Annotated in this window: 62 protein-coding genes, 1 tRNA gene, 1 other RNA gene and 1 pseudogene (1 of these 65 cut by a window edge); 43 read left to right on the top strand and 22 right to left on the bottom strand. The window is 36.8% G+C overall.

The genetic code is table 11. The annotated features are described in order from the left end of the window. Positions 1 to 1,051: 1,051 nt before the first annotated feature. Positions 1,052 to 1,418: a transfer-messenger RNA gene (ssrA, locus tag AB3I27_RS00005) on the bottom strand. A 169-nt stretch (positions 1,419 to 1,587) separates the two neighbouring features. Then, positions 1,588 to 2,361: a Cof-type HAD-IIB family hydrolase gene (locus AB3I27_RS00010; protein WP_002290402.1), complete on the bottom strand. Its 774-nt coding sequence runs from the start codon at positions 2,359 to 2,361 to the stop codon at positions 1,588 to 1,590. Positions 2,362 to 2,504: 143 nt separating this feature from the next. On the opposite strand from AB3I27_RS00010, the gene AB3I27_RS00015 reads away from it, so the two are divergent. The 3 genes from AB3I27_RS00015 to AB3I27_RS00025 are packed head-to-tail and all read left to right on the top strand — an operon-like array spanning position 2,505 to position 5,000. Beyond that, entirely contained in the window at positions 2,505 to 2,855 is a 351-nt protein-coding gene (locus AB3I27_RS00015; protein ID WP_002308810.1) for an SdpI family protein, read from the top strand. Next, positions 2,836 to 3,552, top strand: a complete 717-nt coding sequence (locus tag AB3I27_RS00020; protein ID WP_002290404.1) for a response regulator transcription factor — start codon at positions 2,836 to 2,838, stop codon at positions 3,550 to 3,552. Before AB3I27_RS00015 ends, AB3I27_RS00020 begins: the two co-directional genes overlap by 20 nt. After that, positions 3,552 to 5,000 carry a HAMP domain-containing sensor histidine kinase gene (locus AB3I27_RS00025; protein WP_002313582.1) on the top strand — a complete coding sequence of 483 codons (1,449 nt, stop codon included), beginning with the start codon at positions 3,552 to 3,554 and terminating at the stop codon, positions 4,998 to 5,000. The genes AB3I27_RS00020 and AB3I27_RS00025 overlap by 1 nt, the downstream gene beginning before the upstream one ends. Positions 5,001 to 5,072: 72 nt before the next feature. On the opposite strand, the gene AB3I27_RS00030 is transcribed toward AB3I27_RS00025, so the two are convergent. The 3 genes from AB3I27_RS00030 to AB3I27_RS00040 all read right to left on the bottom strand — a co-directional run bounded on the left by AB3I27_RS00030 (position 5,073) and on the right by AB3I27_RS00040 (position 8,589). Next, the gene (locus AB3I27_RS00030; protein ID WP_002308814.1) at positions 5,073 to 5,582 is read right to left on the bottom strand and encodes a hypothetical protein; all 510 of its coding nucleotides are present in this window, start codon (positions 5,580 to 5,582) and stop codon (positions 5,073 to 5,075) included. Continuing rightward, complete coding sequence (locus tag AB3I27_RS00035) at positions 5,572 to 6,297, bottom strand: FtsX-like permease family protein (protein WP_002316381.1); 726 nt, start codon at positions 6,295 to 6,297, stop codon at positions 5,572 to 5,574. Before AB3I27_RS00035 ends, AB3I27_RS00030 begins: the two co-directional genes overlap by 11 nt. 171 nt (positions 6,298 to 6,468) lie before the next feature. Beyond that, positions 6,469 to 8,589, bottom strand: a complete 2,121-nt coding sequence (locus tag AB3I27_RS00040) for an LTA synthase family protein (protein ID WP_104760457.1) — start codon at positions 8,587 to 8,589, stop codon at positions 6,469 to 6,471. A 228-nt stretch (positions 8,590 to 8,817) separates the two neighbouring features. Here AB3I27_RS00040 and AB3I27_RS00045 point away from each other — a divergent pair, with 228 nt between their 5' ends. The 3 genes from AB3I27_RS00045 to ybaK are packed head-to-tail and all read left to right on the top strand — an operon-like array spanning position 8,818 to position 11,272. After that, positions 8,818 to 9,996 carry a class I SAM-dependent rRNA methyltransferase gene (locus tag AB3I27_RS00045; protein WP_368022874.1) on the top strand — a complete coding sequence of 393 codons (1,179 nt, stop codon included), beginning with the start codon at positions 8,818 to 8,820 and terminating at the stop codon, positions 9,994 to 9,996. Between the two features lie 15 nt (positions 9,997 to 10,011). After that, positions 10,012 to 10,764: a type I 3-dehydroquinate dehydratase gene (aroD, locus tag AB3I27_RS00050; RefSeq protein WP_002308824.1), complete on the top strand. Its 753-nt coding sequence runs from the start codon at positions 10,012 to 10,014 to the stop codon at positions 10,762 to 10,764. Positions 10,765 to 10,786: 22 nt separating this feature from the next. After that, positions 10,787 to 11,272 carry a Cys-tRNA(Pro) deacylase gene (gene ybaK, locus AB3I27_RS00055; RefSeq protein ID WP_002290411.1) on the top strand — a complete coding sequence of 162 codons (486 nt, stop codon included), beginning with the start codon at positions 10,787 to 10,789 and terminating at the stop codon, positions 11,270 to 11,272. Between the two features lie 70 nt (positions 11,273 to 11,342). Here ybaK and AB3I27_RS00060 read toward each other — a convergent pair whose 3' ends face one another. Further along, the gene (locus tag AB3I27_RS00060; RefSeq protein ID WP_002336491.1) at positions 11,343 to 12,596 is read right to left on the bottom strand and encodes an NAD(P)/FAD-dependent oxidoreductase; all 1,254 of its coding nucleotides are present in this window, start codon (positions 12,594 to 12,596) and stop codon (positions 11,343 to 11,345) included. Between the two features lie 116 nt (positions 12,597 to 12,712). On the opposite strand from AB3I27_RS00060, the gene gdhA reads away from it, so the two are divergent. Both gdhA and AB3I27_RS00070 read left to right on the top strand, forming a co-directional pair. Then, entirely contained in the window at positions 12,713 to 14,062 is a 1,350-nt protein-coding gene (gene gdhA / locus AB3I27_RS00065) for an NADP-specific glutamate dehydrogenase (protein WP_002308828.1), read from the top strand. A gap of 111 nt (positions 14,063 to 14,173) precedes the next feature. After that, positions 14,174 to 15,520 (top strand): glucose-6-phosphate isomerase, encoded by a 1,347-nt coding sequence (locus AB3I27_RS00070; RefSeq protein WP_002290415.1) that lies wholly within the window; start codon positions 14,174 to 14,176, stop codon positions 15,518 to 15,520. Positions 15,521 to 15,624: 104 nt separating this feature from the next. Here AB3I27_RS00070 and AB3I27_RS00075 read toward each other — a convergent pair whose 3' ends face one another. The 4 genes from AB3I27_RS00075 to AB3I27_RS00090 form a co-directional block, all read right to left on the bottom strand. After that, a complete protein-coding gene (locus tag AB3I27_RS00075; RefSeq protein ID WP_002320150.1) occupies positions 15,625 to 16,848 on the bottom strand; it encodes a site-specific integrase in 1,224 nt (407 codons plus the stop codon). A 156-nt stretch (positions 16,849 to 17,004) separates the two neighbouring features. After that, the gene (locus AB3I27_RS00080) at positions 17,005 to 17,673 is read right to left on the bottom strand and encodes a hypothetical protein (RefSeq protein ID WP_002320149.1); all 669 of its coding nucleotides are present in this window, start codon (positions 17,671 to 17,673) and stop codon (positions 17,005 to 17,007) included. A gap of 65 nt (positions 17,674 to 17,738) precedes the next feature. Next, positions 17,739 to 18,167: an ImmA/IrrE family metallo-endopeptidase gene (locus AB3I27_RS00085; protein ID WP_002320148.1), complete on the bottom strand. Its 429-nt coding sequence runs from the start codon at positions 18,165 to 18,167 to the stop codon at positions 17,739 to 17,741. A 6-nt stretch (positions 18,168 to 18,173) separates the two neighbouring features. Continuing rightward, positions 18,174 to 18,545: a helix-turn-helix domain-containing protein gene (locus AB3I27_RS00090; protein WP_002320147.1), complete on the bottom strand. Its 372-nt coding sequence runs from the start codon at positions 18,543 to 18,545 to the stop codon at positions 18,174 to 18,176. A gap of 154 nt (positions 18,546 to 18,699) precedes the next feature. Here AB3I27_RS00090 and AB3I27_RS00095 point away from each other — a divergent pair, with 154 nt between their 5' ends. The 7 genes from AB3I27_RS00095 (at position 18,700) to AB3I27_RS00125 (ending at position 21,948) form a co-directional block, all read left to right on the top strand. Then, positions 18,700 to 18,924, top strand: a complete 225-nt coding sequence (locus tag AB3I27_RS00095) for a helix-turn-helix domain-containing protein (protein ID WP_002320146.1) — start codon at positions 18,700 to 18,702, stop codon at positions 18,922 to 18,924. A gap of 237 nt (positions 18,925 to 19,161) precedes the next feature. Next, on the top strand, positions 19,162 to 19,545 hold the full coding sequence (locus AB3I27_RS00100; protein WP_231601506.1) for a hypothetical protein: 384 nt from the start codon (positions 19,162 to 19,164) through the stop codon (positions 19,543 to 19,545). 1 nt (position 19,546) lies between these two features. Then, entirely contained in the window at positions 19,547 to 19,684 is a 138-nt protein-coding gene (locus AB3I27_RS00105; protein WP_002334791.1) for an XkdX family protein, read from the top strand. A 37-nt stretch (positions 19,685 to 19,721) separates the two neighbouring features. After that, positions 19,722 to 20,015: a hypothetical protein gene (locus AB3I27_RS00110; RefSeq protein ID WP_002308840.1), complete on the top strand. Its 294-nt coding sequence runs from the start codon at positions 19,722 to 19,724 to the stop codon at positions 20,013 to 20,015. A gap of 23 nt (positions 20,016 to 20,038) precedes the next feature. Beyond that, the gene (locus tag AB3I27_RS00115) at positions 20,039 to 20,236 is read left to right on the top strand and encodes a phage holin (RefSeq protein WP_002314481.1); all 198 of its coding nucleotides are present in this window, start codon (positions 20,039 to 20,041) and stop codon (positions 20,234 to 20,236) included. Between the two features lie 10 nt (positions 20,237 to 20,246). After that, positions 20,247 to 21,266, top strand: a complete 1,020-nt coding sequence (locus AB3I27_RS00120) for an N-acetylmuramoyl-L-alanine amidase (protein ID WP_104760459.1) — start codon at positions 20,247 to 20,249, stop codon at positions 21,264 to 21,266. A gap of 250 nt (positions 21,267 to 21,516) precedes the next feature. Then, the gene (locus tag AB3I27_RS00125; protein WP_002305693.1) at positions 21,517 to 21,948 is read left to right on the top strand and encodes a DUF4231 domain-containing protein; all 432 of its coding nucleotides are present in this window, start codon (positions 21,517 to 21,519) and stop codon (positions 21,946 to 21,948) included. Positions 21,949 to 22,179: 231 nt separating this feature from the next. On the opposite strand, the gene AB3I27_RS00130 is transcribed toward AB3I27_RS00125, so the two are convergent. Further along, positions 22,180 to 22,437 (bottom strand): hypothetical protein, encoded by a 258-nt coding sequence (locus tag AB3I27_RS00130; protein WP_002295273.1) that lies wholly within the window; start codon positions 22,435 to 22,437, stop codon positions 22,180 to 22,182. A gap of 162 nt (positions 22,438 to 22,599) precedes the next feature. Here AB3I27_RS00130 and bsh point away from each other — a divergent pair, with 162 nt between their 5' ends. After that, positions 22,600 to 23,574 (top strand): choloylglycine hydrolase, encoded by a 975-nt coding sequence (bsh, locus tag AB3I27_RS00135; RefSeq protein WP_002287105.1) that lies wholly within the window; start codon positions 22,600 to 22,602, stop codon positions 23,572 to 23,574. A gap of 601 nt (positions 23,575 to 24,175) precedes the next feature. Here the strand turns inward: bsh and AB3I27_RS00140 are convergent. The 3 genes from AB3I27_RS00140 to AB3I27_RS00150 form a co-directional block, all read right to left on the bottom strand. Continuing rightward, positions 24,176 to 24,478: a DUF5960 family protein gene (locus tag AB3I27_RS00140; protein ID WP_002308844.1), complete on the bottom strand. Its 303-nt coding sequence runs from the start codon at positions 24,476 to 24,478 to the stop codon at positions 24,176 to 24,178. Between the two features lie 733 nt (positions 24,479 to 25,211). Beyond that, positions 25,212 to 25,598 carry a YxeA family protein gene (locus AB3I27_RS00145; RefSeq protein WP_002308846.1) on the bottom strand — a complete coding sequence of 129 codons (387 nt, stop codon included), beginning with the start codon at positions 25,596 to 25,598 and terminating at the stop codon, positions 25,212 to 25,214. A 269-nt stretch (positions 25,599 to 25,867) separates the two neighbouring features. After that, on the bottom strand, positions 25,868 to 26,017 hold the full coding sequence (locus tag AB3I27_RS00150) for a hypothetical protein (RefSeq protein ID WP_002293931.1): 150 nt from the start codon (positions 26,015 to 26,017) through the stop codon (positions 25,868 to 25,870). A gap of 447 nt (positions 26,018 to 26,464) precedes the next feature. Between AB3I27_RS00150 and AB3I27_RS00155 the strand changes: the two genes are divergently transcribed. Beyond that, positions 26,465 to 26,677 (top strand): hypothetical protein, encoded by a 213-nt coding sequence (locus AB3I27_RS00155; protein WP_002308849.1) that lies wholly within the window; start codon positions 26,465 to 26,467, stop codon positions 26,675 to 26,677. A 277-nt stretch (positions 26,678 to 26,954) separates the two neighbouring features. On the opposite strand, the gene AB3I27_RS00160 is transcribed toward AB3I27_RS00155, so the two are convergent. Next, a complete protein-coding gene (locus tag AB3I27_RS00160; RefSeq protein ID WP_104760040.1) occupies positions 26,955 to 28,754 on the bottom strand; it encodes a glycerophosphoryl diester phosphodiesterase membrane domain-containing protein in 1,800 nt (599 codons plus the stop codon). Between the two features lie 126 nt (positions 28,755 to 28,880). Beyond that, positions 28,881 to 29,477, bottom strand: coding sequence for a TVP38/TMEM64 family protein (locus AB3I27_RS00165; protein ID WP_002308851.1), 597 nt, complete (start codon positions 29,475 to 29,477; stop codon positions 28,881 to 28,883). Positions 29,478 to 29,847: 370 nt separating this feature from the next. Here AB3I27_RS00165 and AB3I27_RS00170 point away from each other — a divergent pair, with 370 nt between their 5' ends. Together AB3I27_RS00170 and AB3I27_RS00175 are read left to right on the top strand one after the other, a co-directional pair. Then, positions 29,848 to 30,192: a carboxymuconolactone decarboxylase family protein gene (locus tag AB3I27_RS00170; RefSeq protein ID WP_002308852.1), complete on the top strand. Its 345-nt coding sequence runs from the start codon at positions 29,848 to 29,850 to the stop codon at positions 30,190 to 30,192. Next, on the top strand, positions 30,193 to 30,612 hold the full coding sequence (locus tag AB3I27_RS00175) for a cupin domain-containing protein (RefSeq protein WP_070872396.1): 420 nt from the start codon (positions 30,193 to 30,195) through the stop codon (positions 30,610 to 30,612). Between the two features lie 89 nt (positions 30,613 to 30,701). Here AB3I27_RS00175 and AB3I27_RS00180 read toward each other — a convergent pair whose 3' ends face one another. Together AB3I27_RS00180 and AB3I27_RS00185 are read right to left on the bottom strand one after the other, a co-directional pair. Beyond that, the gene (locus AB3I27_RS00180; RefSeq protein WP_002308854.1) at positions 30,702 to 31,055 is read right to left on the bottom strand and encodes a hypothetical protein; all 354 of its coding nucleotides are present in this window, start codon (positions 31,053 to 31,055) and stop codon (positions 30,702 to 30,704) included. Continuing rightward, a pseudogene (locus AB3I27_RS00185) lies at positions 31,021 to 32,350 on the bottom strand (DUF1576 domain-containing protein). The gene AB3I27_RS00180 and the pseudogene AB3I27_RS00185 overlap by 35 nt, the downstream one beginning before the upstream one ends. Positions 32,351 to 32,605: 255 nt before the next feature. Between AB3I27_RS00185 and AB3I27_RS00190 the strand changes: the two are divergent. From AB3I27_RS00190 to asnB, 3 genes are all read left to right on the top strand, one after another. Continuing rightward, positions 32,606 to 33,172, top strand: a complete 567-nt coding sequence (locus AB3I27_RS00190) for a TetR/AcrR family transcriptional regulator (RefSeq protein WP_010727129.1) — start codon at positions 32,606 to 32,608, stop codon at positions 33,170 to 33,172. A 143-nt stretch (positions 33,173 to 33,315) separates the two neighbouring features. Continuing rightward, positions 33,316 to 33,403: transfer RNA gene (locus AB3I27_RS00195), tRNA-Ser, on the top strand. A gap of 290 nt (positions 33,404 to 33,693) precedes the next feature. Beyond that, positions 33,694 to 35,589, top strand: a complete 1,896-nt coding sequence (gene asnB, locus AB3I27_RS00200; RefSeq protein ID WP_002308857.1) for an asparagine synthase (glutamine-hydrolyzing) — start codon at positions 33,694 to 33,696, stop codon at positions 35,587 to 35,589. An 81-nt stretch (positions 35,590 to 35,670) separates the two neighbouring features. Here asnB and AB3I27_RS00205 read toward each other — a convergent pair whose 3' ends face one another. Then, complete coding sequence (locus AB3I27_RS00205; protein WP_002308858.1) at positions 35,671 to 36,117, bottom strand: DUF2188 domain-containing protein; 447 nt, start codon at positions 36,115 to 36,117, stop codon at positions 35,671 to 35,673. 227 nt (positions 36,118 to 36,344) lie between these two features. Between AB3I27_RS00205 and rpmG the strand changes: the two genes are divergently transcribed. After that, positions 36,345 to 36,494, top strand: a complete 150-nt coding sequence (gene rpmG, locus AB3I27_RS00210; RefSeq protein ID WP_002296119.1) for a 50S ribosomal protein L33 — start codon at positions 36,345 to 36,347, stop codon at positions 36,492 to 36,494. Between the two features lie 87 nt (positions 36,495 to 36,581). Continuing rightward, complete coding sequence (locus AB3I27_RS00215; protein WP_368022875.1) at positions 36,582 to 37,100, top strand: dihydrofolate reductase; 519 nt, start codon at positions 36,582 to 36,584, stop codon at positions 37,098 to 37,100. A gap of 73 nt (positions 37,101 to 37,173) precedes the next feature. Here AB3I27_RS00215 and AB3I27_RS00220 read toward each other — a convergent pair whose 3' ends face one another. Next, positions 37,174 to 38,130, bottom strand: a complete 957-nt coding sequence (locus tag AB3I27_RS00220; RefSeq protein WP_002344363.1) for an ABC transporter substrate-binding protein — start codon at positions 38,128 to 38,130, stop codon at positions 37,174 to 37,176. A 165-nt stretch (positions 38,131 to 38,295) separates the two neighbouring features. Here AB3I27_RS00220 and AB3I27_RS00225 point away from each other — a divergent pair, with 165 nt between their 5' ends. The 10 genes from AB3I27_RS00225 (at position 38,296) to AB3I27_RS00270 (ending at position 46,428) form a co-directional block, all read left to right on the top strand. After that, positions 38,296 to 39,102: an ABC transporter ATP-binding protein gene (locus AB3I27_RS00225; protein WP_002308861.1), complete on the top strand. Its 807-nt coding sequence runs from the start codon at positions 38,296 to 38,298 to the stop codon at positions 39,100 to 39,102. Then, complete coding sequence (locus AB3I27_RS00230) at positions 39,099 to 40,088, top strand: iron ABC transporter permease (protein WP_002313633.1); 990 nt, start codon at positions 39,099 to 39,101, stop codon at positions 40,086 to 40,088. The genes AB3I27_RS00225 and AB3I27_RS00230 overlap by 4 nt, the downstream gene beginning before the upstream one ends. Further along, on the top strand, positions 40,085 to 41,089 hold the full coding sequence (locus AB3I27_RS00235) for an iron ABC transporter permease (protein ID WP_002308864.1): 1,005 nt from the start codon (positions 40,085 to 40,087) through the stop codon (positions 41,087 to 41,089). The genes AB3I27_RS00230 and AB3I27_RS00235 overlap by 4 nt, the downstream gene beginning before the upstream one ends. Positions 41,090 to 41,222: 133 nt before the next feature. Continuing rightward, positions 41,223 to 41,765 (top strand): 5-formyltetrahydrofolate cyclo-ligase, encoded by a 543-nt coding sequence (locus AB3I27_RS00240; protein WP_002313635.1) that lies wholly within the window; start codon positions 41,223 to 41,225, stop codon positions 41,763 to 41,765. Positions 41,766 to 41,784: 19 nt separating this feature from the next. Beyond that, positions 41,785 to 42,483 carry a rhomboid family intramembrane serine protease gene (locus AB3I27_RS00245; protein ID WP_002308868.1) on the top strand — a complete coding sequence of 233 codons (699 nt, stop codon included), beginning with the start codon at positions 41,785 to 41,787 and terminating at the stop codon, positions 42,481 to 42,483. Between the two features lie 20 nt (positions 42,484 to 42,503). Then, entirely contained in the window at positions 42,504 to 42,716 is a 213-nt protein-coding gene (locus AB3I27_RS00250) for a YqgQ family protein (RefSeq protein ID WP_002293902.1), read from the top strand. After that, positions 42,716 to 43,678 carry an ROK family glucokinase gene (locus tag AB3I27_RS00255; RefSeq protein ID WP_002308870.1) on the top strand — a complete coding sequence of 321 codons (963 nt, stop codon included), beginning with the start codon at positions 42,716 to 42,718 and terminating at the stop codon, positions 43,676 to 43,678. Before AB3I27_RS00250 ends, AB3I27_RS00255 begins: the two co-directional genes overlap by 1 nt. Positions 43,679 to 43,695: 17 nt before the next feature. Next, positions 43,696 to 44,091, top strand: a complete 396-nt coding sequence (locus tag AB3I27_RS00260) for a rhodanese-like domain-containing protein (protein WP_002308872.1) — start codon at positions 43,696 to 43,698, stop codon at positions 44,089 to 44,091. Between the two features lie 163 nt (positions 44,092 to 44,254). After that, positions 44,255 to 44,620 carry a DUF488 domain-containing protein gene (locus tag AB3I27_RS00265; RefSeq protein WP_002308873.1) on the top strand — a complete coding sequence of 122 codons (366 nt, stop codon included), beginning with the start codon at positions 44,255 to 44,257 and terminating at the stop codon, positions 44,618 to 44,620. After that, a complete protein-coding gene (locus AB3I27_RS00270) occupies positions 44,617 to 46,428 on the top strand; it encodes an FAD/NAD(P)-binding domain-containing protein (RefSeq protein WP_002344360.1) in 1,812 nt (603 codons plus the stop codon). The genes AB3I27_RS00265 and AB3I27_RS00270 overlap by 4 nt, the downstream gene beginning before the upstream one ends. 62 nt (positions 46,429 to 46,490) lie before the next feature. Here AB3I27_RS00270 and AB3I27_RS00275 read toward each other — a convergent pair whose 3' ends face one another. Further along, a complete protein-coding gene (locus tag AB3I27_RS00275; RefSeq protein WP_002288457.1) occupies positions 46,491 to 46,658 on the bottom strand; it encodes a DUF3042 family protein in 168 nt (55 codons plus the stop codon). 247 nt (positions 46,659 to 46,905) lie between these two features. On the opposite strand from AB3I27_RS00275, the gene galE reads away from it, so the two are divergent. The 8 genes from galE (at position 46,906) to AB3I27_RS00315 (ending at position 54,388) form a co-directional block, all read left to right on the top strand. After that, positions 46,906 to 47,895 carry a UDP-glucose 4-epimerase GalE gene (gene galE / locus AB3I27_RS00280; RefSeq protein ID WP_002308878.1) on the top strand — a complete coding sequence of 330 codons (990 nt, stop codon included), beginning with the start codon at positions 46,906 to 46,908 and terminating at the stop codon, positions 47,893 to 47,895. Between the two features lie 11 nt (positions 47,896 to 47,906). Beyond that, positions 47,907 to 49,391, top strand: coding sequence for a UDP-glucose--hexose-1-phosphate uridylyltransferase (galT, locus tag AB3I27_RS00285; RefSeq protein ID WP_002308879.1), 1,485 nt, complete (start codon positions 47,907 to 47,909; stop codon positions 49,389 to 49,391). A gap of 24 nt (positions 49,392 to 49,415) precedes the next feature. Beyond that, positions 49,416 to 50,396, top strand: a complete 981-nt coding sequence (locus AB3I27_RS00290; protein WP_368022876.1) for a LacI family DNA-binding transcriptional regulator — start codon at positions 49,416 to 49,418, stop codon at positions 50,394 to 50,396. 193 nt (positions 50,397 to 50,589) lie between these two features. After that, entirely contained in the window at positions 50,590 to 51,312 is a 723-nt protein-coding gene (gene tsaB / locus AB3I27_RS00295) for a tRNA (adenosine(37)-N6)-threonylcarbamoyltransferase complex dimerization subunit type 1 TsaB (protein WP_368022877.1), read from the top strand. Then, positions 51,296 to 51,838, top strand: coding sequence for a ribosomal protein S18-alanine N-acetyltransferase (gene rimI / locus AB3I27_RS00300; RefSeq protein ID WP_002334782.1), 543 nt, complete (start codon positions 51,296 to 51,298; stop codon positions 51,836 to 51,838). The genes tsaB and rimI (AB3I27_RS00300) overlap by 17 nt, the downstream gene beginning before the upstream one ends. Positions 51,839 to 51,844: 6 nt before the next feature. Continuing rightward, on the top strand, positions 51,845 to 52,309 hold the full coding sequence (rimI, locus tag AB3I27_RS00305) for a ribosomal protein S18-alanine N-acetyltransferase (RefSeq protein WP_002308883.1): 465 nt from the start codon (positions 51,845 to 51,847) through the stop codon (positions 52,307 to 52,309). Beyond that, positions 52,306 to 53,322 (top strand): tRNA (adenosine(37)-N6)-threonylcarbamoyltransferase complex transferase subunit TsaD, encoded by a 1,017-nt coding sequence (gene tsaD, locus AB3I27_RS00310; protein ID WP_002308884.1) that lies wholly within the window; start codon positions 52,306 to 52,308, stop codon positions 53,320 to 53,322. Before rimI (AB3I27_RS00305) ends, tsaD begins: the two co-directional genes overlap by 4 nt. Positions 53,323 to 53,698: 376 nt before the next feature. Next, entirely contained in the window at positions 53,699 to 54,388 is a 690-nt protein-coding gene (locus AB3I27_RS00315) for a CpsD/CapB family tyrosine-protein kinase (protein WP_002308885.1), read from the top strand. Positions 54,389 to 54,449: 61 nt separating this feature from the next. On the opposite strand, the gene AB3I27_RS00320 is transcribed toward AB3I27_RS00315, so the two are convergent. Next, complete coding sequence (locus AB3I27_RS00320; protein WP_002308887.1) at positions 54,450 to 55,151, bottom strand: Crp/Fnr family transcriptional regulator; 702 nt, start codon at positions 55,149 to 55,151, stop codon at positions 54,450 to 54,452. 460 nt (positions 55,152 to 55,611) lie between these two features. On the opposite strand from AB3I27_RS00320, the gene arcA reads away from it, so the two are divergent. Further along, positions 55,612 to 55,783 carry the 5' portion of an arginine deiminase gene (gene arcA / locus AB3I27_RS00325; protein ID WP_002308888.1) on the top strand. The gene runs 1,058 nt beyond the window's last position, so the window shows 172 of its 1,230 coding nt (coding positions 1–172); it begins with the start codon at positions 55,612 to 55,614; its stop codon lies beyond the right edge, outside the window.

Raw genomic sequence — 55,783 nt, forward strand, 5'->3', positions numbered from 1 at the left:
CGCGAGAATATAAAATCCAATGATTACTTCCTTATAAATTTTCTTTGTAAAAAAACTTAGTAAAAAAATATAGAGAAAAAAAGTAATAATTATTATTTGGATAAATGGAATCCAAAAATCAACATCTCCACTAGGAGGAAAAATAGAGAGTGAGTAAAAATAAAGATATTTCATGTAAAACCACCTGGAAAACAAAAACGATAAACATAGTAATGAAACATTTAAAAATAACAATTTTATTTTAATTTTTATGCTATTAATAGTAGAATTCTCCTTTCAATTTGTTACTATTATTATAAAAAAAACATAAAGGAGCTATACTATGAAAAATATATGTAAAAAACTATCGCTCGCATTTTTAATACTAAGTTTTTTTTCTGCAACAATTGTAAACGATACCACCATTATGACATATAGTGGGACTGGTATTTGGTCATGGAGATCTGTCAACAGTTGGTCTACTTCAACTACACGTTCGTATACTGTTAGGCATAATCAAACTAGACGGAGTGCTGGAGCATCTACTATGTTGAATGTTGCTATTGCACGGCAGAATCTGATAGGCTCAACTATAGTTTCTTCTAGGAATTTTTCTGGAACTAGCAACGGTACTTTCACAAGTTCATTAACTTCTGGCACGTATTTTCTTCGATTTGAAAGTAATGAGCGGGCCAACACATTTGACATAAATGGAAGTGTCACGTATTAATAATATTCTATCTCCTTAAAAAAATTCTATAAATGACCAGTAAAAGTACAATTGGCCGTTCATTTTACTGGTTATTTCTAATGTTTTCTAAATAAATACTCATTATTTATGGTAATTTTTGATTGGTATTTTTTTATAGGAACTAATAAAGTTAAAACGGATAAATATATAAAGAAAATTATTGAAGGAAAGACTGTTGACGAAGAAAAACTAAGTGTGACAATATAAGCGAAATTTTAATTGTTAAATAAAAAGCAAAAAATTCAAATTTTTTTAAGCCAAAATAAAAAAACGTTGATTTATCAACGTTTTTCACAGTATCTATTAGTCTCAACCATACATATATGGAGACGGCGGGAGTCGAACCCGCGTCCAAACACATCGCCACTTAAAAATCTACGTTCATAGTCAACTCATTTGAGGCTTCGCTTTACAGCTTGCCGAGTGACAGGCATTCTGTATCGCTAGTCTGATACTCTCTTTTTCAACTTACAGACGGAAAGTTGAAACGTATCCCACTAAAGTTAGGACCCTTACTCGAGCACATGGGCGATGCCGAGAGGATCTACGCTAACTGTTTTTAGGCAGCTAAAGCGTAAGAGTTGTTTTCGTTTTTAGCAGTTATATTTAACTGTAACGTTTTTACGTAGACGTAACCTACGAAACGCAATTCAAGCTCGACTGTGCCTGTCGAATCCGTAACGTCCCCGTTAGCTAACAAGGGTTACGTGTATTTTTCATACAAAATCAGTATAGCACATCTTGGGATAAATTCAATAAAAAAGCGGATGATACCCCAGTATTTATATAAAACTGGCCCTTTCTTAAGAAAAAATAAGTGATTTTTTTAGAAAGGGTCCAGTTTCGAAAAAATATCCTTAAATCAGATCAAAATGCTTCAATGCGTGGACAATCCCGCCTTCTGTATTTTTCTTTGTGATGAAAGTAGAAAGCTCTTTTAATCCATCATAGGCATTGCCCATAGCGATTTTGTTGTCGCAAGCTTCCAACAAGGCAAAATCATTCGGACCATCGCCAAATCCAAAAGTAGGAACTTCTTCTAATTGAAGTTCTTTTTTCAGTCGTTTGACACCTGCGCCTTTTGAGATTCCTTTCTTCACTGTATCAATCGAGTAAGGACCATTCCGATAAAAAGTTAGCTCAGGAAAATGTTCATGATAGTATTCGTCACCCGATTGAGATAAGATAAGTAACATATTTACTGTATTGTCTTTAAAGCCTAGAGGATCTATTTCCGGCACATCTGAATGGATAAAGTCATAAGCATCGATCATTGTTTGACTATGACCGGTACACCAGATTTTCTGGTCGTTATAGTAAGAAAGTTCGTGCCCATTCAACTGTACATGATCATACATTTTTTGACATTCTTCTGAAGAAAATGTTTGAGAGTAGATTTCTTCACCGTTTACTCGAATGAAAGAACCGTTCATGGTGACCGCAGAAGTAATGCCCGCGTCTTCCATAATCGAGTGGATTTCTGCTTCTGTACGTCCTGTGGCGATGACGGGAAGAACGTTGTTTTCTTTTAATGCGTTCATAGCTTTTGCCACTTCGGGTGTGATTTTTGACTTCGCATCTAGTAATGTTCCATCAAGATCAAAGAAAGTGATTGCACGATAATTTGACACAAATAAAACTCCTTTTTTATTGGAATAAGTTTATCTTAGCAAAGAATGAACAAAAGACAAACCTTTCGTGAAGAATTCCTGAACATATTGGTTCAGTCAACAATATAGAGTATACTATAAGAAGAGAATTTAGGAGGGAAAGAATGATTTTTTTCAGTATTGGTATCTTATTCTTAATAATTGGCAGTCTTTTTCGGATTCTGCCCTCAAAAGGAAACCTGCCTTTTTATGGGTACCATTCGCCTCTTGCCGCAAAAACAGACGCTCATTGGCGACTAGCACAAAAGACAAGCGGGAACTGGTTTTTCCTTATGGGCTTACTGATGACATTGATTGGTTATTATTTAAAGATATCTGGACATACGAATTATTTTTTGATCGAAATGCTATTATTGGTATTTCCAATTATGCCCATTTTTATTATGACAGAAAAAAAATTACAGAGATATGACCTGGAAACTGGAGGGAACGATAATGAATATTTTAATGATTGAAGATAATCAATCTGTTTCTGAAATGATGCAGATGTTTTTCTTAAATGAAGGTTGGGAAGCAACCTTCAAGTATGATGGAAAAGAAGGGCTTGACGCCTTTTTAGAAAACCCCCAACACTGGGACATGATTACATTGGACTTGAATTTGCCTACAATGGACGGCATGCTAGTAGGAAGAGAAATCCGCAAAGTTTCAAGCACAGTGCCGATTATCATGCTGACAGCTAGAGATTCTGAAAGTGATCAGGTGATCGGCTTGGAGATGGGGGCAGATGATTATGTGACAAAACCTTTCAGTCCGCTGACGCTTATTGCTCGAATGAAAGCTTTACATCGCCGTAGCGAGTTGGCAGAAGCAAGAGAAGAAGCAGCGGTTTCAGATGACCATTTTGATATTGAGACCAGTCATTTCAAGATGAATACGAAAACACGAGAAGCATATCTGGACAATCGGCCCATCGAAGGCTTGACGCCTAAAGAATTCGATCTATTGTTTACTTTAGCAAAAAAACCACGACAAGTATTTTCTCGGGAACAGTTGCTTGAACTAGTCTGGGATTACCAGTATTTTGGTGATGAACGGACAGTAGATGCCCATATCAAGAAATTGCGTCAAAAAATTGAAAAGGTCGGACCACAAGTTATCCAAACTGTTTGGGGAGTCGGCTACAAATTTGATGATTCTGGTGTTGCCTAATGCGTTATTTGTATCAGCAACTCTTAGCTTTTTGCGGAATGGTCGCGTTGATCTTATTGATCGTCGGAGTTTCTTTTACGCAACTGACAAAACAGACGATTGAAGAAAACAATTATCAGCAACTGTTTGGATACGCTGAATCAGTTGAAAAGACAACGCAAACCTATGCCGATACACTTCCGCAGTTTAGTCAAGATCAGGCATTTCAAAATGCATTGCTGCTGACGGAGCAAGTACTGACAGAACAAAATGTGAATTTTATATTCATCGACAAAAATGAACGTGTCATTTATCCGACCAATACAGCATTGCTGAACTTTACCTTAACAACGGATCAATGGAAAAATCTGAGGAGTGGGCGTCAAGAGAAATTCACATCGAATAAAAACATTTTAGGGCAAGCACAGGCGACCTCTTACGCACTTGTACCATTCAATTTGAATCATGAATTCTATGGAGCACTTGTAGTCAGTCAACCTGCGCGAAATATCGATAACAGTGTTCGTCCAATTACACTGAACCTGTTCAAAGGTTTCATTTTTTCCAGTATTGTGGCGGTCATTGCCAGTTATGCTTTTGCAGCATTCCAAGTCAAGCGGATCAATCGTTTAAGGAATGCGACGAAAGAAGTGACGAATGGCAATTTTGATGTACAGCTTCCCGTACATGATAAAGATGAATTTGATGAGTTAGCAGATGATTTCAATAAAATGACGAATTCACTGAAAGAATCTCAAGCAGAAATCGAAGAACAAGAAAATCGTCGAAGACAATTCATGGCAGATGCTTCCCATGAGATGAGAACACCTCTTACGACAATCAACGGTCTTCTGGAAGGGTTGGAATACAATGCAATCCCTGAGAATCAGCGAGAAAATGCGATTAAATTGATGAAGAATGAAACAGAGCGTCTGATCCGTTTAGTGAATGAAAATTTGGATTATGAAAAAATCCGTACGAATCAAATCAGTATGGTCATAAAAAAATTCAATGGTACAGAAACATTGAGGAATATTGTTGCCCAGTTAGAAGCTAAAGCAGAGGCAGCAGGGGATACGTTGATACTGAAAGCTGATGATGATATCGATGTTTACGCTGATTATGACCGTTTTGTCCAAATCATGGTCAATATTATTCAAAACGCGATACAATTTACCGAAAACGGCCAAATCATGGTCACCCTGGAAAAAGGTTATCTTGAAACGATCATCACGATCGAAGATACGGGAATTGGAATGTCTGAACAACAAATGAAAAGTATCTGGGATCGCTATTATAAAGTAGATCCTTCAAGAAAAAATACAAAATATGGTGAATCAGGATTAGGTTTACCAATCGTGCAACAGCTTGTTCGCCTGCATAAAGGAAAATTAGAAGTAGAAAGCGAACTGGGAAAAGGAACGAAATTCACTGTTCGTTTGCCTGACGTAGAAATCAAAGAAGAGTAAAAAAACAAGTGATATAAAAGATCATGAATCGATCTTCTATATCGCTTGTTTTCTTATAATAAAATGACTGATTTAACCCGCAGGCTCTAAACGATCAATGTAAGGACTTTGAGCAATAGTAGCGTCATGCGTAAAGAGTAAAATACCTTGATTTTCTTCATGAGCTAAATAAGAAAGCAAGTGGAGCAGTTCTTGGATCTCCAATATACTAAGTTCATCAAAGGTGTCTTCAATAACAATATTGTTTCGTTTGGAAAGCAACGCATGAAGCAATTGAAGCTTTACTTTCTCAAAAGGCGTAAGCTCAGTCGCCGCACAATTAAGTAATGAAGAAGAGATATCAAGTTTTTCTTGATAGGCTAAACGATCTTGTTTGATTCCCTTTTCTGGTAAATCTAACAGTACATGGTCTTTGAGCTTTAGGTAAGGAAACATTGGCCAATCTTTTTGAACGATGGCGAAATTTTCCAGATTAGCAACTAGAACTTCTTTTTTTAAGTGCTCTAATATCTTATCCTGTTTTTCGAGGGGACACAAGATAACGGTCAAATGGTCAGCGTTAATCAAATATTCAGGTTTCATTACGTTTAGGCCTCCTGCTTTGCAAGTGATGGATAAAAAAAGTGAATGGGAATAGGCTGAGAATCAGACAGCACCCGCTAAGTCCAACAAGTGTTTGGGCAAAGCCTCTAAGAATATCTGTGAAAAACAGATCATTTTGAAAATCAATAGTAAAGAAAGTCTGCTGATCCATCGGAATCGTAAGTCCGCTTACTGAAGTCAAGATATCACGGATATCTGGCAGCTCAGCAGTCTTTAAGACAAGAAAATTGATCCTTTGAAGCAGTGTTTCATAAACCGACTGGAAGCTGACGATCCACAATAAAACCAAGATACAACAAAGAAAGAGAGGAAAGAACAGCTGCCAAAAAATAAAAAGGAACAGTTTGGCTTTAGAAAGACCAGTCAGGCGCCAATTCATCAATTCTTGCTGGTTTTGCCTGAGTGAATAGTAAAAGAAAAAGATAAAAAAGAAGGCAAACAGAAAAAATAAACTGAATATGCCTTTTAGATAAAATCGGCTAGCTAATTCTAAAGCCGGAAGAAGCGCCGTAGATGCAGAAGCACCGATAAATGAAAGCCGATCTTGGACTTGATTCGCTAAAGCCGATTGCAAATGGTAAAGAGTCAGGCATGCTATCAATAAAAAAGCAGAAAAGCTTGAAAATAAACAATAGAGTATTGTCTGCTTTTTGTAATAAATTAATCGAGCAGTAGCATAGCGGATCATTTTCATACTTTTCACCTCTATAAAAAGTATAAAAAATGAATATGAATAAAGTATGAAATTCCTTTAGTAAAATCACGAATTAAAACCAAAACCAGGAAACCTCTTGCAAAAAGCAAGAGGTTTTGAAAAAAGAGCTGCGACAAGATATTTGTCACAGCTCCTTTCAGATTTGTTTTGTCATTCGGAAGAACTTGTGGTCGTTCCGTGAAGTTCTTGATACGTTTGAGTTTTATAAAGATCAACAGTTGATTGTCCGTTGTGTTGACTAAAGACACTAGTTGATTTGTCACCTAGAGATTTTTCAGCTTCTTTTAATTTCTCTAAGCTATTCTTGTAGTCATAATCACTGGTATCAATTGGGTCTAATCCACTATTCGTATAGAACCGAAGAAGATCACCGTTATTGATTTGATCAGAAACAGCTAACTGTTTATCAACTTTTTCTTTGAGTGAATCAATTTCATTTTGTACTTCCTCAGTAGGTTCAGTAATGGCCTCACCAGTTTCGTTACTGTAGATGGTACCACCGTAGTAAGTATATTTTGGAGTAACAAAATCGCCATCACGGAAAGAAACAAGCTGTTCATGATCTTTCGAGAATAGATCTTGTCCTAACTGAATATAATTTTTTGTATCTACACCTAGTAAATGGAGCAGCGTAGGCAAAGCATCAACTTGGCCGCCATAAGTGTGATTGATCCCGCCTTGTGTTTGTCCAGGAATATGAATCATATAAGGGACACGCTGCATTTGTGCATTGTCATAATTAGTCCAAGTAGAACTCGTTTTTCCAACTAGTTCAGCTAGATTTTTATTTCTAGAATTCGAGACACCATAATGGTCACCGTAAAGAACGATAACTGAATTATCATACAAGCCGCTTTCTTTCAAATAGTTGAAGAATTCTTGTACGGCAGTGTCTAAATAATTAGCTGTCGCGAAGTAACCGTTAATCGTTTCATCGTTTGTATTGGCTAACGGGAATCCAGCTTCGTCATTGGTGAATTTCGAATAAGGATAATGGTTAGATACAGCAATGAATTTTGAATAAAATGGTTGTTGCAGACGTTCCAAGTATTGTACAGATTGTTGGAAAAATGGTTTATCATGCAAACCGTATTGGAACGAATTGTCATCATTAACGTCATAATAAGAAGAATCGAAGAAATAATCATATCCTAAATTCTTATAGGTCTCGTTTCGATTCCAGAATGTGCCGGCGTTCCCATGGAACACTGCACTTGTGTAGCCTTCTGTTTGACTTAAAATATCAGGTGCAGCTTGGAAAGTATTTTTTCCGCCTAATTGTGTGAACAAGGAGCCTTGATTCAAGCCAAACAATGAATTTTCCATCAGCGTTTCCGCATCACTTGTTTTTCCTGCTTTTACTTGATGGAAAAAGTTGTCAAAACTGAACGTGCTATTGCTGTGATAAAGACTATTGATGAAAGGTGTAACTTCATGTTGGACACCATTCTCATCTGTCAATTTATAATCGATCAAGAATTGTTGGAAGCTTTCTAAATGGATATAAATCACATTTTTTCCTTTAGCAAGTCCAAACAAATCATCATTTGGTGCTGCGTAATGTTCTTTTACATAATTTTCTACTTCTTTCATATCATTGGGGCTTGCTTCTGCCCGCACTTGGTTTGTCTGGTAAGTTTGAACGCCGTCGTAAACCATGAAAGCATTCAAGCCAAGATATTTGACCAAATAATCCCGAGAGAATGTACGAGTCAATAATTCTGGACGATCAGCTTCCGCCATAAAAAGATTTCCTGAGAAAATCATAACGGCTAATGTAGAGATTGCAAAAGCCATTCTTGCTCGAATCGGACGAGGGTCCAACTTGATTTTTTTGGCGATCAGTAGGACAGTCAAGATAATGAAATCGATCCAATAGATCACGTCATATGGGCGAAACAGTCGAATGGCACTTTCTCCCAGACCACTTGCTACTTTCCCAGCACCTAAAATCGTGTTGATCGTAATGAAGTCCGTGAATTCTCGATAATAAGTGACATTCGAAAAAACAAGCAACGTCAAAAGAAAATAAATGACCATTATCGTGATATAAGCAACTCTAGGGCGTCTGATATAAAGAGCAATTCCAAGTAATAACAGTGTAGTTGCAATAGGATTGATAAATAAGATAAAGTATTGAATGCCACTTTCAATTCCGAGATGGAAATCAACCAAATAGGCAAAAATCGTTTTCAACCAAAGTAAAACGACTAGTAAAGAAAAAAATCCGAGCCTCTTATTCAAAAAGGCAGGTGTTTTTATATATTTCAAGATAATCTTCCTTTCTGCACTTCTTAATCACAGAAGTGCCATGAAACCATGTTACACAGCTCACTTATTCTCATTTATTTTACTAGTATGACAATATAGTGTCAATTGAAACCAGAACTTTGTGCTGTTTCATTAAGGTTTTCTTTAAGCTTGATGAAAAAGAAGCAGTAAGACAAGACCTATGTTTTTTGTTATACTTGAGAAGAGAAAGCTAAAGCAGGTGAAGGAATGAAAGTACAAGTAAAAAAAAGAGCAAGCAGTCGATTGAAAAAAGGCTATCCATTGATCCAAAAAGAAGACCTTGCACATCCTCAAAAAGAAACCACGCAATGGGTGGAATTAGTTGATCCGCAAAATCAATTTATCGCAAAAGGATATTTAGGAAAGCAGAATAAAGGGATCGGTTGGGTACTGAGCCAGCAGGATATCCCATTTGATCAATCATTTTTTGAAGAACTTTTTGTGAAGTCAAAAGAAAAAAGAACTTTCTTTTTTTCAGATGATTCTACTACCGCTTTTCGTATATTCAATGGAGAAGGAGACGGAATCGGCGGTCTGATTATTGATTATTATGCAGGTTATGCTGTTTTTTCTTGGTATAACGAGACGTTATATACACATCGTGAATTATTGATTCAAGCTTTTCGTGAAATCTATCCGGAAATCATCGGTGGATATGAGAAAATTCGTTTTGAATCAGTGAATCTGCCTGAGAGCCAGTTCATTTACGGAAAAGAGGCACCGGAGCCCTTGATCGTAAAAGAAAACGGAATAAAATTTGCCGTTTATTTAAATGAAGGATTAATGACTGGTATCTTTCTAGACCAAAAAGAAGTACGGGGATCATTGGCAAAAGGTTTCGCTTCTGGGAAAACAGTTTTGAACATGTTTAGTTATACCGGCGCCTTTTCTGTTGCTGCCGCAATGGGAGGGGCAATCGAAACGACAAGTGTCGATCTAGCAAAACGCAGTTTGAAAAAAACACAAGAACAGTTTGAAGTGAATGGCCTGGATGTCGATCAGCAAAAAATCATTGTTATGGACGTATTCGAGTATTTCAAATACGCAAAAAGAAAACAATTTTTATATGACATGATTGTGTTGGATCCACCAAGTTTTGCCAGAAACAAGAAAAAAGTCTTTCGCGTAGCAAAAGATTATGGGGAACTGGTCAAGGATAGTCTGGATATTTTAGCAGAAAATGGGATACTTATTGCGTCTACAAATGCTGCAAATGTCTCGATCGAACAATTCCAAACAATGATCGAAGAGGAATTCCATGCCAAGAATGTTTCTTTTGAACAACTTGCTTTATATCGTTTGCCAAAAGATTTCCAGACGACGGATACCTTTTTAGAAGGTAATTATCTGAAAGTGTTTGTTTATCAAATTAAAAATAACCATTAGAAGGAGCGATGCAGAGTGGTTCGGATAAAGGGATTGAATATAGGAAGCGGTAGACCAAAGATTTGTGCGCCTCTTATCGGAGCCGTCCGAGAGGAAGTATTACGTGAAGCAGTTCTTGCACGTGAAGCAGGGGCCGACTTAGTAGAATGGCGAGTCGATCATTATCGTAAGGTTTTTTCTTTTGATGAAGTTGCAGAAACATTGGTTCTTATCCATGAGATGCTTGATGGACTGCCGTTATTATTTACGTTTCGTACCTTAGCTGAAGGCGGAGAACAAGACATTTCGATCCGTCAGTATCGCGACCTCTATGAACATGTGATACACACAGGATTAGTAGATATGGTCGATATCGAGTTGTTCAAAGTAGAAAGTCTAGGAAAAGGACTGATAGAGGAAATCAAGTCTTTAAACATTCCTTTAATTATCAGTAGTCATGATTTTAAAGAAACACCAGCTGACCCTGTCTTGCTTTACCGACTGAATGTCATGGAACATTTTGGCGCTGATATCGGAAAGTTGGCAGTGACTCCCAATAATGAACGAGATGTTTTGCGGTTGATGGAGTTGACTAGACGGGCAAATGCTTTTGTCTCCATGCCTATCATTACGATGTCTATGGGCGATCTGGGAAAAATTTCTCGTCTGGCTGGCGGAACGACAGGATCCGTCATGACGTTTGGTTCCTTAAGCAATGCTTCTGCTCCAGGACAATTACCGGTCAAAGCATTGAAGCAAATTATCCAATTATTAAATGAACCGTTGTAGAACAAGTTTGAGGTGATATTTTTTGGCAAAGAAAAAAATAGTAAAAACGAATGCGATCCGTATGGTCGAACAAAAAAAGATTCCCTATACAGAACACGAATATGAATGGGACGAAAACCACCTAAGTGCGTCCTCTGTCGCAGAACAGCTCCCAGAGAGCCAATCTCGTATATTTAAAACACTGGTTGCTGTGGGCAATGTGACGGGGCCTCTTGTTGCTGTGATACCAGGAGAAGCCGAATTGAATCTAAAAAAATTAGCAAAAGTTTCAGGGAATAAAAAAGTAGAAATGCTTCATTTGAAAGATTTGGAAGCAACGACCGGATACATACGTGGTGGCTGCTCGCCTATAGGAATGAAAAAACTGTTTCCTACTTATTTAGATCAAATCGCAGAAAACTATGATCAAATCATTGTATCAGCTGGCAGAAGAGGGCTACAGATGGAATTAGCTCCTCAAGATATCTGTGCATTAACGAGCGGACAATTTGCAGATATAAAACAATAAATCATACGTATAAAAGAAAGAAGGAGGCCGGGATGTTGTTTGCCCAGTCTCCTTCTTTCTTTTTTATACATTATGCTCTTTGCCCAGCATTCCTTCCTGCTACATGTCCTGTAGCGAAAGCCGCTGTGATATTAAAGCCGCCAGTATAACCATTGACATCCAGTAATTCTCCGGCAAAATACAGACCATCAATGATTTTACTCTCCAACGTTTTAGGATGAATTTCCTTTAGAGAAACCCCTCCGCCAGTTACAAATGATTTCTCAATAGGAAAAGTCTTGTTGATTGGTAGCTTAAACTCTTTGCATAATTGAACGAAATCTTGAATTTGTTTTTGAGAGGCTTGTTGTCCTGTTAGGCTATCCATTTCAAGCCGCTCAAGAAAGAAAACCAACAATCGCTCAGGTAATAGACCATGCCAAGCATTTACTAAGTTCTTTTTGGTGGCTTTACTTTTTTCTGTCAATAAATGAATAAGCTCTTGTTTGGTTTGTGTAGGAAAACAATCCAGAGAAAGTGTCACTGGTTCTCCCGTTTTCTCTAATTCTTTATTGACGAAACTTGAACAACGCAGTGCAGCCGGACCAGAAATACCGAAATGGGTGAAAAGTAAATCCATCGTATGTTCAGTCAATACACGGCCTTTTTTATTTAGAACACGTAAAGTGATGTCCTGTAAAGAAAGCCCTTGAAGTGTTTTCTCCTGAATATACGGTTCATCCGATATCAAGGGGGACTCTGTCGCATACAGAGGCGTCACCGTGTGACCCACTCGCTTCACGATCTTGTACCCATCTCCAGTAGAACCAGTAGAGGGATAAGTCCGCCCACCAGTTGTTAAGATAACGGCAGGAGCATGGAACTCTTCGAATTCCGTGCGTATACCGTAAATTTTATGTTCTTTGTGGATCAATTTCTCTACTCGAGTAGAGAATAGGATCGTCACATCTAGTTCTTTCAGACGATTAAGTAATGCTTCGATAATCGTTTTTGATTTATTTGTCACAGGAAACATCCGTCCATGATCCTCTTCTTTTAAATGTACGCCTTGTGATTCAAAGAAGTTCATGATATCGAAATTATTCCATTGCGCAAATGTACTATATAAAAAATTTCCATTTCCAGGAATATGTGCGATTAAATCATCAACAGGACGATTATTCGTGACGTTGCACCGACCACCACCTGTCATCAGTAGTTTTTTTCCTGCTTTTTTGTTTTTTTCGATCAAAAGTACGCGTGCGCCTTGTTCAGCTGCACTGATCGCTGCCATCATCCCGCTTGTTCCAGCGCCGACTACGATCACATCATACAGTTTTTCCATTCCCTCACCTCAAGGAAAGTGTAGCATATTTGAAGAAAGAAAACAGAAAAAAATGTTTTGAGCCAAAAGAGAAAATGAGCTAAAATGAGGGAAGATAAGCAAAGGAGCGTGGAACGATGACAAACGCAACAGAATATGTTCAAGCAATTCAAGAAAAGCTACATCAAAAGGATCAAGGACAAGAAGAATTTTTGCAAGCAATCGATGAATTCATGCCCACAGTGATGTCTTTTTTGGACACTCATCCCGAATATATCGAAAAGAATATTTTAGAACTTTTAACAGAACCAGAAAGAATTATTCAATTTCGAGTACCTTGGCAAGATGATAAAGGAAACTGGCGAGTAAATAGAGGCTACCGTATCCAATACAATTCAGCTATCGGCCCTTATAAAGGTGGATTACGCTTTCATCCCAGTGTCAACCTAAGTATCTTGAAATTTTTGGCTTTTGAACAGATTTTCAAGAATAGTTTAACTGGTCTGCCAATCGGCGGAGGAAAAGGTGGGAGTGATTTCGATCCTAAAGGGAAATCTGATAATGAAATCATGCGTTTTTGTCAAAGTTTCATGTTGGAATTGTCAAAACATATTGGGCCATCAATTGATGTTCCTGCAGGAGATATCGGTGTAGGAGCTAGAGAGATCGGTTATTTGTTTGGCGAATATAAACGATTGAAAAAATATGATACTGGTGTGTTGACAGGTAAACCTCTGGATTTTTGGGGAAGTAAGATACGTACAGAAGCGACTGGATATGGATTGGTCTATTATGTCAAACATCTATTGAACGAAGAAAAAGATTCATTTGATCAAAAAACAGTTTTTGTTTCCGGAAGCGGGAATGTAGCCATTTATGCAATCGAAAAAGTGCAAGAACTTGGTGGAAAAGTGGTTACATGTTCAGATTCTAGCGGGTACATCTATGATCCAGAAGGAATAGACGTGTCACTATTGAAAGAAATCAAAGAAATCAAGCGCCAACGTTTAACAGAATACGCGAACCAACGTCCTTCTGCTGTTTATCATGCTGGAGAATCTGTTTGGACATTGAAAGAAAAGGCGGATATCGCTTTGCCATGTGCCACTCAAAACGAAATAGACGAAAGCTTGGCTGAAATCTTAGTAGAAAATGGGATCAAAATCGTAGCAGAGGGCGCTAATATGCCATGTACAGTAAAAGCTGTTTCTGTTCTTCATGAAGCAGATGTGTGGTATTGTCCAGGAAAAGCTGCTAATGCTGGAGGAGTGGCAGTATCTGCTTTAGAAATGAGTCAGAACGCCCAACGATTGACTTGGGAAAGAGAACAAGTGGATGAGCAACTGGATCAAATCATGGAAAAGATTTACCATACGTGTCGCCAAACAGCTGCTGAGTATGGTGACGAAAAAAATCTGCTTCTTGGAGCAAATGTTGCTGGATTTGAAAAAGTTGCCAAAGCAATGGCAGCAGAAGGTTTAGTTTAAAAAATGAAACTTTCTTGGAAATATTGTCAGCATTTTGTTTATTTGCTTGAAAAATAATAAAAAAAAACGTAAAGTATTACCTGTAGAGTAAACCTATAAGGAGGAGAACAAATGGCACACATTCATTTTGACTATTCAAAAGTAGCACCGTTTGTCAATGAACATGAGTTAGGGTACATGCAAAGCCAAGTAACAGCAGCCCACAACGAATTACGGGAAGGAACTGGCGCAGGAAGCGACTTCCGCGGTTGGATCGATTTACCAACGAACTATGACAAAGAAGAATTTGCACGTATCAAAGAAGCAGCTAAAAAAATCCAATCTGATTCTGAAGTATTAGTTGTTATCGGTATCGGTGGTTCTTATTTAGGCGCTCGTGCAGCAATCGACTTCTTGAATCACACATTCTTCAATCTATTAGATAGCGACACACGCAAAGCACCACAAATCTTCTTTGCCGGAAATTCAATCAGCTCAACATATATCGCTGATTTGATCGAAGTAATCGGTGATCGCGACTTTTCAGTAAACGTTATTTCAAAATCTGGAACAACTACTGAACCAGCGATTGCTTTCCGTGTATTCAAAGAGCTTCTTGTTAAGAAATACGGACAAGAAGAAGCAAACAAACGTATCTACGCTACAACAGATAAAGCAAAAGGTGCAGTTAAAGTAGAAGCAGATGCAGAAGGTTGGGAAACTTTCGTGATTCCTGATGATATCGGCGGACGTTTCTCTGTATTGACTGCTGTTGGTTTGTTACCAATCGCTGTTAGTGGAGCAGATATCGACGCATTGATGCAAGGAGCTGCTGATGCAAGCAAAGCTTATTCAAGCGACAAACTAGAAGAAAACGAAGCTTACCAATACGCAGCAATGCGCAACATTCTTTACCGTAAAGGCAAAGTAACTGAGTTATTGATCAATTATGAACCAGGAATGCAATACTTCTCAGAATGGTGGAAGCAATTGTATGGCGAATCTGAAGGAAAAGACCAAAAAGGCATCTATCCTTCAAGCGCAAACTTCTCAACTGATTTGCACTCTTTAGGACAATTCATCCAAGAAGGACGCCGCAACATTTTTGAAACAGTTGTGAAAGTTGAAAAACCTCGTAAATCAATCACGATTCCTGAACAAGCAGAAGACTTAGACGGTCTAGGCTACTTGCAAGGAAAAGAAGTGGACTTCGTAAATACAAAAGCATTTGAAGGAACATTGCTTGCTCATACAGACGGTGACGTACCTAACTTGCTAGTCAAAATTCCAGAAATGGATGCTTACACATTGGGTTACACAATGTACTTCTTTGAAATTGCTGTAGGTATTTCAGGTTACTTGAATGGCATCAACCCATTCGACCAACCAGGTGTAGAAGCTTACAAGAAAAACATGTTCGCACTTCTAGGCAAACCAGGCTTTGAAGACCTTGCTAAAGAATTGAACGAACGCCTGTAAGATAAGGGGTTTTTCGCTAGATTTAAATAATCAGTGATAGAAACATGTTCGCTTCTAAATAAAATTAGTGATAGTTTTAGTGATAGTGAACTTAAAAAAAGCACTCAATTTGAGTGCTTTTTTATTTGCTCTTCTATATAGTTTTCTAGTTGATTCATTGATCTTTTTTTCACTTCGGGAGAAATATGGGCATAGACTTGTGTAGTAGAAACATCTTTATGACCTAAAAAATCTTTGATATCTTCTAAAGGTATTCCTGCTTGTCTCGTTCTAGCTGCAAAAGTATGTCTACCATCATGCACAGTTATGTGGGGGAGACTGGCACGTTTTTCAATTCTATGAGAAGCACCGTTAACGGTTCGATCTCTTATTGGAATACCTTTATTTTTACCGTAAGTATTTATAAAAATAAATGCTTCGTGGTCATCTGTTTCAGGTAAAAAACCAAATTCTTTTATTACTTGATTTCTTAAAGTCAATAAGGCTTTCTTTACTCGTTTTGTCATAGGCAATGATCGTGTACCAGATGGGGTTTTTGTGTCATCTGTAATAATCAAACCTTTGTTAGGTCCTTTTTCAGCAGCCCCAAGTCGTTCACGATTAATATTAAGTGTATTCTGAGAAAAATCAATATCAGCCCATTGAAGCCCTAAAGCTTCTGATTTTCGCAATCCTTGATCAAATATAATAAGAAAAAAGGGATACCATATAAATGATTTTTCTTTTTTGGCAAATTCGAGAAATAGTTCAGATTGATCAAAAGTATAATATTTAACTTTCTTTTTATCAGATGGATTTCTTGGAAACTCAACAAAACTAGTAGGGTTATTCTTTATATATCCTAACTGAATAGCTTTTTTGAAAGCATTGCTAAGAGTGGCGTTAATACTTTTGGCTGTTGTTACTGAGAGACCTTCCTTAGTTCTCCCCAAACCCTTTTTAGTAAGTAACTGATTGATGAATCTTTGATGATCAGCTCTAGTATATTTATCTAGTTTATATTTTCCAATATATGGATTGATGTACATTTTTATATTTGCTCTGTGAACAATTCTTGTTCCTTCTTTAACATTCATTTTATAGTTATTAATCCAATCGTCCATAAACTTTTCTATAGTCAAATTTTTAGGGTTTTTTTGTGTATATTCTTCCGAAGCTATTTCGCCTTCGACAATTTTTGCGAATCTTTCTGCTTCTTCATGACTTTTAAACCCTTTTTTATGAATCTTTTTCTGTAGCTTAGTACCAGGATCAATTCCATTTGATATATAGACTTCATAACGATATTCTTTTGATTTTTTTAAATAGTACTTTTTAATGGAAGCCATTAAAACCAATCCTTTCGTATTTCATTCCTAATAATAAGAATATTTTAGGGGAGGTATGTTATTTGAACGAATATTTAGAAAATCGTCGTATTAGCAGAGTTTTTATACGAACTTATGTTCTTTTGCGTTTAAAAAGAAAAGCCCGAAGGCCAGTCTTTATTGTAAATTTAAGTTAATATCATATGTGTGATACGAGTTTTCATCATCATAATTATCAGTTTCATAGCTAGAATCAATCTTCAATCGAAGAGATTTGATTGAAGATGCAACAGGAAGTTTTGATAAAGGATAGATGCCCCAACCATCTTTTTTTGTTCCTTTCATGAAGTCACCATCCCATGAATCATAATTAAAGACTCCGCCATCATCAACTTGCTCACCATAGTCAGTTACAATTGTGGCTTGATTAGGGTATATAGATACATCTTGTTGTGTATTATCTATGTTGTAATGCACGGCTACAAAACCATTGTATTGATTATCTGAATAGTCTTTGATATCAGTAGTTTTCACAACTGAGACCCGATCGATATTTAGGTTAACACCCGCCCAAGAATTATCATTAAAATTGGTTGAATAATCTTGTTTACCTTGTACTTCTATGGATTCTCCATCAGGTACATTATCAGCTATTTTTCCGAAATCTGAATCATTTGATAGAAGATTAGTCTTTTTTTCCACAGAGCTACTGAATTCAAGAGAAACCATTGTAGAGCTCGCAGTGGTTGTTTCTTTAGGCGTATCAGAATTTGAATTACTATTTCCACATGCTCCTAGTACAATACTAGAGAACAGAATTAATCCTAACCCAACTATTTTTTTCATTTCTTCCTCCATAACAATAAAAATATATTTACTCCCACTTAAAGGCAGGTAGTGATAGTCGCCAATTAAATTAAAAATCTATATGAATTTTTAGGAAGTCCATACAAATTTGTTAAATCTTCAATTTTTCTAGGGTATTGATCATTATCTTCTTTATAAAGAGAAATAATAAGATTGGCGGCAAAGCAATTCGCTTCGCTTTCTGATTTGCTTCTGGAGGATCGAGTAGAGACATAATAACTAGATAAACCTTGATGAAAAATTGCGTGACCTAGTTCGTGAGCACAAATATAGAACCGTTCTTCAGAATACTTTAGTTCGTGATTTAGAAGAATAACCGAACGCCCTAACAGTTCTTGAAATTGTCCCTTTGGATTATTCAAAAAAGGAACATACCTAATCTGAATATCCATTTTTTCGCAAATAGTAAAGGGATTAGCTGAATTATATTTTTGCTTCAGCTTGCCAACTAGACTAATTACGTCCATCTCCATAGAAAATCACTTCTCTTTACTTTTGTCTTCTTTTCTAAATTCCCAAAATAGACCTGTCAAAACATCTTTTACCCGTTGTTTCTCTTCATCTGTTAATGTTTCACCACCATAAGCCATGTTAACGTTGGAATCGAGCATTTTATCTAATTCAATTAAATCATTTTCATCGGCCCATTTTGGCGTTTTATTTCTTCCTAATAAATAATCAGTAGTAACATCAAAAATATTAGCTAAAGATTGAAGAATAGAAAAGTCAGGCTCTCTCTTTCCACTTTCATAGGCTGTATAAGCAGGGCGAGTAATTCCTAACTTATCAGCAACTTCTTGTTGCGTCATTTTCTTTGAAAGCCTCAATTCTTTGATTTTTTCTGGAAACATTTCGACACCCACTTTCTATATAAATGGTAACACGCTGTTACGTATAAATGAATCTAAAAATAAGTAACCTTTTGTTACTTTTTGCATTGTCAAGTAACTATGTGTTACTTATAATGTATTTGTAACGAAATGACACTTAAATAGGAGGTATATGATGAGGAAATGGCTAATTGAAAAAAGAGAGCAACAAAATCTAACTCAAGAAAAAGTAGCTAAAAGATCAGGAATTCAGCGTTCTTATTATAGTATGATTGAGAGTGGCAAGAGAAGTCCTAGTCCATTTGTAGCTATGAAAATTGCCACTGTTTTATCCTTTGATTGGACTATTTTTTTTAATCAACAAAGTAACAAAGTGACACATGGAGAGGTGATCAAATGAAAAAGAACGATAAGGATTTTCTTGAAGGTAAATTTTGTACGATTGTTTTGCCAATATTACTTTCTATTATTGTTTCAATTGTCTACAAATTATTAGTTAACTAAGAAAGGAGTGCTTTACATGTCACGACAAGAAAAAATAAACATCGTACTTGATGCAAGGCCGAGACTAGTTCACATCATCAAATGTGCCACAGATGATCAACTTGGGGAATATGTCGGAAAAGTGTTAGATGATATGGTTATGACTGTCCCGTTTACTGATGTCCCACTATTAGAAGGAATTCGTTCAGATGGGGAGCCTTTAACAATTAATGATCAATTATTTGATCCGCAAGAAAACCGATGGATTGTTTTGACGAATGTATTGGATCACAATAAGCTAAATAATCTTGAAGCAGTGTACGAGGCACTGGAAAACGAGAACGGCAATCTAAAACAGCTCAATGCCAAACTCATGCTAAATGATGTAGCAATTAAACAGGAAAACACTGCATTAAAAGAAAAAGCTGATAGTTTAGCACAAATCAATTCAAAAATGATGCTTGCTTCGATTCAAAACAGCAAGGATATTGCAGAAATTAAAGAGCAATTAAATCCAGCTTCAAAGGGAGGTGAGTAGTATGTTTAGTTTTAGCGATGTGAAAATGATGTATGATTGGGGCTGTTTTACTGACGATCAAGTTCTACAGTTCGTTCCGCTATGCATTACAGACGAAGAAGCAGAAAAAATTATTAACAATGAAGAGAGTGCATCTTAATTGATGTGCTTTTAGTTTTGATACAAGGAGTTGCAATATGATTAATTTAGGGGAATGGGGAGCGATAGCAGGATCAATAACCGCTATCGTTTCTTTGATTTTATTAGTAATTAGACCGATTGTTGCATCATTTACAAAAATTACGAAAACACTATCACAAGTGAGTTACAACTTGGAACTATTAACAAAAGATTTAGAATCGAGCAAATCAGATCGATTGATGATTCATGAAGAACTAAAGAAACACGATGAAAGATTAGATACACATGCAGAAAAATTGGTAGAACACACACAACAAATTAAAACTTTATTTAGGGAAACATCTCGATAAAAATAGAAAGAAGATGAATAAAGATGATCTTACCTGATAAATATTATCAAATCATTAAGTGGGCGGTACTTACGGTACTTCCGGCTACATCTGTATTAGTTGCAACACTAGGCAAAGCATATGGATGGAATGGAACAGATATGACAGTTCTGACTATCAATGCAGTAGCGACGTTTTTAGGTGTTATCACTGGTGTGTCGGCTTATAATTTGAAAAAATAGGAGGAAAAAAATGAAGAAGAAAATTACTATTACTGCGATGAGCCTATTAACGGCTCTTTTTTTATTGCCAATTAATGGGTTTGCTTATACGATCAACAATGAATTTAATTTGGGCGCAAATGAAGGCAGCTCGCAAGTAGCAAATAATCAGTACATTTTACTGCATGAAACGGCTAACGAAACAGCAACAGGACGCAATGAAGCACAGTATATGCAACGTTCATGGACTAGCGCTTATACTGCTTACATTGTGGGAGACGGCGGAATTGTTTACCAAGTTGGACAACCTGGTTATGTGCAGTATGGCGCTGGTTCATATGCTAATGCAAATAGTCCTGTGCAAATCGAGTTACAACACACACATGATAAAGAAACTTTTGAAAAGAACTATAAAGTATACGTTGAATTGGCAAGAGATTCAGCAATGAAATATGGTATTCCATTAACATTAGACACGCCTTATAACCAACCAGGAATCAAATCGCATTTATGGGTAACACAAAATATTTGGGGCGATCATACAGATCCTTACGGTTATCTTTCTGAAATGGGTGTAAGTAAAGAAAAACTAGCCTATGATTTAGCTCATGGATTTACGGATGATAATCCAACTACTTCAGATGATAAACCAGTCATTGATCCAACTAGAGCAGGTGCTGCAAATTCTACGCTGACAGATGGAACAAATTACGCCCACATTGATCAGTTCGGAGAAATCGAAAACGCAAACTTGCATGTAGCTGGATGGCACATTGCTAATTATAAATACGAGTATATTTTCATTATGGACTACAATACTGGAAAAGAACTAGCTAGAGTAAGAGCTGATGGGATTTATAGACCAGACGTAAATCAAGCTTATAATACTTTAGGAAATGTTGGCTATCATGTATCTTTCAATATGCGTGATTTCCCTAATAAGAAAGTATACGTCATGATGCGTGCGACAAACGATCCAGAAGGAAATACTAAGGGTGGAGCACAAGATTTTCATGACAAGCGTTGGTATTTAAATATTCCACAACGATAAAAAATTCCCCCCTCTTTGAGGGGCGGTACATAAAAATTTATTATTTAGATTCTATAAACATGTGCAACTTATCTAACAACAAAGTATATATTCTACAGAAGTAAACAAATAGCTTATATTTTAGGATGTACACAAATTGACAAGTATAATAAAACTTTGATAAAATACAAATGTTTTTTTATTTTTATGTGTGATTAGTTAGAACTTACTTAAATCCTATTATAATATTTTTGTTAATGATTTTAATAAAATGATTGGAGAGAAAATGATGGATCAAAAAGCGTTTATCGAATCTATTGATTCTACAATCGATAGATTAAAAAAAGAAATTCGATTTTATAATAGAGTAATTGGTATCGGAAATATTATAAAAATAGTCTTATCAGCTAGTATCCCAATATTAATTGATCAGGCTTCCGAACACAGGTCTTTACTATTGATTGTTTCAATTGCTTCAGCAATAATTACAATTATACAAAGTGGGATGTCTGCATTTAATTATCAAGATAAAGTACAGACTTCGACAGAGTTATTAATGAAAATTGAAAAAGAAAAGTTGTTATATATAACGAAAACATCCCCATATAATAAAACAGATGAAGAAAATTTCCATTTAATCGTTACAACCCTTCAAACTGAATTAAATGATATTATCTCTGATTTTAATCAAGTTAATAACTAAAAATTTATTTAATTAGAAAGTAGTGCAGATAATACTAATTTTACAATTAAGAAAAGAGATAAGACTTTACATTCCTAAAAAAATGTAAAGTCTTATCTCTTTTCTTAATGCTATAAATTCATAATAACATTATGGACAATAAATTTAAAATTTATTCAGACTGTAGACAAACTCCTAAATTTAGAGTGTTGTTTGCAGTCTGACGACTCAAAAATGAGTCGTATAAATCAATTATAGTAATAAGTCATTGATTTCTTTAAATTCTTTATCAAGTTCTTTTTCATCATATTTTTCATATTTATCAGCTTCATGAAGAACTTTTTTAATTTCATGAATAGCCTTTCGTTCAACTAACCATTTTTTTAGGTTATGTTTTTTTTCTGGATTTTCAGATAACGTATCAAGTTCGTCTAACTCTTTATCCAGTTTATTGACAACAGAAACAATTTTGTTTACAACTTTTTCTTCTTTGTTTTCTAAATTTGACATTTAACTTCACGTCCTTTTTATTTGATAATTTAAGTATAGAACTTTGATATAGTTTATACAAATAGAAACGCTTCTTCGTGTATTCTGTGATTTTCTTTTGAAATGAGGAAAACTTTGGAGTAAAATGAACGTGGACAGAACAATATTTAGGAGGAATAAACTATGTGTACGTCTATTACTTATGTAACAAGTGATCATTATTTTGGAAGGAACTTTGATTATGAAATATCTTACAATGAAGTAGTCACTGTTACTCCAAGAAATTATAAGTTGAATTTTCGAAAGGTAAATGATTTGGATACTCATTATGCAATGATTGGTATTGCCGCTGGTATAGCTGACTACCCTCTTTATTACGATGCGACAAATGAAAAAGGATTGAGTATGGCTGGGCTAAATTTTTCTGGGTATGCTGATTATAAAGAAATACAAGAAGGGAAAGACAATGTATCTCCTTTTGAATTTATTCCTTGGATTTTAGGACAATGCTCAACAGTAGGAGAAGCTAAAAAATTGTTAAAAAATATCAATTTAGCAAATATAAATTATAGTGATGAACTTCCTTTATCCCCTTTACATTGGCTATTAGCTGATAAAGAAAAATCAATTGTCATTGAAAGTATGAAAGATGGACTTCATATATATGATAACCCTGTGGGCGTTCTTACCAATAATCCTTCATTTGACTATCAATTATTTAATTTAAACAATTATCGTGTCTTATCGAGTGAAACTCCTAAAAATAATTTTTCAAATCAAATAAGTTTGAATGCCTATAGCCGCGGTATGGGAGGGATAGGCTTGCCTGGAGATTTATCCTCAGTATCTCGTTTTGTTAAAGCGACTTTTACGAAGCTGAATTCTGTATCTGGAGATTCAGAGTCAGAAAGTATTAGTCAATTTTTCCATATCTTAGGTTCAGTAGAACAACAAAAAGGTTTGTGTGATGTTGGTGATGGAAAATATGAATATACAATTTATTCTTCTTGTTGCAATGTTGACAAAGGAATCTATTATTATCGAACATATGAAGACAGTCAAATTACTGCAATTGATATGAATAAAGAAGACTTAGATAGTCATAAGTTAATTAGTTATCCAATTATAGAAAAACAACAAATTAAATATATAAATTAGTTAATGTGTTGTGATTGATTATTTAATATAGATATAATACAAAAAGGCAAAGATATTTTCAAAACATTTTTTCTTGATGTGATATCCTTGTCTTTTTTGTAATGTTTTTAACTTATTGCTTTTGCAAAATTTATTTACCTGTTTTCTGGATCAACGATAGTGTATATTATGCTATCCTTGTTTGGATTTTAGGACGTTTAAAGAGGCACTTTTTTACATAACTTAATCCATAGACATAGACCTTTTAAGCATGCTGTGAGATAATAATAAAGAAGAGTTTAAAGCGCACCCCAAACCACTTCCCCATAAGTGTATTACGCTTTAAACTCTTTTATATTTGAATTCACTAAGAAGCATACCATATATTTGAATTTACTAAGAAGCATACCATATATTTGAATTCACTAAGAAGCATACCATATTTTTGAAAAAAAGTGAGAAAAAAGGCTTATAATTAGGATCTAGAGTAATTAATTAGATGTTTATTTTATAGGACTGATACTATAGATTACAAATAGTATCGTATTTCGCAATCTTAAATTATCTTCTTACTATAAATAAGATAATAAAATTTGTATTTGTCCTTTTTAGGTAACTTATTTTAATCTATATACCTTTCTGGATCAACGAAAGTATACTTTATATAGTCATAACGCCGATGATCGCTCCGTGCGTCTGGCACGTCAGTCACGATATCAAACAAAAAATATACATCTTTCTTCATTCTAGTTTTCGCAGCAGGAATTTTAAAGTAGTTCTTATTAGAATAGTAGAGATTGATTAATAAGCTATCTTCGATTGCTAAAAAGAAAACTTCTGAATCCCATACTTTGTGAAAGTCTTTAATGAATTTGTTCGAAGGATCAAATTTAAACCATAATTGTGTTTTTCCTTCCATTAACATATAAAGTTCACCTCAAAAAGAGTATACGAACAAACGTTCTTATTGTAAACCCTAAAATAGATTTTCCTGAATATGTATTGACAATATATAAACGATAATATGCATTTCTTCTTATAAAAAGACCCCAGCAATTAAATTTGGTTGAGGTCTTTTTTCGTTCTTCTATTAATTTTTCTAACTCCTGTTTCAATATACATATAAAAAAGTAAAAATAATAGAAAAACTAGTGATAGCTTTGGTGATAGTGATATTAAAAATCAGAAAAGATAGAAAAAACAAGAGATAGATAAAATGCTGATATTTCGGCGTTTTCTAACGGTATAAAAGAGAAAAAAAGTAATAAATGTATATATGATACAAGAAAAATATGTTCGCACTTCTAGGCAAACCAGGCTTTGAAGACCTTGCCAAAGAATTGAACGAACGCCTGTAAGATAAGGGTTTTTCACTAGATTTAAATAATTAGTGATAGAAACATGCTGACTTTAAAATGAAAGCTGGTACCCATTTAGGTACTTAACACATATCGGCACCATTTATTCGGAAAAAGGGGGCTGTGACAAGAATTTTGTCCCAGCCTCTTGTTTGTATGGGAATCGATTCATTGCCTTGTTCTTTAGTTAAGGACTTGAAGAACAGGAAAGTGACTTCGAAGACCAATTCTATTTTTTTCTAAAATCAGTAAGTAAAAAAGCACTCACTTCGAGTGCTTTTTTGCGATATTTTCTTAGTGTTAAGATAGCCCTAATTTGTCTTTTACAGATGAAGGTACTTTATCGCTAGTGATTACTTTTTTCTCTATAATTCGCTTTTCGCTTGCTTTCAACTGCAAGATTGTTCCTTCGGGATAAGCAGAACCATTAGCAGAGTCGCCAGAAGTAATGACATCAAAATCCAATTGTCTTTTTTCACCGTTTTCAGCGTACGCATCTACGTTATATTTAAACCCTTTTCCAATTACTTCTCCATTATCTGCTTTAATATCAGTTTCTGCAGGCATCGGTGCTTTGATTACTGCATAATAATCTTTTCCTACATAAGTAGACTGATAGTAGTCCCAGCCTTTCCAACCTATAAAAGCAATCAATACGATAACGATTAACCCTAAAATTTTTTTCATGAAAATTCTCCTTTTTTATTTTTATTCTATAGAATATTATACAAATCATAACAAAATATCATCATCGAAACAGCTAACAAAATTGTCATAAAAAGCGACGATAATTGATATTAAAACTATATTTTTGTTTAGGTCAAGAACAAATGACAGATATAATGACCAAATGTATGTAAAAAATATAAAAAGACGTCTGTCGCGGATCACCGTTACAAACGTCTTCTATTGATTTTCCGAGATCTCATCAGTCGCCATTTGGAATGGGTCACTCCCTATCTAGATTCATTTAATGCTCGGACTGCTTGTTCAATTGTAATACCAAACGCAACGTTATTTTCGTTTTGTGCATCAATCGCCATAAAACGGTTAGAAGTTGTATCAAAGGCTACGCGGTATTGCATATTTGTTTTTGTAAACGTCATAAAATTCATCTCCTTTGTAATGTAATTCAGTTCTTGAAAGTTTCCTTTAAACTTTCGAACCTATAACAAGTTTAGCATCGTCCGTTTTTTCATGCAATTAAAAAGCATTTATCACTTTTCTTATTTATTTTTTCTTAAATCAATCAGCTGTTTTCTTTCAAGCCAATAAGTAGCCCAACCATCAACGTTACAAAGACTATTGCTTGGATATAAATCATATACTCACCCCTTGTAAATAATTTAGCAGGATAATGAAAAGAACACACGAACAACATAGGAATATAAACAAACGTTTTTGTCACAACATCTAGAATTATGATAAGAAAATAGTTATCTAAAAAGTAAAAAATAAATCAAATAAAAATAAAAAAATGAAATAAAACGTTTTCAATTGAAGGAAGATTTGTTATTATAAAATAAAGAAAAACAAAGAAAAGAGGGAATGAAATGGTAAAAGCAGAAGTAGGAAGATCTTATATATGCAAACCGATTGGCGTATCTCACGAACTAATTGGCTGTATTGAACGTACATATAACAACACGGCTGTCGTGTATGTTGAAAGTTATGACCAACGAGACTATCCAATCATTTATGAAAGCAAGTACCGCATGCTCGTAAAATTCTGTGATATTAGTACACCTGCTGAATTGGTTTCTTAAACAGTATTTTTGAGAATTCGCAAGAACTCCCTTATAATATAAATAAAGACAGAAGGGAGCGAGAAGATATGCCTAAAAGAAAAAGTTCAGGGAAAATGGGAATTATTATTGCAGTGATCTCTGCAATTCCTGCTATTTTAGCTATTGTTCGTGCGATGAAGGAATCAAGAGATAATTAAGGACACGTTATGAATGTCAAACAAAAAACGCATATACCTGCGGTAACAGGTTATGCGTTTTTTGTTGTATAAAAACTTATTTCATTAACGATTTTTGATTAGCCAACACCCAAAACAAAATTTAGTAGCTTGTCTGAATAAGTGATTTCTTCATCTGTTTGTTTCACACTTTCATTTAGTAGTCCCATCTCATCGGTTATGATACCATCCACACCATAAAACATCATGCGACTCATAGCATCTGAATCGTTGATCGTCCATACATATACTTTTTTTCCATCTTGATGGGCAGAATTAATGAAGTTACGATTGATCGTACTATACTCCATTGTCAAAAAATCAGCAGGCGTTACGGGAGGCCCAACGATATTGAAAGGCAAGATATAGCCCACATAAAAGTTTGGTTCTGCTTCTTTTAAATCAGAAACAGTTTGGTACGTCAAACTTTGCAAAATATGATGATTCTCTAAAATCGCTTTGCGGTATTTCTGAACAAATCGTTCGACCAGGTCATCTGAATCTTTTTTAGAGGTCTTAATCTCAATAAGTAATTTTTGGTTCAATTCATGCGCTTTTTCTAAATAAGAATCAAAAGAACACACAGGGGCTTGGAACCCATTTTCAGTAACCGTAAGATTTGTCAATTCTTTCAACGTCAAATCCTGTGGTGTTCGATTTACCCCAGTTAAGTGACGAAGATTTGCATCATGCATCACTACGAAACGGCCATCTTTTGTTTCCTGCACATCCATCTCTATATAATCAGGATGATAGTCTCTGCTTGTTTTTTCAAGTGCTTCTAAAGTATTTTGCGCCCCATTTTGCGTACTTACACCTCTGTGAGATACAGTCACTAGTTTTGTCTGAACTGCCGAAGTCAGATAATCCATATTGTAAAGACAAACGCCAATACCGAAAAAAACTGCAAAAAGGGTCAAACCAGTGTTTTTCAGCGCAGATAAATGCACGTTGGACGTTTGAGGCGTAAACCACTTGGGAATCTCTGGTAAGAAACCTTCGTCATCCATGAAATCAACGATGATATAAAAAATTCCTACAGTAGACATCACGATATTGAATAATAAAATTCCTTGTAAAAGCGTCATCGCAAATACAGCGCTGATCAATGCGTAATTCGGGAAAAATTCTTCAACAACACTTTGTGCCAAAATAACAACGATATATCCCAAAGAAGAAAGAAGTAAAATCGTACCGCCAATCACGATAAATTGCCCCGTGATAGCAAAAAGACGTGATTTGGTCAGCAACCAGCTTTCTCGAATGGATGCTCGAAAAGGTCGATCTCGTAAAATCATTTCAGGTAAAGCGAAAATCAGCCGAATCCCAATATAGCCAAGAAAAATGTAAACGAGTAAAAAGGAACTGACGACGATCCAACGGTTAGCAAAAATAAAATCCATGATAAAAGCAGGGATTTTTATTTTTGACAGTAGATCAGAATTGAAACTTAACCCGCTGATCGGTAGAATCAATAAAAAATAAGCAAGAAAAAACAGAAAAGTAATAGGTCTCACTTTCTTCAGTTGAAGTATCGTCAAGTGCAAGAGCTGCTTTAAAGAAACGGGTTCTTTCTTTTTAATAAAGAAGACACTCATCAAAAGAAATGCAAATTCGAAATAAACCAATAGTAAAATCGTCAATAAAACGGCGATTAACGACAGCAGAACTCCAGGATGCTGAGAGAAAATCAAAGGAATATTGTCATAAGACAAATAGTCAATTGCTCCTCGGTGCAAAATAAAACGAGTCGTACTGCTCAATAAGGGTAAACAAATAAATAAAATAAAGCCATGCATCAGCAAGACATCACGGAAATAAGCTTGTGTTCCTTTCAAAAAATCCCACGCGTTGCCTAAGCTACGTTTCAAATAATTCATCCTATCACCTACTTTCACATTGTAGCGCAAATCCAATGAAAAAGGAAAGGGTGCAATGTATCTTGCAGATCCTTTCCCAGAATTAACATTGGTAATCAATCAATAACTGATTTTGCAAAATAAATATTAACCAAGAAGACCACTTAGATATTGTCCTCCATAAATCAAAGCCATACTGTATAAGAAAATCGATAGTGGTTTAGCTATCAAAATAATCAGTGTATATCGTTTCATTGAAATGTTTGTCAATCCAGCCATCAAACATAACGCATCGTCCGGAGCAACAGGAAGAAAAATAGCTAGAGCAAACAGCTTCTCAAAGCGGTTTTGATTGTCTAACCAGCCAATATATTTGTTATAGGTCTTATCGCTGATCATGGAAAGAATGAATGGTTTTCCGTAACGTCGTCCTAGAAGAAAGATAATAATCGAACCAATACAGATTCCAACATAATTGTAAATAAAGCCAGCATAAGGACCAAATATCAGAACACCCGCTGCAGTGCTGATTCCTCCAGGAATGATTGGAATAACCACTTGCAAGATTTGGATGAAGATAAAAATGACCGGACCTAAAATGATCGAATCACCTACTAATCCTCTTAAAGCATTCAAATCTTTGAAAACACCTAAATTAATAAAATAAATCGTCAGCGCGATCGATAGACCTAATCCAATAATGGAAATGAAGTTTATCAGTTTTCGAGAGGCAGCAATATTCATTATTCATCAACTCCTTAGAGGTTCTTTGGTATCTATACTTTACTAGAAAAGCAACTGTCTGCGCCACTTTTTAAGATGACAGAAAACAAACAATTTTGTAAGTTCATCATACGTTCATTGTAAGTATAAAAGAATAATCTCAAAAAAACATCCAACTAAAGACTTATTTAATATCTTGTTTTTTCAAAAATAGAAAAAAGATAGAAAACGTTAACAATTATGCTTGGAAAGCATACTGATGGAGTAAACTAAGCATTGGACAGGTTAAAAAATAGGGCTTAAAATAAAATGCGAAGAAACAATAGATAATGATGTTATTTAAGAACAGTGTTTGAATCACCTAGCAATCACGAACGGAGGAAGTAAAAAAATGGCAGAAAAACAAACCGCAGGAAGAGATCAATTGGGGGAGTTTGCACCAAAATTTGCAGAATTGAATGACGATGTTTTATTTGGAGAAGTATGGTCAAGAGAAGAATTATCTCCTCATCAGCGTAGTATCATCACCCTATCTGCTTTGATCTCAGAAGGGAATTTTGAACAATTGCCGGCTCATCTGAAAATTGGCAAGCAAAATGGCATTACTAGTGAAGAAATAGCAGAAATCATTACCCATTTAGCTTTTTATGTAGGGTGGCCAAAAGCTTGGTCGGCTTTTAGTTTAGCAAAAGAAATCTATCTAGAAGAAAATAGTGAAGATAAGAAAGAGGCATAAATGATGACAAAACACGAAGAAATACAAAAAGGCGTGATTTTTCCAGCAGGTGAAAAAAACGAAGCTTACGCTCAAGTATTTACCGGGCAAAGCTATCTGAATATGTTAGTAAACGATCCCGAAATTTCTGTTGGTGTAGGTAATGTAACTTTTGAACCAGGCTGTCGCAATCACTGGCATGTCCATACAGACGGTTATCAAATCTTACTTGTGACCGGAGGAGAAGGCTGGTATCAGGAAGAAGGAAAGCCAGCAAGACGATTAATGGCTGGAGATGTCGTCGTAACGCACAAAGGGATCAAACATTGGCATGGTGCGACAAAAGACAGTTGGTTTGAACATTTGGCGATCACTGCTGGTAATTCAGAGTTTTTAGAACCTGTAACAGATAAATTATACGAAGGATTGGAAAATCAATAATATCAAGCTTAGAACAGCTCCTAAAAGTAGATTTTTAATCGAACTTTCAGGAGCTGTTTTAGGTGGATGAAGCTGTTTTGTAGAATAGGCTAATAATAAGGGCGAGGAGAAGCACGCCGAAAAATTTTGATATTGATAATCGGCTGGGCATACATGATTTCCACATCGTCAATCAAACTACCTAGCAGATGATAATCTTCCCGATCATGTCGAGGATTACCTAATAGCTCCTGATAGTAGATTTCCATGCTAGGGTCTCGAGGATTGTTCAGCAAATCAGCAAGTACATCTAGATCTTCTGGCTGAGATTCTGTTGTGCCCTGTATTTCTATGAAAAGTCCCTCCTCAGCAAATTCTACGCCAATACGTATTTCAGTTATTTCGTGGGAATATAGATAAGTAAGAAGCTCATCGATGATTCTTTTTGATAATTCTTTTTCCAAGTGTCTTTTTTTCCTTTCTGACAGCAGTAAAGTTATCTAGTATCGGTACAAGGATACCTGCAACGAATCCAGTTGAAAAACCACTGTTATATAAATTGAGTCCTCCGTGCAAAGTGCTGACGTTATGGACAAGAGCAATATGTAACATACCAGCTATTACACCGTAAAAACTGCCGTAAAAACCGCTTATGGGCGCGAGGCCTGTTCCAAACACAGCGGCAACGAGCATGCCGGTGCTGGTGATCTCATGAAACGTCCCAAACAAAGAAGCAAGAAAAATTCCGACTAGTATCGGAAAACTGTTTTTTAAATGACAACCAAAAGCACTGAAACCAACCGCAGATAAAATAGCACCGATGACAGGACCATTTAACTTACCACCAACCAGCAAAACATAAGAAGAAAGCATTAGACCAACTAGCCCCATGTTGATCAAAGTAGCACCGATACCAGAATTAGCAATGAAATCAGTTGTCAGTTTACCAGATGAATCGAAAATCTCTCGAATACCCGAAAGTCGAAAGGAATTATAATAGAAACCAAAACCGACTGTCAGCAAAAAAAAGCCGAAAATGATCCAGACGAGAGGGGAATGGTATTCATTGGAAACCAATGTATTCTCGACGATTGAGTAGCTGAACAATCGCAAAACAGCAGTAAAAGCCATGGCAATCAAGCCTGAGGTAAATCCAATATTATAAAGCGTGAACCCGCGATGGAAAACTAAAGTTTGAGCAGCTAACGGCGGAAGAAGAAGAAGACCAATTGCTATACCAGCCAAATTTCCCAGTAGAATTCCTACTAGCAAAGGAAAGCGCATACCAAAAGTAATGTAACTAACGACCGGCGACAATGCGCTGCCGAACAGTCCTATCATAATATACTGAGAAAAAGGTTTATTGACAAATACAGCATACAGGTATACACCTAAAATGATCGAGATTGAATTATAAAGGTTTTTGCCAAAAAAAGAAAAACCGGTAACTGTTAAAATCGAAGCGAATAAGGGGCCATTTAAAATCACCTTTTGCCGGTAAGCCACAAGCACAGAAAGTAAGGTCAAGATCCCAACGTTTATAAATGCGCTTCCAAAACCACCCAAAGCAAAATAATCTGTCAGAAGATTGCTTGGCGAGAATAGTCAGTAGACCACTCCAATTAGCGGCAGGTGTACCAGAAACTAAGCCAATAAAAAGAAAAAAAGCACCTGTAAAACTAAGATAAAAATATTTTCTTTTCTGTGAAACGATTCTTTTTTGAGGATGAATATAAATAACGTCAGTTTCGTTTTCCATTACACACCTTCTTTTTCGTTTTCTTTAACTATAACTTGAAATGAAAGATTTGGTCAACTATCATTTAGGTTAAAACTAAAAATGTAAGGGAACCCAGTGAATTTAACCAAATTTTTTTAATTTTGCAAAAAAAGTTAAAGAAGACTGATAAAAAAATTTAAAATATAACGTTTTGAGTAAAATGTTTGCAAAAAATACTAAAAATAGGGTACAATAAAACAACATATACTGCAGTAAAGAAGTGGGGGAGTTTTAATGAGAAGAAAAGTCTATACCAAGGATCAAATTCTAAAAGCTGCTTATGATGTTGTTGCAAAGGAAGGGTTTAAAGGATTTACTGCGAGAAACATTGCGAAAAAGATGGGGATTTCGACTCAGCCAATTTATCTGGAATTCAAAAACATGGAAGATTTGAAAAATACATTATTGGATTCGATCTTTGAACAACTAAAAGAAGATGTTTTCCCTATTGAGCGTACGGGTGATAAAATCATTGATCTCGGTTTGAACTATATCTACTTTGCAAAGAAACATCATAGTCTTTACATGGCATTGTACATTGATGAACATGGGGACGGAAAGAAAATACATGATTTTTCTTACAACTATTTCCGTGAAATAGTTAAAGAAGATGAAAGATACAATCAATTATCGGATGATTATATCGATGCCTTGCATACTGGTACATGGGTAGCGGTGACTGGCTTAGCATCATTGATGTCATCAAACATCATGCATCCAACAGAAGAACAAATCATCGCACTGATCAAACGGACAATTGACTCGATTTTAGCACTAGATAATCCTGAAACAATCAGATAGTGTTCTATCATGATGAATTTGATCGGTAAGTCCGTTGGCTGTAAACTGTCAATGGACTTTTTTTGTAAAAAAACGGTTTCTGTTATTTATCTGTTAGAAATAGGCTTGACATTTCGTGGGAAAAGTTTAAAAATAGTACTTGCGGAAGGTTGGCAGAGTGGTAATGCACCGGACTCGAAATCCGGCGAGCCGCAGTAATGTGGTGCACGGGTTCAAATCCCGTACCTTCCTTATATATCCATGTTTAGACACGATTTCGGTCGTGTCTTTTTGTTTGGAGGCTATTTTTTGAACAGCATCCACTAATATTTTTTTAACACGAAGAGAATAAGATAGCCTCAAAAAAGAAAACATGGTAAATTAGATATCGGGACTTTATTTTCTGTAAAAACAGAAACTTTCATCTTTTGTTTTCACGTGACGAAACTGTAAGAGAGAAAATATTCGTCCGCTATTTATTCTATGTTAAGATGCATATGGATGAAATAAACAGTAATTTTATATTAGGATGTGAAAGTTAAATGTGCGGTATTGTAGGTTTTGTTAACGACAAGGACAACAAAAAAACAATTATTAATACAATGATGGATCGAATCGTTCACCGTGGACCTAATAGTTCAGGGGAATATATCGATAAACACGTTGCTTTAGGATTTAGAAGATTAAGTATTATTGACTTAGAGGGCGGTACTCAGCCTATTTACAATGAAGATCGAACAAAGATCATTATTTTTAATGGCGAAATCTATAATTATCAGCCTTTGAGAGAAGAATTGATTACAGCTGGTCACGTTTTTCAAACACATGCAGATACAGAAGTCCTTTTGCATGGTTACGAAGAATGGGGAACAGAATTATTGCAAAAAATCCGCGGAATGTTTGCTTTTGCTATTTGGGATAATGAAAAAAATGAGTTATTCGGTGCGAGAGACCATTTTGGGATCAAACCATACTATTATGCAGAAATGAACGGAACATTTATGTTTGGTTCAGAAATCAAAAGTTTTTTGCCTCATCCTGATTTTAATAAAGAATTGAATAAAGAAGCATTGAAACCTTATATGACTTTCCAATATTCTCCATTGAACGGTGAAACCTTCTTCAAAGGTGTCTATCGTTTGCCTGAAGGTCATTATTATACGTATAAAGACGGAAAACTGGACATTCAACAATATTGGGATGCAGATTTTGAAACAAAAGAAACGCATTCCCGACAAGAATGGATCGAAAAAATCGACGAAACTGTTCAAGCTTCTATTGAAGCACACACAATCAGCGATGTAGAAGTTGGTTCTTTCTTATCCAGCGGGGTCGATTCCAGTTATGTAACCTCTGTATTGAAACCAGATCATTCTTTCTCAATTGGGTTTGATGATAAAACCTATAATGAAGCGATTGAAGCCAGAAAACTAACAGAATTGTTGGACTTAGACAATACGGCAGCTGTAATCGACGGAGACATGTCTTTTAAAGCATTCCCATTGATCCAGTATCACTTAGATGAACCAGACTCAAATCCTTCTTGTGTGCCGTTGTACTTTTTAGCAAATCTCGCTTCACAAAGTGTACGGGTGGTTCAATCAGGAGAAGGGGCAGATGAACTATTTGCGGGATACCAAACGTATGGATTCCACACGAATTCAAAATTTATCCGTGTGATTGCGCAAGGACTGAAAAAATTGCCAAAAGGGACACGCTATAATTTAGGACGTAAAATCGGAAAAATGAAAAATTTCCATGGACGTATCCATTTATATGAATCACTTGCGCCAGCAAAAGAATATTTTATCGGGCATGCTCGAGTGTTCGAAGAATCAGAAGCATCAGAAGTGTTGACGCCAAAATATCAAACAGCGCCATCTGTGAATGAGATCATGACTGTTCATTACGAGAAAACAGAAGGAATCAAAGATGAAGTCAATAAGATGCAATACGTCGATCTTCATCAATGGATGCCAAAAGATATTTTGTTGAAGGCAGATAAACTTTCTATGGCTAGTTCTCTAGAAGTTCGAGTACCTTTACTGGATATCGAAGTCATGAAATTGGCTCAACAAATACCAAGTAAGTTCTTGTTGAATCAAAACAACACAAAAGATATTTTCAGACAAGCTGCGAACAAACATCTTCCAGAAGAGTGGTCGAATCGTGTGAAATTAGGATTCCCTGTGCCAATCAAAGCTTGGTTGAAAGAAGAACACGGCTACGAACAAGTCAAAGCACTATTCGAAGCAGATTTTGCAAAAGAATTTTTTGATCAAGAAAAAATTATGAAGTTGCTAGATGACCATCACGAAGGACGTAAAGAAGAACAACGTAAAATCTGGACGATCTTCAGTTTCTTGACATGGTATAAAGTTTACTTTGTCGATGAAACGATTCCGCAAGCAGAAGCAATCGACTATGTGACTGTTTGATAAAAAAAGAAACAACAATATGAGAAGAAGCATAGAAGCATGTGAGATGATCTCCTTGTTTCTATGCTTCTTTTTAAGCGCTTAGTAACTGATTTCTTTTTCTTTTGTCCCATCTTTTTTATAAATGATCAAAGTTGATTGTTTGTTTTGAGCTACTTGCTTTCCTTTTTCGATTGCTTCTTTTTTTGTATCAAAATGGTTGCTTGCCTTTTTTGCCCCTTTAGATTTCACGATCCATTGTTTTTCCTCATATTCTACGATCACATCTGAATCAAGCAGTTTTCCGGCACGAGGATTCGTATCGTGTTCATCCGTCTTGCTTGGATTTTTTTCTTTTTCGAAGGTTCGTTTTTCTGATTCACTAGCATCTTCATCCCATTTTTTTGCTTGATCAATGGCAATTGGGATCGCACGGCTATCAGGGTACCCTTCATCCAACAGTGCATTTGCGATGTCGATTGCTTTTTTTCTTGTCAGTTTATCTAAGTTTTTCATTGATGCAGGAAAGTCCTTCATGTTCCATGGCATATTAGTATCCCCCTTTATTAAAAAACATAATCTATATAAACAAGTGTAAGGGTATTTATACAAAAAGGAAAAGATTTTGTTTGAGAAGTAAAACCGTTGTATTTATCGTCAAGTAGTTTTACTTAACAAAATCGTGAAAAACACTAGCAATCTAGAAAAAATCATGGTAAGATAATCAAGTCTGAGAGTCATCTTAGAGGATTCTTGTAAAAATGGGAGGGAAAAACATGCGCGTAAACATCACTTTAGAGTGTACTTCTTGTAAAGAACGTAACTACCTAACAAGCAAAAACAAACGTAACAATCCTGATCGTTTGGAAAAACAAAAATATTGCCCACGCGAACGCAAAGTTACTTTGCACCGTGAAACAAAATAATGTTTTTAAAGTTCTCAATTCCTTGCTGGTCAAAGAATTGAGACTTTTTTTATCTCAAACCATCTAAAATCATAAGGAGCGGATGATATGTTTATTTCAATGTGGGCACAAGATAGGAATGGTCTGATCGGCAAAAATGGATTGCTACCGTGGCGATTGCCAAATGACATGCGTTTTTTTCGTGAACATACAATGGATCGAATCTTAGTGATGGGAAGAAAGACCTATGAAGGAATGGGCGATCTCTCACTTCCTTATGGCCATATCATCGTGTTGACAACGCAACCGAACTTTCGCACGAAAGAAAATGCAGAAGTGATGCATTCAATCGATGAACTTTTGGCGTATAGTCAAACAATCTCAGAAGATATCTATGTTTCGGGTGGCAGTCGGATTTTTCAAGAACTTCTTCCTTACACCGGTCGAATCTGGCGGACATTGATTGATAGCACGTTTGAAGGAGATACGTATATTGGGGATATCGATTTTTCAGACTTCGCTCTTATAGAGGAATACGAGGGAATAACGGATCAGGAAAATTTATATGCCCATCGTTTTCAAAAATGGGAAAGAGTAAGAAATAAGGTTGTTTCAAAAGAAGAATAATATCCGGGTATTTAGTTTTTAATAATAAAAAAGCATCTCGCGAATGAACGTGAAGATGCTTTTTTAGTTAAAATCAGTTTAGCTTTTCTTTGATATCATTGACCATTTCCTGACTGGCAATAGGTCCATTATATAGCCAGCTAGATTCAGGGCCGAATTGCAGTACGTGATTGTCCTTCACTGCTTTGAGATTTTTCCAGCTTGGTTCATTGAACATAGCAGCATCTTTATCACTGTTTACAAGAATGATGTAATCAGCATCTAATTCAGCTAGTTTTTCCGAAGAAACAGCAGACCAGTCAGAAGTGGCTTCTTTGGACACTTCTTCTACTAAATCAGGCACACCAAATTTTAGATCGTCATATACGATTCTACCGCTTGACCGATTTTTGCTGACCATGAAGGCGGAGTTATTGGTCACCCATAACACTGCAGCTGTCTTGTTCTCAATTTTATCTGCTAATTCTTCGCGAGTGCTCTCGACGGATTTTTGATAATCGGAAATGACTTTTTCCGCTTCTTTTTCTTTTGCCAAAGCCTTGCCGACATCTTTTAGTTGTTCTTCCCATGTGACGTCTGTTCCATTTTTTACGACATAAGTTGGTGCGATTTTACTATATTGCTCGTATTTTCCACCTTCGACAGTAGCGGAAGAAGAAATCAACAGCAAGTCAGGTTCGAAGCTTAATACTTTCTCGTAAGGAAGATCATAAGAAATAGTTGGAACATCTTTCAAATCATCTTGCAGATAATCTTGGATAGAACCACTGCCCACTGTCCATTGGGCGATAGGTTTTTCTCCTAGGGAAATCAGATAGTCTTCTAAGTAACTGCCGATGATTCGTTTAGGTGCGTTTGGAATGTCGACTTTATGTCCAAGCGTATCTGTGACTGTATGCGTGCTGGTGGATGAAGTCGTCGAATTGGTAGTTGTAGCTGTTTCTTTATCTGAAGAGGGGGAGCAAGCGCTCAATACTCCAGCCAGCAGCAACATGCTAGATAAGGTGAATACTTTTGTTTTTAAGTTCATTTCTTTCCTCCTGACATAATTGAGAATCTTTCTCATTGGTTATTATTCCTGATATTTCGAATGCTGTCAACCGCTTCATTTAGCTATAGATATGAAAGTAGCGCTTGACGAAATAGTGAAACAGCGTCATAATTGAGAATGATTTTCAGCGAAAGGGTGGGTGAAATGACGAGACTAAGGGCAGCTGATATTGCAGCCGGCTACGAAAATAAAAAAATTATTGAAAACATGTCTGTTACGATTCCTGAAGGGAAAATCACGAGCTTGATCGGGCCAAACGGAAGTGGAAAATCTACTTTATTGAAAAGCTTTACCCGTATACTACCTGTGAAATCAGGAAAGATCATTGTCAATGACTCTGATATATCTACATACAGTTCAAAAGAACTTGCAAAAAAAATTGCTTTATTAGCACAAACTAGTGAACATCCTATAGGTATGACAGTAGAAGAAGTAGTATCTTACGGACGATATCCCTATCAAAAACTGTTTAGTGGTATGGATGCACAAGATCATGAAGCAATCGAGTGGGCTTTGGATGCAACAGGTTTGTCTGGATATCGCACTCGAGATATCGCAACGTTGTCTGGTGGACAAACCCAGCGTGTCTGGATCGCTATGGCACTTGCTCAGGAAACAGATATCTTGATCTTGGACGAGCCGACGACGTTTTTAGATCCGTCACACCAATTAGAGATCCTACAGTTATTGTCTCAAATCAATCAAATAAAACAAACAACGATCTTGATGTCGATCCATGATATTAATCTTGCTTCACGTTTTTCTGATTATTTACTAGGCATGAAAGACGGTGAATTGATTACGGAAGGTACACCTGAAGAAGTGATCACAAAAGAGTGTATGAAAAAAATATTTGAGATTGATGCAACGATTGTCACACTACCAAAAACGAATAAACCAGTTTTTCTGACGTATGATCTGTTGCCAAAAGAGCAGGAGGATCAATTATGAAGGCTAGGAAAAAAAACAAACTCTTGCTTTTGATCTGTTTTGTTCTTTTGATCATTTTTTTTATTGCTCTTTCAAATGGCGCAGCGAGTGTGGGAAAAACAGCCTTTTGGCAGGCTTTGGTTGATTTTGATGGATCAAAACAAAGTCATCAAATCATAAGAAACATTCGCTTGCCTCGGGTCGCAGGGGCATTTCTCGTAGGGAGTTGTTTTGCATTGAGCGGTGCATTGATGCAAGGTGTGACAAGAAATCCGTTAGCAGATTCAGGTTTACTAGGAATCAACGCTGGTGCTTCGTTGGCAATGGCTCTTAGTTTTGCTTTTTGGCCCAAAGCTTCTGGGTTTTCTGTGTTTCTGGTGTCATTGGCAGGTTCTTTTGCTGTGACTTTGCTCGTATTTGGCTTTTTGCAGTTTTCGAAAATGGGCATGAATCCTTTACAGCTGATTTTAGCTGGCGTAGCTATTAGTTCTTTTTTTACTGCAATCAGTCAAGCACTTACCCAATTTTTTAATCTACAGCAGGATCTTGCCTTTTGGTTTGTAGGTGGAGCTGCCAATATCACATGGAAACAGTTAACAGTGTTGTTCCCTGTATATGTGCTTGCTGTCTTGGTTTCTTTTTCATTAGGAAAAGCGATATCCTTGATTAGTTTGAGTGAAACTCATGCATTAGCTCTTGGAGGTCGTCCTAAACGAACACGGTTGATTGTTTTCTGTCTAGTTGCAGTGTTAGCAGCCATTGCCGTTTCGTTAGTCGGACCTGTTTCATTTATTGGGCTGTTGGTTCCGCCGATTGTTCGCGGAATGGTTGGGACAGACTATCGTTATGTCCTACCTGTCTCTTTTTTAGTTGGAGGCGGACTGGTCATGTTGGCGGATCTTGTAGCAAGGATGATCAATCCACCTTTTGAAACACCTTTTGGATTAGTCATTGCATTGATTGGCGTTCCGTTTTTACTGATACAAGTAAGGAGGGAACGACGGTGAAAAGAATATATTGGACGTTGTATTTCTTGCTTTTTCTACTTATCGTCTTGTCTGTAGGTAGTTTGATGATTGGCACGCCTTTTATTTATCTTGATCAGCTTTTTGACACGTTCATAGGGAAAGGCTCCTCTTCTTTGGCGCTGATTGTTGGAGAGTTTCGAGTTCCCCGATTACTGATCAGTTTATTAGCAGGAGCTTGTCTTGGCGTTTCTGGCTATATCTTGCAAGGAGTGACGAGAAATGAATTGGCAGATTCTAGCATATTGGGGATTAATGCGGGAGCTGGATTTCTAGTGATGCTTTATTTAGGTTTCTTTTCACAATATTCTCTGCCGTTTCTGTTGCTAGTTGTAGCCTTTATAGGTGGTATTCTCGCTGCTTGCTGTGTGTATCTTGCGGCCTATGATCGAAATGGATTTTTAGGGATGAATCGTATCTTATTGTCTGGTATTGCCGTTAATGCTGGTCTTTCTGCATTAACGTTGTTGTGCACCATCCAATTGTCAAAGGAAAATTATGGATTTGTCAATGCATGGTTGGCGGGATCGATTTGGGGTGCGAGCTGGTCCTATGTTTGGGCGCTTCTTCCATGGGCGATTATCTTGATTCCGCTAGGAGGATTTTATGCGCAACGGATTGGCTTGCTATCATTTGGCCAAGAACGCGCGCAAGGATTAGGGCTAAATGTGAATAAAAGTCAAAAAATCCTTTTGTTGTTAGCTGTTGCTTTAGCAAGCGGTAGCGTAGCGGTGACAGGGAGTTTATCCTTTGTAGGACTACTGGCTCCTCATGCTGCGAAGCTAGTCGTACGTAAAGAAAATCATTGGACCTTTATTTTGAGCAGTTTGTTCGGTTCCGTTTTTGTACTTAGCGCAGATATTGTTGCACGAGTGATTCTACCAAGTGGGGAAATACCGACAGGGATTTTGATCGCCTTTTTTGGTGCGCCATATTTTCTGTATGTATTGTTTATCAGACAAAAACACGTGCTGAGCAGTTGAAGTTCATTAAAAGGCAAGAAGGCCAATCATTGTTAGGTCTTCTTTTTCTTTTATTTATACATTTATTTGAAAGTTCGATTGCTATTTTTCTTTTTTTCCTATACCATTTTATGAGAGAAGGAAAGGTGATTTTTTGGAGCAAATGAAAGAAAAATTACGCCGGCAAGGAATTGAAAAGCTGAAAAATCTGGCCAAAAGCGGCAAGAAAAAGGGCAAAGAACAGCGAATCTATGAACAGCTATTCGCAAGCGAGTACTGGAAGTCGGCACAAGTGATAGGGACGACTTTGTCAAATGAAATTGAGCTGGATACACAGCCGATTATCCAACGGGCGAAAAAAGAACAAAAGAAAATAGTTGTTCCTAAAACTTTACCAAAACGACAGATGGCGTTTTATGAAATGGATGAACACACCATTTTTGAACGTTCGAGTTTTGGCGTTCTTGAGCCACAATCAGAGAAGCTTTATTTGCCGGAAATGATCGACCTCCTCATTGTACCAGGGATTATCTACAATAGAGCCGGTTATCGTATTGGTTTTGGCGGTGGTTATTACGACCGGTATTTAAAAAATTTCCATCGAAAAACATGCAGCCTCGTTTTTCGAGAACAATTGAATGAACAATGGCAACCGGAGAGTTTTGATCAGAAGATCCAACAATTATTTATTGACTAAAATGAAATAGGAGGTTTTCATGAATTATCAACAGCAAATAAAAATGCGTGCATGGTTGAGGCGACCGTTATGGACCTATGTTTTTTTGGGGATACAGACAATAGTCTTCATTATAATGGAGTTGTTTCCGCGTCTTGAAATTCCTTATTATACTGGAATGTATGGTCCTTATCTTGTTCACTTCAATGAATGGTGGCGCTTAGTGACACCAATCTTCATCCATTTTGGAGTGATGCATTTCGTCATGAACTCACTGATATTGTATTTTATGGGGCAACAAATCGAGGCAATATACGGTCACTGGCGGTTTTTCCTGATCTATATGTTCAGTGGGATAATGGGAAATACAGCAAGTTTTGCTTTCAACGAAGCGAATGTTTTGTCTGGTGGTGCAAGCACCTCGATATTCGGGTTGTTTGGTGCGTTGTTTATTTTAGGATTTCATTTTAAATATAATACGGCGATCCAACAACTAGTCAGACATTTTCTTTTATTTATTGCGATGACATTTGTTTTTGGTCTTCTTGACACCTCTGTAGATGTTTGGGGACATGTCGGCGGACTGGTGGGCGGTTTAGTATTAGGAAATATTTTAGGGCTACCGAAACAGCAGACAAGCTATTCGATACACCAGAAGATTCTTTCTACACTAGTTTTTGTATTTCTTTTTGTAATATGTATTTTACTGGGTTTAAAAAAATATGGTTTACTTGTATAATATGAAGGAAGTGCTTAAAGATGGAGAGCTTATATGATGTACAGCAGCTGTTCAAAAAATTTGGCATCTTTATCTATGTGGGTGCACGCATCTATGATATTGAATTGATGACTATTGAATTGCGGAATCTGTATGATAGCCGTTTGATCGATCATGATACATACATGACAGCGTGGCGCATATTAAAAAGAGAGCACCGAATTGAAGAAAGCCGAAAGAAAGGAAATTTGTAATGGACAAGAAAATTATTGGGATTGATTTAGGTGGAACAACAGCAAAATTTGCAATTTTAACACCAGAAGGAGAGATTCAACAAAAATGGAGCATCGATACCAATATTTTGGATGATGGCAAACATATCGTTCCTGAAATCATCGAATCAATCAACCATCGATTGAATTTATATAATATGAAAGCCGAAGACTTTATTGGAATCGGTATGGGTACTCCAGGAAGCGTGGACAGTGACGCTGGAACAGTTATTGGTGCATATAACTTGAACTGGACAGAAGTACAATTTGTGAAAAAACTGATTGAAGCAGGGACAGGAATCAAATTCGCTATCGATAATGATGCGAATGTGGCTGCTTTAGGTGAACGATGGAAAGGTGCTGGAGAAAACGATCCAGACGTTGTATTCGTTACTCTAGGAACAGGTGTTGGCGGTGGTATCGTTGCTGGCGGGAATTTGATCCATGGCGTGAGCGGAGCAGGCGGAGAGATCGGCCATATCACTGTGGATCCTGAAGGGTTCGAATGTACTTGCGGTAAACGCGGATGTTTAGAAACAGTATCTAGTGCTACTGGTGTGGTACGTCTAGGTCGTTACTTGGCAGAAGAATACGCAGGAGATTCAAAACTGAAAGCAATGTTAGATAACGGTGAAGAAGTAACAAGTAAAGATATCTTTGAAATGGCTCAAGAAGACGATCCGTTTGCATTGATGGTTGTTGATCGCGTATGCTTCTACTTAGGTTTAGCTTGCGCCAACTTGGGGAATACATTGAATCCGTCAAGTATTGTGTTAGGCGGCGGAGTATCGGCGGCAGGAGAATTTTTACGCAGCCGTGTAGAGAAATATTTTAAAGAATTCACTTTCCCACAAGTAAGAGAATCAACAAAAATCAAATTAGCAGAGCTTGGAAATGAAGCTGGTGTCATTGGCGCTGCCTCATTAGCCTTGAAATTTGCTTAAAAAAACGGAGGCATTACATGGTTTTATGGGTAATTAATATCATTTTGCTATTGATTGTGCTTGCAATCATCTTTTGGGAAGTCTATCTACGAGTAATGGCCAAGCGTTCAGCAACGACTTTGACAGAAGAAGAGTTTCGAGAAGGAATGAGAAAAGCACAAGTAATCGATGTTCGCGAAAAAGATGTGTTTGATGCAGGGCATATCTTAGGTGCAAGAAACATCCCTTACACTGTTTTGAAAGATTCACTAGGATCGATTCGAAAAGACCAACCTGTCTATATCTACGATCAAAAGAAAAGCTTGAGTATCCGTACGGCAAATAAATTACGTAAAGCAGGTTATAAAGAGATTTATTTGCTTAAGGGTGGTTATGACGGCTGGTCTGGAAAAATCAAAAGCAAAAAAGTATAAAGCATATATTTTTATGACAGCTTTGGAAAAACTAGATCAATAATCAGGTATTGACTAAGAAAAAATGAACGACGCGTGGATAGTTGTGTCGTTCATTTTTTATTTTATGCTATTATCTACATATAAAATATAAAAGAAAAAAGGCAGAAAGAAGGAAACAACTATGATTAAATTAAAGCGTGTTTACCTTGATGCTGAAGAAGAGGATGGCTTTCGGATACTCGTGGATAGGCTCTGGCCGCGAGGGCTTTCAAAAGAAAAAGCACACTTGGATCTATGGTTGAAAGAAATTGCGCCTAGTAATGAGGCACGCAAAGCTTTTGACCATGTACCAGAACGTTTTGCTTCATTTGCAAAGAAATATCAGCAAGAATTGTCTTTTGAAGAAGAAAAGACGCGAGCTGTTTCCGAACTCACCCAACTTATGAAAGAACATCCAGTCATTACTTTTGTTTATGGTGCAAAAAACGAGCACCAGAACCATGCCGTTGTGTTAAAAGAATTTATCGAAAAGGAGGTGTACAAATGAAAATAGGGATCATTGGTGCCGGACCTAGAGGATTAAGTGTAGCAGAAAGGATTCTCCATAATAATCAGGGCAGATATTCTCTTGAACTTATTCTTTTTGATCCAGAAGGTCCAGGCGGTCGAGTTTGGCGATTGAATCAGCCACCAGAATTATTAATGAACTCTGTTTCTCAACAAGTGACGCTTTTTACAGACGAAACGTTGTCCAGTGGGGGAACGGTAATGCCGGGACCTAATTTGTTTCAATGGAGTAAAGGACCTGCTACAGATTATATCGAACAGACGGTAACCAAAAATAAGCAACTATTTATAGAAGAAATTAACCGTCTGGAAAAAGATCAGCAATCTACTCGTTGCCTATACGGACTTTATCAACGCTGGTTTTTCTCAAAGTTGCAAGAAGAATTTCCAGCTTCTACTCAGCTTGTCTATTCTTTAGTGAAAAAGGTCAGCAAAGAAAAAGACGGTTTCCTATTACAGACAGATCAGCAAAGCTATCCTGTTGATCAGCTCATTTTAGCGAGTGGTCATTGGGAAAATGATCAGACAGAAGAGGAAAGGGCTTGGGTAGACTATGCAAAGAAAAATGATTTACTGTATCAGCTTCCTTCTAATCCTGCAGATGTCGATCTTTCAAAGATACAGCCAAAAGAAAATGTCTTTCTAAGAGGGCTTGGTTTAAGCTTTTTTGATTATGTCGGATTGTTTACGGTATCAAGAGGAGGGCGCTTCGAAAACAAAAAGGGAAAATTGGTCTATCATCCATCCGGCAAGGAACCGATTATATACAGCGGGTCAAGAAGAGGTCTGCCTTACTATCCTCGAGGGAGAAATCAAAAGCAAGGCGGAGCAATGGCATGGCCACGGCTACTTACAAAAGAAAACCTTGAGCGATGGCATCGATCGGGACTTTTGACTGGCGAAACATTTTTTGACTATCTGAAAAAAGACTCTGAGTTGTTTTATTACAAGAAAATCATCGAAGAACATCACTTGCCGATTTCAAGGAAAACTTTTGATCATGATTTTCTTTCCCTCTCCTCAGAAGAGTGTCTTGGAAAGTATCCAGCATTACTTCCATACAAATGGTCTTGGTCGTATCTAGAAACTCCTCTTACCTATCAGGATGAGTCCTTTGCAGAAGCTAGCCGAGCATTTATTGAAGGACAGATAAAAGAAGCGGAAAAAGGCAATTGCACAGGGGCATTGACTTCGACATTTGATGCATTGAAAGACTGGCGTGATCCAATCCGGCAGGCTATTGAATGGCACGTTTTTTCTGCTAAGGAATACAAAGAAATACTGTGGGGATGGTTTACTCATCTAAACAGCTTTTTAACGATTGGACCGCCAGTTATTCGGACGAAAGAGTTAGCAGCACTGATAGATGCGGGTATTTTTCATTTGATCGAACCGCCACTTGATATTCAGCAAAAGCAAAACCACTATGTTATTTCTCTACAAGATAAAGAAATCAGCAGTCGCTATTTGATCGAAGCTCGTTTGCCACAAACAAGCTTTTCTCGTTCAAGTAATCCTGTCATAAAAAATTTGAAGGAAAATAAACTTGTTCGCCCTTTTTCGTTTTCAGATAATACAGGAAGTTATCATTCAGAAGCTATAGATGTTGAGCGAGGTACGAATCGTGTGATTGATGCTTCCGGGAAAATCCAGTCTGGCTTTTATTGCTACGGAATACCAGTTGAAGGTGTGGATTGGTTAACTGCAGCAGCAGCTAGACCTTATACAGATCCATGGAATTTGAGACAAGCAGATAAAATAGCACAACTTATATTGACTGACAAATAAAAATACGCATGAAGACTTATCTGTTCTTTCACAAGTCTTCATGCGTATTTTTTAAATAATTATTAACGAGAAACGCGTTTGCGCATTGCTTTTTTACGATTTTCTTCGATCATTGCTTCTTTTTCGTCAATCGGATCGATCACTGTTTTTTTCACAGAAGCGACCAAACCAGCAACGGCAGCGGCTGTTGCCAAGCTGCCTACTAATATTCCAGATACAAATTTTTTCATTGAATCCACCTCATTTATTATTTGTTATATCTATTATGGAACAAAAGAGAAAAAAAGGCTAGTTTTACGTTTGTTTGTAAACCTTTGCAAAAAATCCTTGAAAATGTTTACTAAATGTTTTATTATAAATTTACCAGATAAATTTACGAAATTTTACTTTCTTCTTTTCCACCATAAAAGTAGACTTCGCTTTTTTAATTATATAGAATCAACAAACACAATTTCACTAATCAAAGGAGTGTTTTTTATGACAATTTTAGTACTAGGCGGAGCCGGCTATATCGGTTCGCACGCTGTAGACCAGCTAGTTCAAAAGGGGTATCAAGTAGCTGTGGTAGATAATTTACTCACAGGTCACAAACAAGCAGTACATCCAGATGCTCATTTTTATGAAGGAGATATTCGGGATAAAGAATTTCTACGTTCCGTATTTGAAAAGGAACCGATTGAAGGAGTAATCCATTTTGCTGCAAGCTCTTTAGTAGGAGAATCTGTCGAAAAACCATTGATGTATTTTAACAACAATGTATACGGTATGCAAATCTTGCTTGAAGTCATGCACGAGTTCAACGTGAATAAAATCGTATTCTCTTCTACTGCAGCAACTTATGGAGAGCCGAAAGAGTCTCCAATCACGGAAAATACACCAACTAATCCTAAAAACCCGTATGGTGAAAGCAAATTGATGATGGAAAAAATGATGAAGTGGTGTGATCAAGCGTATGGCATGCGCTATGTCGCTTTGCGCTACTTCAATGTAGCCGGAGCAAAAGCAGATGCATCTATCGGAGAAGATCATACACCAGAAACGCATCTTGTCCCAATCATTTTACAAGTAGCTCTTGGCCAAAGAAAAGCATTGGCTGTTTATGGAGACGATTACGATACACCAGATGGAACATGTATTAGAGATTATGTTCAAGTAGAAGACTTGATTGCCGCGCATATTTTAGCTTTGGAATACTTGAAAGAAGGAAACGAAAGCAACTTCTTCAATTTAGGCAGTAACAAAGGGTATTCGGTCAAGGAAATGTTAGAAGCAGCTAGAGAAGTGACAGGGAAAGAAATCCCGGCAGAAATAGCACCAAGAAGAGCTGGAGATCCTAGTCGATTAGTCGCTTCAAGTGAAAAAGCGAGAGAGATTCTGGGCTGGAAACCTGAATACACAGATATCAAAGCAATTATCAAAACAGCTTGGGATTGGCATGTCAGCCATCCAAATGGTTATGAAGAATAGGGGAATGAGATATGTCAATCAGTCAAACGATTTGTGATTTTGCCACACTTGCGATCGAAGCTGGCGGATGGATGGAAATGGACCGCTTATATTTACAGAATCGTCTTTTAGGGATGATAGGAGAAGACGCTCTAGAAAGCGTCGAAGTAAGACCAGTTAAGGAAGAATCAGTAGACTTATTGGATCAGTTTGTCGCTAAGGCAAGAGAAAATGGTGTGCTTTCAGAATTACCAGCAGAACAAGAGATTTTTGAAGCACAATTGATGGATTTTCTTACACCGCCGCCTTCCGTTGTCAATGCATTCTTTGCGCAGCATTATTCAAAAAGCCCAGAGGAAGCAACTGATTATTTCTTTGATTTAAGTAAGAAAAATGATTACATCAAAACAAGAGCTATCGCTAAAAATATCAAATTTCCAGCAGAGTCAGCATATGGTGAATTGGAAATCACGATCAATTTATCTAAACCAGAAAAAGATCCAAAACAAATTGCGGCAGAACGTGAGGCAGCCAAAGTAGATTATCCTACATGTATGCTGTGCATGGAAAATGAAGGATATAGAGGACGCTTGAATTATCCAGCCCGTACCAATCATCGAATCATTCGAATGAATCTAGATGGTGAAAGCTGGGGATTCCAATATTCTCCTTATGCTTATTACAATGAGCATTCGATCATTTTATCAGAGCAGCACCGTCCAATGAAAATTTCAAAGGAAACATTTGTTAGACTGCTTCGGATTACTGAAGTCTTGCCTCATTACTTTGTTGGTTCAAATGCTGACTTGCCGATTGTTGGAGGATCGATTCTTTCTCATGATCATTATCAGGCAGGACGTCATGAATTTCCTATGGCAAAAGCACCAATAGAAAAACTCATCAAATTAGCAGATTATCCGCAAGTCATCGCAGGAGTTGTGAAATGGCCGATGTCTGTGATCCGTTTGCAATCAACAGATAAAGAGTTGCTGATTGAAGCAGCTAATTCAGTGTTGGAAAAGTGGAAAGAATATTCGGATGAAACTGTAGAAATCCGGGCTTTTTCAGCAGATGGTACACCACACCACACGATTACGCCAATTGCACGAAGAAGGGACAATTATTTTGAGCTGGACCTTGTCCTTCGAGACAATAATGTTTCAGATGAGCATCCTGATGGTATTTTTCATCCGCATAAAGATGTCCAACATATCAAGAAAGAGAACATTGGATTGATCGAAGTAATGGGGCTTGCTGTTTTACCACCTCGTTTGAAACCGGAACTAGCAGAAGTAGAGCGGTTCTTATTGGGAGAAGAAAACCAGATGGCTGAATATCATCGTCCATGGGCTGAACAGTTGAAAAAAGAGCATCCTGATTTGACGAAAGATGCGGTCACTGATGTTGTACAAAAAGCTGTAGGTCAGGTTTTTGCTCGTGTCTTGGAAGATGCTGGGGTGTTCAAGCGAGATGAAAAAGGACAAGCAGCGTTTGAGCGGTTTACTGCGATTTTATAAACGGAAAAAAAGGAGGAGAGACAAATGGCAACAATTAAAGACATTGCTCAGTTGGCAGGAGTTTCTCCTGCTACTGTTTCAAGAGTGCTCAACTACGATCCTGAACTTTCCGTCGGCTTAGCCACAAAGCAAAAAATTTTTGAAGCAGCGGAACGCTTGAATTATACGAAGCACCGCAAAAATGCAGCAAATGCTAAGCAAACCCTTCGTCTGATCCAATGGTACGACGATACAGAAGAACTTGAAGATCTTTATTATTTGTCTATTCGTTTAGGAATCGAAAAAAAGGCAGAAGAAGCAAACGTTACTTTGTTGAAAGAAACGTGGGATTCTATTAGTGAGCTTCCAGCGGATGGAACGATCGCATTAGGGAAATTCGATGAAGCTCAGCTGTTGGATTTGAAACAATCCCAACAAGCCTTGCTTCTGGTAGATTCTGATGGCACTTCTCAAGGAATCGATTCTATAGTTGTCGATTTTAAGTCGAGTGTTCAAAAAGTCATTGAGCACTTTGTTTCCCAGAATGCACAACATATCGCGATGCTTGCTGGAACAGAATATACAAAGAAAAACCATCAGCGACTAAGAGATCCTAGAATCATGGCATTCCAACAAGTTTTAGCAGAAAAAGGCTACGACGAAGGTTCAATTATCGAAGCAGATTTTTCTGTCGAGTCAGGCTATCAAGCGGTTAAAAAATATTTAAAAACACATGAGCAGATTCCTGATGCACTTTTTGCGGCTAATGATGCATTAGCGATTGGCGCGCTGAAAGCGATTCAAGAAACAGGTTTAGCGGTGCCAGAAGATATTTCCGTGATGGGTTTCAACGATGTCAGTGTAGCGAAATATGTGACACCCTCTCTTTCTACTGTGAAAGTTTATACGGAATGGATGGGAGAGCTAGCAGTGGAGACAATCCTTCAACTAAGTAATTCCAAAGCACCCGTTTCAAGAAAAATCATTGTTGAAACAGAGTTGATTGTTCGAGAGTCGACGAAATAAAAAAAGAAAAAGTTGTGGTAAAGTGTCGTGATACCGCAACTTTTTTTGTGTATGTAAGGAAGAAACTAGATTTGCCGGTCAGCAGATAATCATGTATCATTGTACTAGTTTTGCCTTTGATATTTTCATCATTGGAATAAAAAAGTATGCTACAATGGAAGGCGAGAATGTTATAGCAGAAAGGATCAAATATATGATTACATTAGGAATAGATACTGCAAATCAAACTTTGGCGATCGGTGTGGTGGAAGATAAACAAATTCTTGGGCAAATACAGACAAATATCAAACGCAACCACAGTGTGACGCTGATGCCTGCCATTGACCAATTGTTTGCAGATCTTCAAATGAGTCCCCAAGACATTGACCGAATCGCGGTTTCTGATGGTCCTGGTTCTTATACAGGACTTCGTATAGGTGTAACGACAGCGAAAACGATTGCTTATACACTAGATAAAGATCTAATAGGAGTATCTAGCCTGAAAGCCATCGCGGCTAATTGTGTCGGGGTGAATAAAATGATTGTGCCCATGTTTGATGCTCGAAGAAAAAATGTCTATGCTGGGGCATACCGCTGGAAAGAAAATAGATTAGAAACTGTACTTGAAGATGTACATATTGCTGCTTCTGATTTGTTTGCACAACTACAAGAGCTGAATGAAGCTATTTATTTTGTTGGGAGTGATTGTCATAAATTTATCTATGAAATAAAAGAAATGCTGCCTGATGCGATGATTAATACAGTTCCATCATGGGATATCCCAAGCGGTGTGACTGTGGCTCAATTAGGTGCGTTGGATGAACCAGTTGCAGATAAACAAGCTTTTCTCCCTCGTTATTTAAAACGAGTAGAAGCTGAAGAGAAATGGTTAGAGACGCACACGCCTGGAGACGAAAGCTATGTTGAAAAAATTTAAAGCATATGCTAGAAGCCTTTTTCAAGATAAAATGATCTATACAGAAAAAACAATCGAACAAATCGATCGTCGCTATATACTAAGAGAATTGACTATAGAAGATATCAAAGAGCTATTGGATGTCGAACGAGAAGTCTATAATGGCGAGTTGCCATGGACCAAAAGTGCCTTTATGTCAGAATTGAAGTCACCACTTCCTCATCTATATTTAGGGATCTTTGATAATGGAAGAATGATCGGATTTGTCGGCTCAAGAGCGTTCGGTTTAGATTGCCATATCACGAATATTGCTGTTCGACCGGCATATCAGCGAAAACGAATTGGTTCGCTGCTTATTGACGAAATTGAGAACTTTGCTATAATGAATCGCTGTGAGACGATGTCATTGGAAGTACGCATGAGTAATCAGGATGCGCAAAGACTTTATCGGAAATTAGGGTTTCAAGCTACGACAATCAAAAAAAGATATTACACTGAAACAAAAGAAGATGCGTTGGATATGATAAAAATTTTAGAAAATGAGTGAGATTAGTTGATTTGCAGAAAAAAAGATTTTGATGAAGCATATTTGGCAGAATGCGTATGGGCAATTAGCGAAAATGCTTATCCATATGGCTCACCTTGGACGAAGATGCAGTTTTTGACAGATATCCAACAGCCCCACACAGATTATCTTCTTTTAGTTGAAGATAACCAAATCTGTGGTTTTGTCGGGTATTCGAAAGTAATGGATGAAGTCGAAATCACAAATATCGCTGTTGCAGTTTCAGAACAAGGAAAAGGCTATGCACGGCATTTACTACATCTGCTGATTGCGGAACAAATAAAAGATTCGCTGCATGTTTTTTTAGAAGTACGTCTGTCTAATGAAGCAGCAAGAAAACTTTATGAATCAGAAAAGTTCCGTATATTAGGTAAACGGAAATCATATTATCGCAATCCGACAGAAGATGCGATCATTATGAGCAGAAAGTTAAAAACGGAGACGATGAAATGAATGAAGAATTGATTCTGGCAATTGAATCAAGTTGTGATGAAACGAGTGTAGCGGTCGTTAGAAATGGAACAGAGATCTTATCTAACATCGTTGCTTCCCAAATAAACAGTCATAAACGTTTTGGCGGAGTGGTGCCTGAAGTAGCTAGCCGCCATCATGTAGAACAAATAACCTTATGCTTGGAAGATGCACTGGTAGAAGCTGGTGTATCGGCAGAAGATTTATCGGCAGTCGCTGTCACTTATGGGCCTGGACTCGTCGGCTCTTTGTTGATTGGTATTTCTGCAGCTAAGGCTTTTGCTTGGGCACACCAATTGCCTCTGATTCCTGTGAACCATATGGCAGGTCACATTTATGCCGCACGTCTGGTCAAACCATTCCAGTTTCCATTGATGGCACTTCTTGTTAGCGGAGGACATACAGAATTAGTCTATATGCAAGAAGATGGATCATATGAAATCATTGGGGAGACAAGAGATGACGCAGCAGGAGAAGCTTATGACAAAGTTGGAAGAGTATTAGGTCTTTCTTATCCAAGTGGGAAAGAAATCGATCAGCTAGCTCATCAAGGAAAAGATAATTATCATTTTCCACGAGCGATGATCCATGAAGATAATTATGATTTCAGTTTTAGTGGATTAAAAAGTGCATTTATCAATTTGGTGCATAATGCACAACAGCGTGGAGAAGATCTAGACAAAAATGATTTAGCAGCTAGCTTTCAAGCAAGTGTGATTGATGTATTGATTACTAAAACACTTCGAGCTTGTCAAAATTATCCAGTCAAGCAACTGGTTGTAGCTGGAGGTGTAGCGGCCAATCAAGGGTTGCGTGAAGGATTGCAAGCTGCTCTGTCAGCTAAACTCCCTGAAGTAGAATTAGTGATTCCGCCTCTGAGACTTTGTGGAGATAATGCTGCAATGATTGGAGCAGCAGCACATGTGGAAATGCAAAAAAGAAATTTTGCCAGCTATCAGTTGAATGCTGATCCAAGCTTGGTTTTATCTGAATAAATAAAAGAGAGTGTAAAAAAACTGCCCTGCATCAAGTTATAAGAACAGCAAAGAAAAAAACAGCTTCACATGTTTTTGACTTGGTTGAACTTATTACCGTAGATGCAAACTTTTGAACACTATTTATTGTAATAAGGGTTGTGACAGATTTTTGTCACAACCCTATTTTTTTGCCTGTTTTTAATTAATTGTGTTATTTAAATTTATAATATAGCTTGTTTTAGAAGTGTTTCATGCCGATATCTGTAAAAAAAATAGTTATTATATAAATTGTGTTCGTTTTTTTCCTGTGCTATGATTAATTCAATAAATCATAGGATTTATTCGTATACATAGAAAGTCTAGATACAAAATGAAAAAAGAAAGTAGAGAGAATATGAAGAAAAAGAAAACATCTGCCCCTCCGGTTCCTTTAGTTGCATTAGCTGATCAATCAATTACTGCCGAGAAATATCGAACGATCCGGTCCAACATCCAGTTTGCAGCGATTGATCGTGAATTGAATACATTGGTCATCACTTCTTCTGGTCCAGATGAAGGGAAATCTATTACTGCCGCTAATCTAGCAGTAGTTTTTGCAAATAGTGGAAAACAGGTCTTACTTGTAGATGCCGATTTGAGGAAACCAACTGTAGCGTTGTCTTTTCAATTGCCGCATAATGAAGGATTGAGTAATTTACTTAGTGAGCGTGAACGGATAGCGGACGATTACATAACTGAAACACATATAGAAAATCTTTGGGTCTTGCCCAGTGGTCCAAAGCCGCCGAATCCTTCGGAAGTTTTAGGGACGAAAAGAATGGAAGAGATAATAGAGGAACTGATACTTGACTTTGATCTGGTCATTTTTGATATGCCTCCGGTAGCAACTGTAACGGATGCTCAAATCCTTGCAGCAAAAACGGATGGAACGCTACTTGTTGTCAGAGAAAGAAAGACAAAGAAACAAGAGTTGTTAAAAGCGAAAGAACTGTTGCAGATTGCAAAAGCAAATATATTAGGTGTAGTTTACAATGGAACAAAAAAAGAAAGTGATCTCACTTATTATTACCAATCATTTGAATAGACGAAACGAAAAGAAACAGTGATCCCGATAAATATCAGGATCGCTGTTTCTTTTTGTCGCGTTATTCTCTCAAAGCTGGAGTAGTAGCGGTCTTACAGAAAGTAAAATGCTTTTTGTGATAATCTAACAATCCTGAATCACGTAGTTGTTTGATTACTTGTCCAGCAGTTTCACGTGTCGTACCGCTATTCACTGCTAATTCTTTTAAGGTAATTGGATAAGGAATGGTGATATGACCGTCTTCTGTTGGTACGCCAAGTTCTTCTTTCAAAATGAATAGATTTTGTTTCACTCGATCAAAAGCACTGGAGGTTAATCCAATTTGGATACGTAACTCATGTATTTCGACTACTTTAGAAATTTTTTGAATCATATAGATCAGTTGTTCAGGATTTTTTCGTGCTAATTTTTCATAGTAGGAAACAGGAAGATAGAAAGTTTCGATATCAGTCATCGCTTGAGCTGTATAAGTGTAGGTCTCTTCTCCAAACATTCCTGACATAGGAAAAAGGTTATTGGTAGTCACGTAATCATAATAATAATAGGTGGCACTTTCATCGTAACGTTCTAAACGAACAAGTCCTTTGGTCAAGATATATAACCGTTGTCTAGAATCTCCATCATCAAAAAGGATTTGTCCTTTCTTATAGGAACGAAGAACAGTATGTTCCTTGATCTGTTGGAACTCTTCATCCGAGAAATGTTCAAAATCAGGTTGATATCTGAGTTTTGAAAAGTGAAAATCGATTTTATTAACACGCATTAAAAAGTCCTCTCCTTATTGTTCACTATATTTATTGTTACTTTTTTTAAAGAATTTGTAAAGTTTTAACACATCTGAATTAAACATAAGTTTTAATACTTTACAAATTTGATTTGTTATTATGTAAAAAATATACATTCGCATTGAATAATTTATTTTGAAGATAAGTATTTGTGTATAAAAAACAATGATAATACATATAGCAAACGTTAACAATGTTAGTATAGTTTATTTTTATGATTTATTCAAAAAATTTTTTTAGATGAATAAATATTTTTTTGGAAGTGTATACAGAATAAAAAATGAATAAATTACGCTTAAAATTAGAAAAACGTTTAATTATTTAATTATCGAATATTAATGTGAGGGATGTCTCATTTTGAATGAGACAAAATTATGAAAGTGATTACAAAAGGAGGCTATCCTATACATGTAATCAAAAAGAAGGAGGCAACACAACATGGATAAACCTATTCACGTTTTCTCTGAAATAGGGAAATTAAAGACAGTTTTACTGAAACGGCCTGGACAAGAAGTGGAAAATTTGACACCAGATATTATGGATCGTCTGTTGTTTGATGATATTCCATATCTTCCGATTGCTCAAGAAGAACATGACAACTTTGCAAAGA

It is taken from the genome of Enterococcus sp. C46, assembly GCF_040887565.1.
Classification (GTDB): domain Bacteria; phylum Bacillota; class Bacilli; order Lactobacillales; family Enterococcaceae; genus Enterococcus_B; species Enterococcus_B lactis.

What these genes read in the sequence shown, in the direction of transcription:
- AB3I27_RS00015 (WP_002308810.1), top strand. Translation starts at nt 2,505, where the DNA reads ATGATTTTTTTCAGTATTGGTATCTTATTCTTAATAATTGGCAGTCTT.
- AB3I27_RS00020 (WP_002290404.1), top strand. Translation starts at nt 2,836, where the DNA reads ATGAATATTTTAATGATTGAAGATAATCAATCTGTTTCTGAAATGATG.
- AB3I27_RS00025 (WP_002313582.1), top strand. Translation starts at nt 3,552, where the DNA reads ATGCGTTATTTGTATCAGCAACTCTTAGCTTTTTGCGGAATGGTCGCG.
- AB3I27_RS00030 (WP_002308814.1), bottom strand. Translation starts at nt 5,582, where the DNA reads ATGAAACCTGAATATTTGATTAACGCTGACCATTTGACCGTTATCTTG.
- AB3I27_RS00035 (WP_002316381.1), bottom strand. Translation starts at nt 6,297, where the DNA reads ATGAAAATGATCCGCTATGCTACTGCTCGATTAATTTATTACAAAAAG.
- AB3I27_RS00045 (WP_368022874.1), top strand. Translation starts at nt 8,818, where the DNA reads ATGAAAGTACAAGTAAAAAAAAGAGCAAGCAGTCGATTGAAAAAAGGC.
- AB3I27_RS00060 (WP_002336491.1), bottom strand. Translation starts at nt 12,596, where the DNA reads ATGGAAAAACTGTATGATGTGATCGTAGTCGGCGCTGGAACAAGCGGG.
- gdhA (WP_002308828.1), top strand. Translation starts at nt 12,713, where the DNA reads ATGACAAACGCAACAGAATATGTTCAAGCAATTCAAGAAAAGCTACAT.
- AB3I27_RS00070 (WP_002290415.1), top strand. Translation starts at nt 14,174, where the DNA reads ATGGCACACATTCATTTTGACTATTCAAAAGTAGCACCGTTTGTCAAT.
- AB3I27_RS00075 (WP_002320150.1), bottom strand. Translation starts at nt 16,848, where the DNA reads ATGGCTTCCATTAAAAAGTACTATTTAAAAAAATCAAAAGAATATCGT.
- AB3I27_RS00080 (WP_002320149.1), bottom strand. Translation starts at nt 17,673, where the DNA reads ATGAAAAAAATAGTTGGGTTAGGATTAATTCTGTTCTCTAGTATTGTA.
- AB3I27_RS00085 (WP_002320148.1), bottom strand. Translation starts at nt 18,167, where the DNA reads ATGGAGATGGACGTAATTAGTCTAGTTGGCAAGCTGAAGCAAAAATAT.
- AB3I27_RS00090 (WP_002320147.1), bottom strand. Translation starts at nt 18,545, where the DNA reads ATGTTTCCAGAAAAAATCAAAGAATTGAGGCTTTCAAAGAAAATGACG.
- AB3I27_RS00095 (WP_002320146.1), top strand. Translation starts at nt 18,700, where the DNA reads ATGAGGAAATGGCTAATTGAAAAAAGAGAGCAACAAAATCTAACTCAA.
- AB3I27_RS00100 (WP_231601506.1), top strand. Translation starts at nt 19,162, where the DNA reads ATGGTTATGACTGTCCCGTTTACTGATGTCCCACTATTAGAAGGAATT.
- AB3I27_RS00105 (WP_002334791.1), top strand. Translation starts at nt 19,547, where the DNA reads ATGTTTAGTTTTAGCGATGTGAAAATGATGTATGATTGGGGCTGTTTT.
- AB3I27_RS00110 (WP_002308840.1), top strand. Translation starts at nt 19,722, where the DNA reads ATGATTAATTTAGGGGAATGGGGAGCGATAGCAGGATCAATAACCGCT.
- AB3I27_RS00115 (WP_002314481.1), top strand. Translation starts at nt 20,039, where the DNA reads ATGATCTTACCTGATAAATATTATCAAATCATTAAGTGGGCGGTACTT.
- AB3I27_RS00120 (WP_104760459.1), top strand. Translation starts at nt 20,247, where the DNA reads ATGAAGAAGAAAATTACTATTACTGCGATGAGCCTATTAACGGCTCTT.
- AB3I27_RS00125 (WP_002305693.1), top strand. Translation starts at nt 21,517, where the DNA reads ATGATTGGAGAGAAAATGATGGATCAAAAAGCGTTTATCGAATCTATT.
- AB3I27_RS00130 (WP_002295273.1), bottom strand. Translation starts at nt 22,437, where the DNA reads ATGTCAAATTTAGAAAACAAAGAAGAAAAAGTTGTAAACAAAATTGTT.
- bsh (WP_002287105.1), top strand. Translation starts at nt 22,600, where the DNA reads ATGTGTACGTCTATTACTTATGTAACAAGTGATCATTATTTTGGAAGG.
- AB3I27_RS00140 (WP_002308844.1), bottom strand. Translation starts at nt 24,478, where the DNA reads ATGTTAATGGAAGGAAAAACACAATTATGGTTTAAATTTGATCCTTCG.
- AB3I27_RS00145 (WP_002308846.1), bottom strand. Translation starts at nt 25,598, where the DNA reads ATGAAAAAAATTTTAGGGTTAATCGTTATCGTATTGATTGCTTTTATA.
- AB3I27_RS00150 (WP_002293931.1), bottom strand. Translation starts at nt 26,017, where the DNA reads ATGACGTTTACAAAAACAAATATGCAATACCGCGTAGCCTTTGATACA.
- AB3I27_RS00155 (WP_002308849.1), top strand. Translation starts at nt 26,465, where the DNA reads ATGGTAAAAGCAGAAGTAGGAAGATCTTATATATGCAAACCGATTGGC.
- AB3I27_RS00160 (WP_104760040.1), bottom strand. Translation starts at nt 28,754, where the DNA reads ATGAATTATTTGAAACGTAGCTTAGGCAACGCGTGGGATTTTTTGAAA.
- AB3I27_RS00165 (WP_002308851.1), bottom strand. Translation starts at nt 29,477, where the DNA reads ATGAATATTGCTGCCTCTCGAAAACTGATAAACTTCATTTCCATTATT.
- AB3I27_RS00170 (WP_002308852.1), top strand. Translation starts at nt 29,848, where the DNA reads ATGGCAGAAAAACAAACCGCAGGAAGAGATCAATTGGGGGAGTTTGCA.
- AB3I27_RS00175 (WP_070872396.1), top strand. Translation starts at nt 30,193, where the DNA reads ATGATGACAAAACACGAAGAAATACAAAAAGGCGTGATTTTTCCAGCA.
- AB3I27_RS00190 (WP_010727129.1), top strand. Translation starts at nt 32,606, where the DNA reads ATGAGAAGAAAAGTCTATACCAAGGATCAAATTCTAAAAGCTGCTTAT.
- asnB (WP_002308857.1), top strand. Translation starts at nt 33,694, where the DNA reads ATGTGCGGTATTGTAGGTTTTGTTAACGACAAGGACAACAAAAAAACA.
- AB3I27_RS00205 (WP_002308858.1), bottom strand. Translation starts at nt 36,117, where the DNA reads ATGCCATGGAACATGAAGGACTTTCCTGCATCAATGAAAAACTTAGAT.
- rpmG (WP_002296119.1), top strand. Translation starts at nt 36,345, where the DNA reads ATGCGCGTAAACATCACTTTAGAGTGTACTTCTTGTAAAGAACGTAAC.
- AB3I27_RS00215 (WP_368022875.1), top strand. Translation starts at nt 36,582, where the DNA reads ATGTTTATTTCAATGTGGGCACAAGATAGGAATGGTCTGATCGGCAAA.
- AB3I27_RS00220 (WP_002344363.1), bottom strand. Translation starts at nt 38,130, where the DNA reads ATGAACTTAAAAACAAAAGTATTCACCTTATCTAGCATGTTGCTGCTG.
- AB3I27_RS00225 (WP_002308861.1), top strand. Translation starts at nt 38,296, where the DNA reads ATGACGAGACTAAGGGCAGCTGATATTGCAGCCGGCTACGAAAATAAA.
- AB3I27_RS00230 (WP_002313633.1), top strand. Translation starts at nt 39,099, where the DNA reads ATGAAGGCTAGGAAAAAAAACAAACTCTTGCTTTTGATCTGTTTTGTT.
- AB3I27_RS00245 (WP_002308868.1), top strand. Translation starts at nt 41,785, where the DNA reads ATGAATTATCAACAGCAAATAAAAATGCGTGCATGGTTGAGGCGACCG.
- AB3I27_RS00250 (WP_002293902.1), top strand. Translation starts at nt 42,504, where the DNA reads ATGGAGAGCTTATATGATGTACAGCAGCTGTTCAAAAAATTTGGCATC.
- AB3I27_RS00255 (WP_002308870.1), top strand. Translation starts at nt 42,716, where the DNA reads ATGGACAAGAAAATTATTGGGATTGATTTAGGTGGAACAACAGCAAAA.
- AB3I27_RS00260 (WP_002308872.1), top strand. Translation starts at nt 43,696, where the DNA reads ATGGTTTTATGGGTAATTAATATCATTTTGCTATTGATTGTGCTTGCA.
- AB3I27_RS00265 (WP_002308873.1), top strand. Translation starts at nt 44,255, where the DNA reads ATGATTAAATTAAAGCGTGTTTACCTTGATGCTGAAGAAGAGGATGGC.
- AB3I27_RS00270 (WP_002344360.1), top strand. Translation starts at nt 44,617, where the DNA reads ATGAAAATAGGGATCATTGGTGCCGGACCTAGAGGATTAAGTGTAGCA.
- AB3I27_RS00275 (WP_002288457.1), bottom strand. Translation starts at nt 46,658, where the DNA reads ATGAAAAAATTTGTATCTGGAATATTAGTAGGCAGCTTGGCAACAGCC.
- galE (WP_002308878.1), top strand. Translation starts at nt 46,906, where the DNA reads ATGACAATTTTAGTACTAGGCGGAGCCGGCTATATCGGTTCGCACGCT.
- galT (WP_002308879.1), top strand. Translation starts at nt 47,907, where the DNA reads ATGTCAATCAGTCAAACGATTTGTGATTTTGCCACACTTGCGATCGAA.
- AB3I27_RS00290 (WP_368022876.1), top strand. Translation starts at nt 49,416, where the DNA reads ATGGCAACAATTAAAGACATTGCTCAGTTGGCAGGAGTTTCTCCTGCT.
- tsaB (WP_368022877.1), top strand. Translation starts at nt 50,590, where the DNA reads ATGATTACATTAGGAATAGATACTGCAAATCAAACTTTGGCGATCGGT.
- rimI (WP_002334782.1), top strand. Translation starts at nt 51,296, where the DNA reads ATGTTGAAAAAATTTAAAGCATATGCTAGAAGCCTTTTTCAAGATAAA.
- tsaD (WP_002308884.1), top strand. Translation starts at nt 52,306, where the DNA reads ATGAATGAAGAATTGATTCTGGCAATTGAATCAAGTTGTGATGAAACG.
- AB3I27_RS00315 (WP_002308885.1), top strand. Translation starts at nt 53,699, where the DNA reads ATGAAGAAAAAGAAAACATCTGCCCCTCCGGTTCCTTTAGTTGCATTA.
- AB3I27_RS00320 (WP_002308887.1), bottom strand. Translation starts at nt 55,151, where the DNA reads ATGCGTGTTAATAAAATCGATTTTCACTTTTCAAAACTCAGATATCAA.